Below are 55965 nucleotides of genomic sequence, written 5' to 3'. Positions count from 1 at the left end.
CTCGCCACCCTCCTCACCCTGGTCGACGAGGCCCACCCGGAGAACGCCCCCTCCACCTGACGCGCTCTCAGCCGCGCCAGAGGGTGACCATCATCGCCTCCAGGGCGATGTCCGGCTTCACGTTGCGCTCGATGGCGTCCTGGCAGGCCAGCACCGCCTCGAGCCGCCGCAGCACGCTCTCCGGAGCCCACCGCTCGGCGGCGGCCGCGGAGACCTGGGCGATGTCGGCGTGCACCACCGCGACCGGCGCGCGCAGGCCGGTGACCAGCACGTCCCGGTAGAAGCCGGCCAGGTCCTTGAGTGCCCGGTCGAGCGCGTCGCGCTGGGAGCGGGTGGCCCGGGACTTCTGCTTCTTCTCCAGCTCCTTGATCTGGCCGGCCGCGCCCCGCATCGCCGTGGTCGCGCCGCGGCCGGTGCCGCCCGCGCCGAGCGCCTGCTCGAGTGCCGCCTTCTCGGCCGCGTCGACGTCGACCACGGCGTCGGCGGCCTCGCGGCGGGCCGAGTTGACCATGGTCTGTGCCGCGTCGAAGCAGGCGCCGATGCTGCTGAGCCGGCGCGGCACCGCGAGCACCTCGTCGCGGCGGAGGCGCGCCTCCGGGTCGGTGGCGAGCTGCCGTGCCCGCTCGACGTCGCCCTGCGCCGCGGCGGCCGCCCACGCTGCCTGCTCGGGGTCGATCCCGTGCCGCTGGACCAGCACCTCGGCCACCGCGGCGGCCGGCGCCTGGCGCAGCGCCACGAGCCGGCACCGGGAGCGGATCGTCACCGAGATGTCGTCGGGGTGCACCGAGGGGGTGCAGAGCAGGAACACGGTCCGTGGCGACGGCTCCTCGACGGCCTTGAGCAGCGCGTTGCTCGCCCGCTCACCGAGCCGGTCGGCGTCCTCGACGATGACCACCTGCCAGCGGCCGGACGACGGCGAGCTGGCCGCGCGCAGCACCAGCTCGCGCATCTCCCGTACGCCGATCGAGAGTCCCTCGGAGACCACCACTCGCACGTCGGCGTGCGTCCCGGCCAGCGTCGTGTGGCATCCGTGGCACTCGCCGCACCCGGAGCCGTCCCGCTCGCACTGCAGAGCGGCCGCGAACACCCGCGCCGCCGTCGAACGCCCCGCTCCCGGCGGCCCCGTGAAGATCCAGGCATGCGTCATCCCGCCCGCGCCGGCCGTGTCTCCCACGACGGCACGAGCAGCGGCGGCAGCCGCCCGGCGGAGCGTCTCCACCGGCTCGTCCTGCCCCACCAGTTCCGCAAAGACGTCACCCACCCGACGATGGTATTGCCCCGGTCCGACATCCGCGGCACGCGGCCGCCGGTGAATCACTCTCCGTGACCGTGAAGCCGATCTAGGTGACGGTCCGCTGCTGGACTTTCGGTCATCCACAGGGGACCTTCCCGGCGTAGCGGGACCGTCACTGAAGCGGTACGGTCTGATGCCGGAACGCTACGGCGGCATGACACGCGGTGAGGAGCCGGAATGGCCCGCGAGATCGACGAAGCGTGGATCGACGAAGCGATCGAGCGATATCGACGTATTGAAGATCTGCGGGCCGAATTCGATCGCGCGGTTTCGGAGCACTCCGTCTCGGTGCACTCACCCGACCATTCGATCGAGGTGGTGGTCACCGCCGCCGGAGCCATCGTGGACGTCCGGCTGCACGGTGAACTGCGCCACCGCGATCCGGCGGCGTTCGCGGCCGAGATCAAGGCCGCCGTGGTGGGCGCGGCCGAGGCCGCCCGCTGGGCGAGGGAAAAACTGCACGGCGAAGTTTTCGGATCGTTCCGCACGCTGGAGGGGCACTGAGGTGGACCGACTCGCCGACCAGATCGACAACGCGGCGGCCGTACTGTCGACGATGGACCGACAGATGCCGTTGCTGACCCCGGCCGCCGCCGCGTTCGGGGCCGACGACGCCGGCCGTCCGGGCCGGATCGGCCGCGCGCTCTACGCCGGCTGGACCGCCGTGCTGGCCGCGAGGGCCCGCGAGGCGGCGAACGCACACGCCACCCTGACCGAGATGGCCGATTCTGTTCGGTCGAGCGCGAGAGCCTATGCCGATACCGACGAGACGGTCCGCCACAGGTTCCAGCGGGAGATCTGAATGCCGGTGCCAGAAATCCGGTGGGCCGGAGGTCTTGAATGATGGACAGGCTGGACCACCTGCTGGACGCCGCGAGCCCTCTGCTGGATCGCGTGGACCACGTGCTCTCCACGATCGGCGCCCCCGAGGGCCATCCGGTCTGGCGCGAGCTGCGCCGGGTGCGCCTGCTTCCCGGCGACGCGGCCAGGGCGGTGGGCGCCCTCGACCCGGAGGCCATCCTCGACGCCGTGTCCGAGCTGCGGGCCGACGCCCAGGCCTACGCGGCGGTCGCCGACTCCCTTCCGCCGCCGGGTGAGTGGGAGGGCGAGGCCGCCGATGCGTACGACCTCAAGCGTCGCCGTACCGCAGAACACTTGAACGGGGGCCCGGGAAGTCTGGGCCACCGCATGCGGGCAACAGCCGATCTGGCCGACGCTCTCACCGCCTGGATGGCGCGGTCCCGTGGCGACCTGGCGGCGGTCCTGGCCGCGGCCCTGATCTCCCAGGAGGCGGTGACCTTGACGACCGGCACCCCCACACCGGCCACCCCACCCGCTGATGCTCTCCCCAACGCGGCGGCAGGCCCCCGTTCCGCCCCACCACCCACCGCCGAACCGGGAATCATCCTCTCCGGCGCCGCCGCCCCAAGCCCTCTGCCCGACGGCACCACCCTGAACAGCGCAACCTTCTCCGGCACCCCACTGCCCGGGGCCCTCTCCCCAGCCGAAGAGGCCCGCCTCGCAGCCGACCTGGCAGCCCCGCTGCTCCAGACAGTCGCCGACAGCTACGACAGAGGCGAACCCCTGATCGACGAGGCGGCAACCCTGCAAACCGCGGCAACCACCTGACCAGCCCGCAAGAGCAGCAGGGAAAAGCGGACGGCCGCGGGCCGCCACCCGACGACCGTCCACAGTGTTTCCCGGCCTGCCACTGCCAACGCCCGCCCAGAAGCACCCTTCCCCGGCCGACAGGAGCTCACAGGCCCGGAAGCCACACTCCCGGCGATCCCTCAGCGGTCACACTTCCCGACGCCGGCGGCCACCCAGGAACAGCGCACACACCCCACCGATCACCATGCCGGAACCGGCCAGCAGCAACGGAATCAGACCCGGCCCGGTGATCGGCAGCCCAGCAGCGCCGGCACCCACACCGGAGGGCGAGCCGCCACCGGCGGGCGAGCTACCACCGGTGGGCGAGTCGGCGCCCGCCTGCGCAACGGTTCCGCGCCGAGGCGCGACGGCAGCGCCTTCGAGCATCCCCAGCCCGAGATCGGCGACCACGGCAGACGAATAGCCGGACTTGCCGCGCCCGTCACCCGAGCGCACCACCGAGATCCTGATGGCCGTAGCCCGCGCCGCGATCGCCTTGCCCTCAGTGGCCTGCCGCACCGCTCCCAGAGAGATCCGCAGCTTCGCCCCACCGGCGGACCCGCTCTCCACCCCACCCGAACCAGCCGCACCCGAACCAGCCGCACCCGAACCAGCCGCACCCGAACCAGCCGCACCCGAGCGAGCCGCCTCGGAGCCAGCCGCCTCCGAATCGGCCTCGCCGGTGCCCTCGGCATCCGATCCCGTCGTGCCGGCGTCGCTCTTGGCGGTACCCGAACGACTGGAATCACCCTCTCCGGAACGCGACCCGTTGAGGGCCGATTCGCCGAAGGGGGATTCGGTCAGGAGGGGCAGGCCGGGAATTGACGGCAGTGGCAGCGGGTCGGCCTTGGTCACGCGACCGGGCAGCGACTCCAGGATCGTCGACTCCTCACCCAGAGTGATCTCCTTTCGGTCACCGACCGTGTCGAGGACGGTCTTTTCGCCGTCCCGGTGTGTCACCTCGATGGCGGCGGGCTCGTATTCGGCCTCGCCGCGGCCCGCCGCCGACATGCTGACCCGCAGCGTGGCGGCCCGGAGCACCCGGATGCGCACCTCGCCGTCGGCCAGCGCCAGCTTGCCGGCGTCGAGCGTGGCCGTCGCGATCGTCTCCGCCTCGCCGTCGCGCACGCGCAGGCCGGTGGTGCTCGTGCCGGTCAGCTTTTCCGGTACGCGAATGAGCGACTGGTTGCCGCCCCCGGCCACCGAGATCCGGTTGAGCTCGGTCTTCGCGATCGACGCCTCGGCGGTCGCCGCAGAGCCCGGCGCGCCCGCCGCGCCCGCGGCCGAGCCCGGCGCGCCCGCGGCCGAGCCGTGCGCGCTCGCGGCGGCGCTCTTCCCGCTGGCGGCGGCGCCCTTTGCGCTCGCGGCGGCGCTCTTCCCGCTGGCGGCGGCGCTCTTCCCGCTGGCGGCGGCGCCCTTCGCGCTCGCGGCCGCGCCCTTCGCGCTCGCGGCCGCGCCCTTCGCGCTCGCGGCCGCGCCCTTCGCGCTTGCAACCGCGCTCTTCTCGGTCGGGCAGGAGAGGTTGTCGTTCCAGCGGGCGTGGGCGGAGAGCGACCCCGAGCCGGCGCGCAGCGGGCCGAAGCGCTTTGCGGTCAGGCGCTGTTCGGCCGCCTTGCGGTTGTCCGGCGGGGCCTGCTGCACGACCAGGTCGTTGCGCGACGGGCTGCCGGAGAGACGGCCGTCCAGCGCCCGGGCCGCGGCCGCCGACTTGATCGTGCCGTTGGCGATCAGGACGCTGCGGGCGTCGCCGAGAGCGACCCCACTGATGGCGGGGGCCGGCTCCGGTGTGCTGCCCCCCGTACGCAAATGGCTCTGCTCGGAGATCGCGCCAGACCACCCACCTTGACCACCGCTTCCCTCACTCGCAGAGCCATGCGGTGATTCTTCCGGCGCCCCGTTTGACGCCGCGGGCTTCGAAGGCGAAGAGACAGAAGCCGGGAATTCCAGCCGATTGATCCGGAGCAACTGCGCACCCGACTGCGCCGCGTGAGTCCCCGACTTCTTGCAGGAAGCCTGGGCGGGCGCCGGGAACGCACCCACGAGGCTCAGGGCGACAACACTGGCAGCCATCGATCCGGCGGCCACCGACCTTGCGGGTGTCATGGCAGTTCCCTTCGAGGCGTCGTCTACGGGACTGGCCAACGAAGGTCGATTGGGCCGGTTGCGCGGCATCTATGCGACAACCCGCGCGGGTAGTTCAAATCCGGCATTTGGTACGGCTTGCCGAGCGTCGTAGGGTTGTCGCATGGGCATGCTGTGCGCGGTCAGCTTCAACCGGTACGGCCGCCTCTACTACCTCGATCCGAACGGGTTCACGCCCGGCGTCGGCGACCGCGTTCTGGTGCCGACCGACGACGGACCCGAGGTGGCGGAGTGCGTCTGGGCGCCGCAATGGGTCGACGAGGACACCTCCGGGTTCCCCAAGGTGGCCGGCATCGCGGCCGACCACGATCTGCGCCGCGACGAGCTGTTGCGCAAGCGCAAGGCCGAGGCGAAGGTGGCCGCCAAGAAACTGATCAAGGCGCATGACCTGCCGATGAAGGTCGTCGCCATCGACCACGTGCTCGAGCAGGCCGCCGCCGACGGCGGGCCCGGCGGCGCCCGCACCACGATCTACTTCACGGCGCCGCACCGCGTCGACTTCCGATCCCTGGTGCGCGACCTCGGCGCGACCCTGCACTGCCGAGTCGAGCTGCGGCAGCTCTCCGCGCGTGACTCGGCCCGCGTGCAGGGCGGCATCGGCTCGTGCGGGCGCGATCTGTGCTGCGCGACCTTCCTGACCGATTTCGAACCGGTGACCATCCGGATGGCGAAGGATCAGGATCTGCCGCTCAACCCGCTGCGGATCTCCGGCGCGTGTGGGCGGCTCATGTGCTGCCTCAAGTACGAACACCCGCTCTACACGAAGTTCCAGGCCTCGGCGCCGGCCGTCGGCACCCGCGTCACGACCCCGGAGGGTGACGGCCGGGTCGTCGGCCACAGCGTCCCGAAGGACGAGGTCGTGGTGCGACTCGACGCCGACGGGTCACGCTGCTCCTGCAGCCGGGCCTCGGTCTGCGGCCCCCGGCAGGCGCACGACGCGAAATACAACGCCGAGGGCTAGACGACCTTCACGGGCGGCTCGATCCGGTGCGGGATCAGCGGCTCGCCGGGGCGCAACCACGGCGCCTCCGGATCACCCTGCGGATCCGGCCGCCACTCGTGGCAGACCTTCAGCAGGCCGATCGGGTGGATGGTCAGCGTGCCGTCGGCGTGGATGTGCATCCGCAGGAAGCTCTTGCCGTCCTCGATGCCCTGACCGGCGAAGAGCTCGTTCACGTTCACCCCGAACCGGGCCGCGATCAGCAGGTACGCCGCGGTCAGCTGGGTCGACAGGATCGCGATGACCGGCCCGTAGACGACCGCGGCCACCACGAGCGGCAGCGGCCACGCCCAATCCCGGAAGTCCAGCCGCAGCCAGACGAAAGTGCCGCCGGCCGCCAGCGCGATCTGGGCGAAACCGTGCAGAAGGCCCAGAATCCAGTGCCGCGCGTGTTTCGGTGAGGAGGCGCCCGGCGGCTGCGCGAACAGCACCGTCGCCGCCAGGACCACCAGCAGCATGAGGACCAGCGGGATCGTGAACAGCCGCAGGATGCTGCCGTCCTGCCGGGCCGCCGCCGCGCCGGCCATCGCCAGCATCGTCAGCGTCTGGATGATGCCGAGCATGGTGGCGAACCCGGCGTTCCGGCGCGGCAGCCGGTGGAAGACACCCCACCCCCAGCGGCGAGATGTCTCCGCGTCCGGAAAGCTTTCCTTCAATCCGTACGTCCGGCTGCGGCTCTTGCTGCGCGTCAGCGTCTCTTTCGGCGGCACCGTGAGCTCGGCCGGAAGGTTCTGGGTGCCCACCGTGTAGGCGCCGCCCCCGCCACAGGTGATCAACTCGCGGTCCTCGCCGGTGTATCGGGCGTAGTGGTGCAGGTCGCCGGAGACGAGCACCCGGACATGCGCCCTGGTCGGCGCGAGGATGGTCCGGATGAAGTAGTCGACGGCGTCGTACTTCTCCGGCGACTCGGCGGCCTTCACCCAGGTCGGCGACGGCGTCATCAGGATGACCCGGTCGTCCGGCCCGACCAGCGCGGCGGCCCGCTCGAAATACATCAGCTGCGGGTCGTCGATGTACGCCCCGAACTGCTCGTCGACCGCGAAAAGCCACCAGTTCGCCGGCAGTTTCACGGCGAAATAGGAACGGCGCTGCTCGGTGCGCCAGCCCCCGATGTGACCGTCCTTCCGCCGGGCGAAGAGGCGCAGGAAAGCGGTCAGCCCGTCGTACCAATCATGGTTTCCCGGCAAAGCGAAAAGCGTGGGTCGCGGCTCCCCGGCCGGCGCCTCCGGCAAGGCCGCGCGGTACGGACCCTTCATCCGGTTCTCGTAGCCGTCCCCGCTGGCCAGCGGATAGACCTGGTCGCCGCCCATCAGCAGCAGACGGCCGCGGGGGAGCAGCTCGCCGTCCACCTCCAGCTCCGGCTGGGCCAGCAGATAGGCCATCGAATACGTCGCGTCGAACCCGTCGCCGAGGTCGGCCACGTAGTCCAGCCAGAGATCGCCGTCGGCGGTGGAGGAATGGTCGAAGACGTCGTCGTCGAGCGCGTTCTGCAGCTCACGCTTGTCCAGATACGCCCCGAACAGGATCGCGAGCAACGCTCGGAGACCGGTGCTGAGCAGCAGCAGAGGCGCCAGCCAGCCGATCGGGCCCTTCGGCGTGAAGCCGAGCTCCTGCGGGTCCATGCTGCCGGGGCGGCTGGGCACGGTCTGCTCGGATTCGACCGGATCCTGTCGAGCAACAAACGACATCGACCGATCCTAGTCGGCCCCGGGGGCGATTCGGCACACCCCGCGCCGGGCGTCCGTTCCGATGCCGTACACTTGCATGCGTTGCCGCCTTAGCTCAGTCGGCTAGAGCGACGCACTCGTAATGCGTAGGTCGACGGTTCGATTCCGTCAGGCGGCTCGGAGAGAAAGCCCAGGTCAATGGCCTGGGCTTCTTCTTTTGTAGGTTCGGGTACACGTCGAGCGTCATGCCGCCGAGGCGAGACTGAGCATCCGCTGGACCGCCTTGACATTCGCTCCGGTGGTCACGGCGAGGAGCGCCGTAATATGCCGGAGCTCGTGCGGAGCCAGCCGGTCAAAGCCCACCGATACAGAGTCACTAGAGCGCCGAAGGAAGCGTCGACCTCGCGGTGCACAGGCAGCAGGGTTCGCTTGCGCGCTCAGCGTCGGCGACATGGCCGGCAGGGGAACATGACTCGCCTCTTGAGGGAGCGGGGCCGGCTGCGCGTCGATCGTCGCGCGCTGCCGGCCCCGTACAGAAGGCGGTCTTGACCCTAGGCCTTGATCTGCTCGAGCATGGCTTCGCAGAAGGCGGGCAGGTCGTCGGGCTTGCGGCTGGTCACCAGTCCATTGTCGACGTAGACCTGCTCGTCGACCCAGGTGGCGCCCGCGTTGACCAGGTCGGTGCGGAGGCTGGGCCAGCTGGTCAGGGTGCGCCCGTCGACGACGCCGGCCTCGACCAGGGTCCACGGGCCGTGGCAGATGGCGGCCACCGGTTTGCCGGTGTTGACGAAGTTCCGGACGAAGCGGACGGCGTCGGCGTCGGCCCGGAGGAAATCGGGATTGGCGACGCCGCCGGGGAGGACCAGGGCGTCGTAATCGGCGGGATCGGCGTCGGTCACCAGCTTCTCGACGGGATAGGTGCCGGCCTTGTCCATGTGATTGACGGCCTGGATCTCACCATTCTTGATCGACAGGAGTTCCGCCGTGCCGCCGGCCGATTCCACGGCCTTGCGGGGTTCGGTGTATTCGATCTCTTCGACACCGTCGGTGGCGAGGAAGGCCACACGCATATCGGGCTCCTTTCGCGACTACCTCTCAATAGTTGCGGTTCCCGGTGGCGGCGCGGGCAAACGCCGGGGCGCGACCGTTCGCGATCTCGCCGGCGAACCAGGCGCCGAAGATCGAGAGGGCCAGCGCGAGGACCTCGACGGCGAAGAGGCCGCCGCCGATGACACGTTCGGGGGTGTGCACCCGGAGCATCAGGATGACGGCGAAGATCACCAGCACACCCATGTTGATCAGGCTGCGGAGCACGCCGAGACGGCGTGCGTCCGGGCTGCGTACGAACATCATGTCGACCGCGCCGGCCAGCGCGGCGAGCAGTCCGCCGAGCAATCCGGCGATGATGTTCCAGTAGGCCAGGGCGCCCAAGATGCTAGGCCCGCCCAGCAAGTCGGCCATATCGAACATTACGGCCATCGCGAACAGACCGAGCGGGAACATCACCAGGATCGGCTGCACCTGCTGGCCCGCGACACTCAACCGGCTCTCCATTCGGCTTTCGCCCTCCCACCTGCGTAGATACAGGTTCGTCGCGGCATCCGAGTTTGGGCTACCCGGTCCGCCGAGAGCTGAAACGCCGGTGGGTGGACGCCACAGGACCACTCAAGTCGCTTCTACGCAATCTGCAACATGGCAGATTGAGTGGTGGCGGACAGCGGCATGGCGTGCTGTACTACGAATACGGCAACAAGGGTGGAGTCGGAGGGAGAGACAAACAACGGCACCCGGCGGCAAACGGGTGCCGTTGTCCGCCTCTAAGACACTGTTCTTGATTACTTCTCTGCACGGCTCTGATCTTTTGCGGCATGCGAGGTGGGGGTCCCTCGCGCCAATGGTGGCCCGCCTTCCTCCCCCTCGCAAGGAAAAGCGAAGAGGAGTTCGCCATGCGCACACGCACCTATTACTCCGGGCCCGACGCCATGGTGACCGATGATCATTTCGTCTGGAAGACCGTCTCCTCGCAGCACACCTTCTCCGTGCGCGACCTTCGCAACGTCGGCCTGGTCCAGACGCCCGCGCGCATGCGCCCCTTCGCTCCGGCGCTCGCCGTCGGCGTTCTCTTCGTGGCGGTCGCCGGCTGGAGCCTGATGCCGGCCCCGACGTGGTACGTCGCCGGATTCCTCGCCGTTTCGACACCCGCTGTAATGGCCGCCTGGCGCAAGCCACGCCACTGGGAGCTGCACGCGCAGTACCGCAATCAGGCCGTCGTGCTCTATTCTTCCGCCGACGCCCGCGTGTTCAATCAGGTGAGCCGGGCGTTGCGACGAGCCATGGAAGACACCGGCCGGACGTCTTGGGGGTACGGGCTAGCAGCGGCCTGACCTGCCCATTCGTGAATACCTCTCGGGTGAGATCTCTATTTGATCAAAACCCCACCTTGCACCTCTCGTTCTGATAGGACAGTAATAGGATGTCCGCGACCTCGCTGAGTGCCAGTTGGCAATCAGCGAGGTAGCACATCGCACGGCCCCTATTACCGACTGTCACCACCTACTTCGACGATGAAGGACTCATGGCTGAGGGTGACTCGCCTACGATCGCGCGCCGGCGCGTGCGACTTGCGCTCCGGGAAGCGCGAGAGCGAGCCGATCTCACCCAACTCCAGGTCGCCGAGGAGATGGAGTGGTCGCTCAGCAAGGTGATCCGGATCGAGAACGGGGACGTCAGCATCTCCCCGAACGACCTCCGGCCGCTGCTGAACTACCTCGGGATCAAGGACAAGGCGGTCGTCGCGGCGCTGGTTGCGGACGCCCGCATCGCACGGACCCGGCAGCGGGCGGCGTGGTTCCAGATGCCCGAATTCCGGGAGAACCTCACCGACCACATGCGCAAATTGATCGAGTACGAGGGCGAAGCGTCCGAAATCCGCTCATACTCGATCTATTACATCCCCGGTCCGCTCCAGACCGCTTCGTATGCGACCGCCCTGATGCGGCGCTTCGAGGAGGAGCTGACCGAGGAGCAGCGCGATCGGCGGGTTCGGGCCCGTGCGCTGCGCCGTGAAGCGCTTCTCGGCCGGACCGGCGTGCAGATCCTGGTGATGCTCGACGAGTCGGTGCTGCGGCGCACCATCGGTGGGCCGCGGGTCTTCGCCGACCAGCTGCGTGACCTCAAGGCGCTCGCCGAGAACGGCACCATCAGGATTCGGATGGTCCCGTTCTCGCTGGACGCGGCGGTCACGAACAACGCCAGTTTCGACCTCCTCCTGCTCGGCGAGGGTGAGGTGCTCTACCGGGAAACCGGGATCGATGACGAATTGGTGGAAGACCGCGAGGCGACCGCGAAACACCGCGCTCGCTACGACAAGGTCTGGCATGAGGTCGCGGATGAGGAAGACACGATCGAATTCATCCGCGGGCAGATAGAGATGCTCGAGGGCATGAGCCCGCGAGAAAACTGAGATAGAACACGTGGAAGGTCCACAATGGGAGAGATGAACGTGCCCGCATGGCGGAAGAGCAGCCGCTGCGCCACGTCAACCTGCGTCGAGGTTGCCAAGGTCGACGACCAGTACCTCATCCGCGACTCGAAGAACCCTGAGGTCGCGCCCCTGAGCTTCACGAAGCCCGAGTGGGACGCGTTCGTCGCGGGCGTGAACGCGGGAGAGTTCCGCTTCTGAAGTCGTCGGCTCGCCCGCCTGCGCGTGAACGTCGACGCTAGGGCGGGCCAGTCAAAAAATACTCGCAAACTAAATATTTCACCACGAATGCACGCCGCATAACTCACATTTAATGTGATAAGCGGCGTCTTTTCGTTTTCACTCACGTGAGCGTCCGCCCATGCCCGGTTCATTCGCATACCGTGGATTCGAGCCGTCATGGAGGTACTCACAAAATGATCGAGAAGGTGGAAGGTCTTCACTGGCGACGTAGCAGACAGTGCGCGAGCGGCGCATGTGTCGAGGTGGCGAGGATCGGGGAGGGCGTCCTGCTCCGGGATTCCAAGAACCGGCATGTCACTCCGCTGGCGTTCAGCCATGCCGAGTGGGAGGCGTTCGTCGCCGGAGTCAAGGCCGGAGACTTCGGTTTCGAATGACTTCGCTTCCGCCGGAGCACTCGTGTGCCGCAGGCCGAGCGCGGCATACTGCACTGGTGGACGGCTACCGGCACGCCACCGAGACGGACCGCTTCGCGATGTTGCACGACGCGGCCGACATCCTGCTGGACGATCTCACCGAGCTCTACCTGGTGGAGCGCCGGGAGACCAAGGAACCGTTCGGGCTCGACGACGCGCTCGTACGGACCGTCCGGCTCATCCCCCGCTCACTCGCCGCCGCACCCTTGGCGATCCACTTCACCGATCCGGGCCTGATCCTGCGGCTCGGCCGGTGGTGGGAGGAGACGCTGCCGACCTGTGCGTGCGACACCTGCGACGAGGATCCCGCACGCCTGGTGGAAAGACTGCGCAAGCACACCGCTGCGCTGATCGAGGGCGGGCTGTGGGAGCGTGTGCGTCGCGGCGTGGGCGGTTCCTGGTACGAGACACGGCTGATCGGCACCGGCGTCACCGCGGACCGTGAGGGTCCGCTCTCCGCAGCCGGTGCCCGGGACGCCCGGCGCGGCGGGTTCGCCGCCGCGATCCAATGGGCGCCCTGGCAAGTCCGGGCCTGACCCGGCCCTGACCGGACATCCCCGCAGCTGCGGTCGTCGGCGGTTCCCGCCAGCTGCCCTTTCCCGGACCCTTGGGAATTCTGAGAACCCGGACACGCCAACGCGCGGCCGGCCGGAGGAGTCATCGACCCGGCCGGCCGCCCAGCGCGTGCACCGCCGCCCGGATCGCGCGGTGCCGCAGCACCCTGGTCAGCGAGATCTCGCCCCGGCAGAATCCGGTGAAAGCCCGCCATCCGTACGGGCTGGCGAAAGCCGCATGCACCAGCCGCGGATGCCGGCCGAACAGCCCGAGCAGTGTGCTGCCGGCGGCCATCTCGGGGGCGATCCGCTCGCCGATCATGCGGTCGTACGCGGCCAGATCCCCGCCCCGCGCGGCCACCCGGCCGGCCCAGCTCCCGGAGCGCAGCGCGAAGCTGATCCCCTCCCGGGTCCACGGATCGAGCAGGCCCGCCGCGTCGCCGGCGACGAGCACCCGGCCCCGGCGCAACGGGGCCGTCGCGGACCGGCAACGGGTGAGGTGACCCGAGTCCCGCAGCACCGCGCGGTCGGCGAGGCCGAGACGGGTCACGAAGTCACGCAGGTAGCGCCGGGTCTCCGTACCCTGCCCTTTTTTCATGATCACACCAACGGTGAGCTGGTCGTCCTTCGGGAAGACCCAACCGTACGAACCCGGCGCGGGACCCCAGTCGAGCAGCAGGCGGCCGCGCCACCGGAATCGGTCGGCCTCGGTGGCGGCGAGCTCCAGCTCCAGGCCGAGGTCCTGCTGGTCGAAGGTGACGCCGACGTGGCGGGTGCTGACGCCGGCCGAGCCGTCCGCGCCGATCACCACCCGTGCGGTGACGTCGGCGCCGTTCGCCACCGAGACGGTCGCCGCCGCGTCGTCCTGGGTGATGCCCCTGACCAGGCTGTTCTGCCGTACCGTCACGCCGGCCCGGACCGCCGCCCCGAGCCAGGCGGCATCGAAGTCCTCGCGCCGCACCATGGTCACCACCGGCTCGCCGGGCGCCCGCCGGGTGAACTCGCGCCGGCCGTCGTGCGTGAAGGTCACCGCGTTGATCCGGTCCCGCGCCGGAACGGTCATGACCTCGGCGCTGAGCCGCTGCGACGTGCCGAGAAGCCCGCCGCCGCAGGTCTTGTAGCGCGGATGCTCGGCGCGTTCCAGCACGATCACGCGGGCCCCGCCGGTCGCCGCCGCGTGGGCCGCCGCGAGCCCCGCAGGACCGGCTCCGATCACCGCGACGTCCCATCGATGCTCTTCGCGCACATCCAGGATCTTAGATCGCACGGCTCCATTGTGGTCGCACGTGAATCCGGCCCCGGCCGCCCAGTTAACGACCGCGCGGACGGCTTCGCCCCGGCGTTGCGGGAGTTGTGCCGCCGTGCCGGGCGACCGGTGCCCGACCACACGCCAGGCCACGTCACGATCTGGCAGCCGCCTGGGCCAGTGAGTTCTCTTTCCCACTGACCGATCGGGCAGTCTGGATCATCTGGGCCGGGCATTCCGGCGGAGTACAAGGGCAAGACCACGACGAAGGCCGGCGGCAAGTACAGCAAGAAGATCAAGGCGACGAAGTCCGGCGTGTGGAAGGTCGTCTACGCGGGCTCGTCGACCCGGCAGCCGCAGACCAAGTACGACACCGTCAAGGTCAAGTGAGGGTGCGGGCGGCCGCCGTGGCCGCCCACTCCTCGTCGGCGGCTTTCTTGAGGGCCATGCCGTCCTTGCCGTTGTAGCGGACCAGCTTCGGCAGGGCCGCCGCCAGGGCCACGCTGCCGGCCACGCAGAGGACACCGCCCAGCCAGATGGCGCCCGGCACGCCCAGCGAGGTGCGGGCCATCAGGCCGGAGCGGAGCTGGCCGGCCAGCGGGCCCGTCGTGTAGGACAGCATCTCGATGCCGGCGAGGCGGCCGCGCAGATGATCCGGAATCGTCTGGTTCCACATGGTCATGCGGAAGATGCCGGAGATCATGTCGGCGGCGCCGGCGAAGGCCAGGCAGAAGAGGGTCAGCCAGAGCGTGGGGGAGAGGCCGACCCCGATGATGCCGACGCCCCAGAAGGCCGCCGCTATCAACACCATGAGACCGTGCCTGTGTACGCGTGAAGTCCATCCCGAACCGAAGGTCGCCAGCAGGGATCCCACGGCCGGCGCCGCGTAGAGCAGGCCCAGCACGCTCGGGCCGCCGAGCTTGTTCGCGAGGAACGGGTAGAGCGCGGACGGCATGCCGAAGAACATCGCGTTGATGTCGACGAGGTAGGTGCCGAGCAGCTCGGGGCGGGACTTCGCGTAGCGGAGACCGGTCACCACGCTGGACAGCGAGGGGCGGTCGGCGGCCGGCGGGGGCGGTACGGCCTTCACCAGGGTCAGGCAGATCAGCGAGACCACGAAGGTGAGCAGGTCGAAGGCGTACACATAAGCGAGATCGAAATTGGCGAGCAGGATGCCGGCCAGGGGCATCCCGAAGAGCTGGGCGAACTGGGCGCCGAGCGACTGCAGGGACATGGTGGCCGGCAGCTGCTCCGGTTTCACCAGCCTCGGGATCATCGCCTCCAGAGCGGGGCGCTGCACACTCGCCACCGCGGCCGTCAGGAACGCCGCGATGTAGAGCAGCCACAGGTGCGGCTCGTCGGAGAGCGAGTTGACCAGCAGGATGCCGCAGATCGCGGCCAGGGCGATCTCGGCGCCGCGGACCAGCAGGCGGCGGTCGATGTAGTCCGCGAGCGCGCCACCGACGAACGCCATGATCAGGATCGGGGCGAGTTCGCAGACGCCGATGAGGCCGACCATCAGCGGATCGTCGGTCAGCTTCGCCACCTGGTACGGGATGGTGACGTAGCTGATGAACGAGCCGAAACTCGTCACCACGCCGCCGATGAAGACGAACCGGAAGTCCCGTGAGGTGCGCAGAGGTGCCAGATCCACGAGGGGGCATCCTATTTAAAAGGGCCTCACTTCATCACCAGTTTTCCGGTGGCGCGGAACTCGTCGAGGTCGGAGAGCGCCTCCTCGATCACGAACGACTTCGGGCCGGGCAGCGCGTCGAGGGCGAAGAAGCCGGCGTCCACGCTCTCCTCGGTCTGCCGGAGCAGCTCGCCCTCCCAGTCGTTCACCACGAACGTCATGAGCACCTGCTGGTAGGTGTGCCGGAACTCGTTGGTGTACGTGTACGCCGTGTAGAACGCGTACGGCGTGAGCGAGGTGGCCTTCAGCCCGGTCTCCTCCCAGAGCTCCCGGACCGCGCACTCCTCCATGCTCTCGCCGAGCTCCATGGCCCCGGCCGGGATGGCCCAGCGGTGGTTGTCGGAGCGCTGGATCAGCAGCAGCCGGCCCTGGTCGTCGAAGACCAGGGTGCGCGCCCCGACGAAGAAGATCGTGTCGGTGTCACCGACGCTGGCCCGGACCCTGCCCAGGTAAGACTCCGCCCACGTCATTCCCATGGGACGAGCGTAGTCATGCCGACTTCTTGGCGGGCTTCCGAGCGGGGGTGGCTTTTTTCGCAGCGGTGGCCTTCTTGGCGGGCGTGGCCTTCTTCTTCGGGGGAGCGGGTTCGGAGGGCGCCGAACGCGCCGCCTTCGCCCTCTCCACCGACGCCTTCAACGCCGCCATGAGGTCGACCGCCGCGGCCGGCGCCTCCTCGGCCTCCTCCGGCTGGACGACCTCACGGCCCTCCACCTTCGCGTCGATGACCTCCTGCAACGCGGCCCGGTAGTTGTCGGTGAAGTCGTCGGCGTTGAAGCTGCCGGCCATCGAGTCGATCAGCGAGCTGGCCATCGCGAGCTCGGCCGGACGGGTCTCGATGTCCTCGTCGAGGAAGCCGAAGTCGGGGGTGCGGACCTCGTCGGGCCACATCATGGTGTTGAGGATCAGCACGTCGTCGCGGACGCGCAGGGTCGCGAGCTGCTCCCGCTGCCGGATCGCGATCTTGACGATGGCCACCCGGTCGGCGTCGCGGAGGGCGTCGCGCAGCAGCACGTACGGCTTGGCGGCCTGACCCTCCGGCTCGAGGTAGTAGGACTTGGCGAAGAGGATCGGGTCGATCTGCTCGGCCGGAACGAATTCGAGCACGTCAATGGCGCGGGACGTGCTGAGTGGCAGGTCGGCGAAATCCTCGTCCGTCAAGATCACCATTTCGCCGCCGCCGACGTCGTACCCCTTGGCGATGTCGTCATAGCTGACCACTTCGCCGTCGACCGAGCAGGTGCGCTGGTACTTGATGCGGCCACCGTCGGTGCGGTGCACCTGGTGGAAACGAATATCCTTCTCTTCGGTCGCCGAGTACAGCTTCACGGCGATCGACACCAGGCCGAACGAGACAGCGCCCTTCCAGATCGCTCGCATGAACCCAGAATCGCATTACTGGGACGCCTGCGTAAGGTGATTGCTTCTGCTTATGGTGATCAGGTGCCGGGTTCACCCCTGTCGCCGATGCTCGCGACGGCGGGCCCGCTGCCGGTGGGGCCGGAGTGGAGCTACGAGTTCAAGTGGGACGGCGTCCGCGTCCTGGCCCTGTTCGGCGGCGGCCCGCCGCAGCTCTTCGCGCGCTCCGGCGCCCTGGTGACAGCGGCCTACCCGGAGATCGCCGACCTGCGTCTGCCCGAGGGGACGCTCCTCGACGGCGAGATGGTGGTCCTCGACGCGGCCGGGCGGCCGTCGTTCACGGCCCTCGCCGAGCGGATGCACGTCCGGGACGCGAACCGGGCGTCCCGTCTGGCGATGAGCCTGCCCGCCACGTACATGATCTTTGATCTTCTCTATCTGGACGGCATGGACCACACCGGGTTGCCGTATCTGGCCCGCCGGGAGCGGCTCGAGGAGCTCGTCCTCAACGAGAAGCGCTGGATGGTGCCGCCGTCGTTCGGGGACGGGCCGGCGACCGCCGAGGCCGCGCGGGAGAACCGGCTCGAAGGCGTCATGGCGAAGCGCTCCGACTCGGTCTACCTGCCCGGCACCCGGTCGCCCGACTGGATCAAGGTGAAGTTCGACCGGACCGGCGACTACGTGATCGGCGGCTGGCGTCCCGGCGCCCGCAGGCTCGGCGGCCTGCTGATCGGCGTGCCCACCCCGGACGGCCTGGCCTTCCGCGGCCGGGTGGGCGGCGGGATCGGCGCGGCCGCCGAGAAGGAGCTGCTGGCCAGGCTCGAGCTCCTCGCCTCCGGCGATTCGCCCTTCGCCCCGGGGGTGGTTCCGCGGGAGGATTCGCGAGGGGCCCATTGGGTACGTCCGGAGCTGGTAGCGGAGATCCGATACGGCAACCAGACCCCCGACCGTCGTCTGCGTTTCCCCCGATTCCTCCGGCTGCGTGACGACAAGACTGCCGCGGAGTGTGCCGACGATGAGTCCTGACCGGTTTGCGGTGAGCATCGAGGGCCGCGACGTCGAGCTCTCGAACCTCGACAAGCTGATGTATCCGGCGGCCGGGTTCACCAAGGGCGAGGTGATCGACTACTACACGCGGATCGCCCCGGTCATGCTGCCTCACCTGCGCGACCGGGCGGCCACGCGCATCCGATACCCCAACGGCGTCGACGGCGCGCACTTCTTCGAGAAGAACAAGCCCGGGGGTACGCCGGATTGGGTGCGCCTGGAGAAGCTGCCGGTGCCGGGGTCGACGAAGAGCCGGGAGACGATCGAGTTCGTCGTGGTCGACGACCTGCCGACGCTCGTCTGGGTCGCCAACCTGGCGTCGATCGAGCTGCACACCCCGCAGTGGCGGATCGGCGCCGACCCGGACCTGCTGGTCGTCGACCTCGACCCGGGAGCGCCGGCCGGCCTCAAGGAATGCTGCGCCGTCGGCGTGCTGATGCGCGACCGGCTGGCCGCGGACGGGATCGACGCCTATCCGAAGACGTCCGGCAAGAAGGGCATGCAACTGTGCTGCCCGGTCTCGGGGACGCAGTCCGCGGAGGTCGTCTCGGCGTACGCGAAGAAGGTCGCCGAAGAGCTGGCGGCGATGGTCCCCGGCTCGATCACCGCCAAGATGGCCAAGGCCGTCAGGCCTGGCAAGATCTTCATCGACTGGAGCCAGAACGCGGCGGCGAAGACGACGGTGACGCCCTACTCGCTGCGGGCCGGCGCGGAACCGACCGCCTCGACGCCGCTGACCTGGGACGAGGTCATCGCGATGGCGACCGGCGAGGCGGAGGCCAGGCAGTTCGGCGCGGGTGAGGCGCTGGCGCGGGCCGAGGAGCACGGCGACCTCCTGGCCGACCTGCTGCGGCCGGGAAACGCCGTACCGGAACCGGATCGACGTAGATGATCTCAAGATCTACGATGTCCGCGTGCTTCGCGCTGCCGCCTCCGCGGCCCTCGCTTCCATCCTCCTGCTAACCACGCCTGGCCCGGCCCTCGCCGACGATCCGGCTCGTGACACCACGCCGCCGGTGATCCTGTCGTCCGGTCTCACCGAAGGCCAGTACATCCAGCCGTTCCACCATGTCTTCCCCGCCTGGACGGACGATGTCGGCGTCGTCGGCACCGAGGTCTACGTCAACGGCGAGTTCGCCGGCGCCTACGGCCGGACCACGGCCGGCGTTCCCGCCGGTCAGATCTGGGTCAAGGACGCGCCGGACGGCGCCGAACTGCGGATCGGGATCCGGGTGCACGACAAGGCGAACAACTGGAGCGAGATCCTCACCACCGGTGTGATCCTCGACCGGACTGTTCCGACCGCCACGGTCCTGCCGGATGACGAGCTGATCGTGGCCGGTCGATCGCTGACGCTCGTCGCGTCGGACGTTCCCGCGGACAGCCACGTCGTGATGTACGACCGTCACGACAGGGAACTCGCCCGTGCCACCGCGGCGCCGTGGAAGCTGCCGCTCAACACCGCCGATCTGGGTCCGCAGTATCACTCCGTGCGGGTCAGCGTGATCGACCGGGCCGGCAACCAGACCGACTACTACCGGTTCTTCGACATCGATCTGACCGCCCCGGTCGCATCTGTCGAGTCGATGGTCCCCGGCTACGTCGGTCCCGGCGTGCAGATCCTGCTCGGCACGGCCGACGACGAGTCCGGTGTGGACCGGATCGAGTGGTGGATCGACGGCGCGATGCGGGGACGCTACCTCGACCAGCTCAACTACGACTTCGGTACCCGGGAGCGGAGCACCACCGTCGAGCTGCGCGTGTGGGACAGGGCCGGCAACCGGAGCATCACCCGGTACCCGGTCAAGATCGACGCCCAGGGCCCGACGCTCGTCTCGTCGTCGCCGGCCGCGAACACCCGGGTCCGGGGGACCAGCGTCAAAGCCACGCTGCAACTCGCCGACCCGTCCGGTGTCTCCACCACGATGGCGGACGGCGGCCTCGACCTGCGCGTCGCGGCTCCCTGGACCGCGACGTTCCGGCTCGGCACGGACGGCAGGCAGGACCTGGTCTGGCTGGTGAGCGACGTCTGGGGCAACCAGCGGAAGATCACCCAGACCGTCGTCGTCGACAACACCGGCCCGTCGGTGTCCTGGCTCGCGCCGGCGAACAACGCGCTGGTCCGCGGCACCCGCATCCCGTCCAGCGTCAAGGCCACTGACGGCGCCGGCATCCGCTCGGCCACCCTCGCCGGCGCGGCGGCGGACGGCACGGCACCCTACGCCGCCTCGATCGCGGCCGGTAGGGACGGCCGGAGGACGCTGACCTGGACGGTCCTCGACAGGCTGGGCAACCGCACGGTCGTCAAGCGCACCGTGATCGTCGACAACACCGGGCCGTCCCTCTCCGTGAAGGCGCCGAAGAACAAGGCCAAGGTCAAGGGGACCGTGAAGGTGACCGCCGCGGCGAGCGACAGGAACGGCGTCGCCCGGGTCGAACTGCTGGTAAACGGCAAGGTGGTCGCGAAGGACACCAGGGCCGCCTACAAGTTCTCGGTCAACACGAAGAAATACGGCAAGAAGATCAAGATCCAACTGCGGGCGTACGACCGAGCCGGCAACCTGACGAAGTCGGCGACCCGCACCTGGTACCGCCGCTGATCCACGGTCTACCGAACCGGCCCGGCTCCCGTGAGGGGGTGCGGGCCGGTTTGCGTTTCGGCGATGCCGTGTCACACTGTTCTAGAACTGTAGAGTTCTAGAACAGTGGGGTGAGTCGTGTCCGATCTCGTGTTGCCGTCCGGCAGCGTCATGGCGGAGCCGGGCGATCTCGGCCGGTTCGGCGAGTACGGGGGCCGTTTCGTGCCCGAGTCGCTGATCCCGGCGTGCGCCCGGGTCGAGGAAGCCTTCCGGGACGCGTGGGGTGATCCGCGCTTCCGCCGTGACCTGGATCGTCTGCTGGCCGTGCACGCCGGCCGGCCGACCGCGCTCACCCCGGCCTGGCGGCTCTCCGCCGAGCTCGGGATCAACGTGCTGCTCAAGCGCGAGGACCTGGCGCACACCGGCTCGCACAAAATCAACAACGTGCTCGGCCAGGCGCTGCTGGCGCGGCGGATGGGCAAGACGCGGCTGCTCGCCGAGACCGGCGCCGGGCAGCACGGCGTGGCGACCGCGACCGCCGGGGCGCTGCTCGGGCTCGGCGTGACCGTCTACATGGGCGAGAAGGACATCGAGCGGCAGGCGCTCAACGTCTTCCGGATGAAGATGCTCGGCGCCGAGGTGGTTCCGGTGACCAGCGGCAGCCGCACCCTGAAGGACGCCACGAGCGAGGCCATGCGGCAGTGGGTCACGTGCGTCGACGAGGCGCACTACTGCCTCGGGTCGGTGATGGGGCCGCACCCGTACCCGTGGATGGTCCGGGAGTTCCAGCGGGTGATCGGCGACGAGGCCCGGCAGCAGTGCGCGGCCGAGCTGAGCGCCGGGGTGCCCGACTACGTGGTCGCGTGTGTCGGCGGCGGGTCCAACGCGGCCGGGACGTTCGCCGGGTTCGCCGACACCGGCGCGCAGCTCATCGGGGTCGAGGCGGCCGGTGGCGCCGCTGTCGCGTCCGGGCGGACCGGGGTCCTGCACGGGTTCCGGTCGTACCTGATCCAGGACGAGAACGGGCAGGTCAGCGAGGCGCATTCGATCGCGCCGGGGCTGGACTATCCGGGCGTGGGGCCGGAGCACGCGCACCTCAACGACATCGGGCGCGCCCGGTACGTCACCGTCGGTGATGACGAGGTGGTTCCGGCGGTGCACCGGCTCGCCCGTACCGAAGGAATTCTTCCCGCATTGGAGTCGGCGCACGCGATCGCCTGGGTGATCCGGGCCGCGGGGTCGGGCGAGCTGCCGCCGTTCTCGACGGTCCTCGTGACGCTCTCCGGACGCGGTGACAAGGACGTCGCGACCCTGATGGAGGCGGCCGCATGAAACGACTGGTCCCCTATGTGACGGGCGGCATCGGTACGGAGTGGACGCGCTACCTGGTCGAGTACGAGCGGGCCGGCGCCACCGCGATCGAGATCGGTCTCCCGTTCTCCGACCCGATCCTGGACGGCCCGACGATCCAGGAGGCGTCGGATCGGGCGCTGAGCAGGGGCGCTACGGTCAGCTCCGTCTTGAGCGATATTTCGGATATATCCGTCGGAGTGCCGCTTATCGCGATGACGTATTACAACCTCATCCTCCATCGTGGAGCGAGTCCGTTCTGCCGCGACCTCGCCGACGCCGGCGTCAGCGGGCTGATCGTGCCCGACCTCCCGATCGACGAGGCCTCGCCGCTGCTGCGTGCCGCCGAGGAGCACGGTGTCGATCTCACCCTGCTGGCCGCGCCGACCACGACGCCGGACCGGCTCGCCGAGATCGCCGCGCGGAGCCGGGGCTGGATCTACGCGATCTCGGTGATGGGCACGACCGGCGAGCGCGACCACGTCGCCGAGGACGGCATCCGGCTGGCTCGTGACCTGCGGCAGCTCACCGACAAGCCGGTCCTGCTCGCCTTCGGCATCTCCCGGCCGGAGCACGCCGTCGCGGCGGCCGAGGTGAGCGACGGCGTGGTGATCGGTGCGGCCCTGATGCGCCGGATCCTGGACGGCGGCGGGCCGGAGGAGATGGGCGCGGTCCTCGGGGAGTTCCGGGAGGCCCTCGATACTGTGACGGTCTAGAGGACCGTGACAGGAGGACCATGGCGGATCGGGTACCGGCCTATCGGCGCATCGCCACCGACCTGGCCGAGAAGATCCGCGCGGGCGTCTACCGGCCCGGCGACGCGCTTCCGGCGCAGCGGGAGCTCAGCGCCGGGTACGGCGTGACGCTGATGACGCTGCGCCAGGCGTTGCAGGAGCTCCGCGACCAGGGGTTGATCGTGCAGCAGGCGGGCCGGGGAACCTACGTGACCCCGGCCCACGCCGCCTACCGCGTCGACACCCTGCGCAGCTTCGTCGAGGACCTGCGGGAACAGGGCCACGAGGTGACGACCGAGGTGCTCTCCTTCGGCGGCGGCGTCCTGGAGCGGCTGCGGCTGCTCGGCGGCGTCCCGGCCATTCACCAGACGTCCCGGATCGCTGCGCCCTTCGCCGACAAGGTGCGTGACGAAGATTTCCGAAATCTCTCCCTTTATGCGGCTTTGGCGGATGCCGGAGCCACCATCGCGCGCGCATCCGAGCGGATCGTCCCGGGTCTCCTGGCCGACGAGCACGCGGGGTTCCTGCGCCGGCCGGCCGGAAGCCCCATCTTCGTGAGCGAGCGGACCACATACGGCATCAACGACGAGATCCTCGTCGACGACCGCGCGATCATCCTCGGCGACCTGCTGGAGATCCGGGCCGAACGGGCCGCGACCCGGCTCTCCCTGCAGTGGGGTACCTCAGTCGATCTGGGGCAGTGACGGGCCGAGCACGTCGTCGGCGTCGACGATCGTGTAGGCGTAGCCCTGCTCGGCCAGGAAGCGCTGGCGATGGGCGGCGTACTCGGTGTCGATCGTGTCGCGGGAGACCACCGTGTAGAAGTGGGCCTGCCGGCCGTCACCCTTCGGGCGCAGCACCCGGCCGAGGCGCTGGGCCTCCTCCTGCCGGGAGCCGAACGTGCCGGACACCTGGATCGCCACGGCCGCCTCGGGCAGGTCGATCGAGAAGTTGCCGACCTTCGACAGGATCAGCGTGCGCAGCGAGCCCTCGCGGAAAGCGTCGAAGAGCCGCTCCCGCTCCTTGTTGGTGGTGGAGCCCTCGACGATCGGGGCGTCCAGGTATTCGCCGAGCTCGTGCAGCTGCTCCAGGAAGCCGCCGATCACCAGGATCTGCTCGTCCGGGTGCTTGGCGATCAGCGCTTTCACCACCGGCAGTTTGGTGCGGGCCGACGCCGCCATCCGGTAGCGCTCCTCGGCCTCGGCCACGGCGTACGTCATCCGCTCCGCGTCGGTGAGCGTGACCCGGACCTCGACGCACTCGGCCGGCGCGATCCAGCCCTGCGCCTCGATGTCCTTCCAGGGCGCGTCGTAGCGCTTCGGGCCGATCAGCGAGAAGACGTCGCCCTCCCGGCCGTCCTCCCGGACCAGCGTGGCGGTGAGGCCGAGCCGGCGCCGGGCCTGCAGGTCGGCGGTGAACCGGAAGATCGGCGCGGGCAGCAGGTGCACCTCGTCGTAGACCACCAGGCCCCAGTCGCGGGCGCCGAAGAGGTCGAGGTGGGTGAACGCGCCGCCGCGGCGGGAGGTGAGCACCTGGTAGGTCGCGATGGTGACCGGGCGGATCTCCTTGCGCTCGCCGCTGTATTCGCCGATCTCGTCCTCGGTCAGCGTGGTGCGGGCCAGCAGCTCGCGTTTCCACTGCCGGCCGGCCACCGTGTTGGTGACCAGGATCAGCGTGGTGGCTTTCGCGGTCGCCATCGCGGCCGCGCCGACCAGTGTCTTGCCGGCGCCGCAGGGCAGCACGACCACCCCGGAGCCGCCGGCCCAGAAGCCGTCGACGGCCTCCTGCTGGTAGGACCGGAGGACCCAGCCGTCCTCCTTCAGCGCGATCTCGTGCGCCTCGCCGTCGACGTAGCCGGCCAGGTCCTCGGCCGGCCAGCCGAGCTTGAGCAGCGCCTGCTTGAGCCGGCCGCGCTCGGAGCCGTGCACCGCGATGGTCTCGTCGTCGAGCCGGGCGCCGAGCATGCCGGCCAGCTTCTTCGATTTCGCCACCTCGACCAGGACGATCTTGTCGAGGCCGCGCAGGACGAGCCCGTGCACCGGGTCGTTGAGCAGCTGGAGACGCCCGTAGCGGTCCATCGTCTCGGCGATGTCGACGAGCAGCGCGTGCGGGACCGGGTAGCGCGAGAACTTGATCAGGGCGTCGACCACGCTCTCGGCGTCGTGGCCGGCGGCCCGGGAGTTCCAGAGCCCCAGCGGGGTCAGGCGATAGGTGTGGACATGCTCCGGCGAGCGTTCCAGCTCGGCGAAAGGCGCGATCGCCATCCGGCACGCCTGGGCGTCCGGGTGATCCACCTCCAGGAGCAGGGTTTTGTCCGATTGCACGATCAGTGGTCCGCCGCTCACCTGCAAAACCCTCCGTAGAAAGCCGACCCTCCAGTTTGCCACGGAAATTCGGTGCAACATTCCGCGCCGCTGATGCGTGTATAGGGTGCCGGGCCGTGCGCGATACGGGGGCGCGCGGCCCGGCAGATACCTACTCCTCGGCGACGGCCGCGGTGATCCGGTGCAGCGCGAAGGTGTGCAGGCTCTCGCCCCGCTCGTCCTCGGCGCGCAGATAGCCGGCGCTCATCGAGACGGGTTTGACCAGGCGGGACAGCGTGGCGCCGTGCGAGTCGACGTACCCGACCCAGACCTTGACCTTGTCCCGGACCGCCTGTTGGAGAACCGCCATGGCCTGACTGTGCTGCTGGACCGCGGTCAGCCCGGGCACCGCCTGGCCCTGCGCGGCACGCACGGTGATCGGCGCACGCCGCGCTGCGCGCGTCGCGATATCGCCACGTCGCAGCTGTTCGACGACGCCGGCCAGGCGGGGTCCGGCCAGGAGAGGCGGCCCCAGCGGTTCGGCGATTCTCGGGGTACGGGTGGGAGCGCGCCGGGCTTTCGGACGCGTCAGGACCGTGGCCCCGCCCGCGTCCTCGGCCACCGGCGCGTACCCGGCCTCCCGCAGCGCACCCAGCAGCCGGGCCACCGGGCGCGGGCTGACCAGCACGGTCGGCGCGATCCGGCGCAGGTCGACCGGCACCAGCCGCTTGTCGCCGAGCACCTCGGCCAGCAGCGCCTCGTCGTCGCTGCGCAGGTAGGAGCCGGCCGAGCCGCTGCGCAGGCCGCCGTGCTTGCGGGCGGTGTCGTCGATCAGGTAGGTGAGCGTCTGCGGCACCGGCGTGCGCGACCGGCGGCGGAAGAGCGTGTGCAGGTCGTCGGCGCGGTAACCGATGTCGAGCGCCCGCCGGACGCTGGCCGGGGTGACCCGGAAGACGCTCGCGCCGCCCGCCGACTCGGGCTCGGCCACCGCGTCCAGTTCGGCGGCCAGCTCCGGCTCCGGCGGGCCGGGCACCACGACGGTGAGGTCGGCCTGGACCAGCACGTGGTCGACCGGCGCGGGCAGCAACTCGTCGAGGGCGCGGACGGCGTCGGCCGGGGCCTCCGACGGGTGCAGCCCCAGCGGGTCGGTCTCGTCCGGCTCGGGGTCGGCCAGGAGCAGGCGGGCGTACGAGGTGACGGCGCCCAGGCCGGTCACGCCGAGCAGGGTCGCCCCGGCGTAGGCGTCCCGGTGGGCCACCTCCCGGCCGCGCGAGCGCCGGGGCGTCTGCCAGGTGAGCAGGCCGAGCAGGTCGTCCACCGACGGCGCGGCGCCCGCCTCCAGGTCGGCGAGGGCGTCGAGCGCCTCCCGGCGGGCCTGCGGGGCGCCGGCGCGCTCGGCGTCCGGGGCGAGCGGGTTGATCGGGCGGTCCTTCTCGTCACGGCGCCCGATCAGGCCGGGCTGCCGGGTCATCACGAGCCACGACCGGGCCAGCGTGGCCCAGCGCTGCGCCACCCCGGCGGCCCGCCACAGGTCGTAGGCCCCGGTCGGCAGGAAGACGTCCTGGGCGGCGCCGTTCGTGCCGCGCGCGTTGACCTCGGACTCGCCGAGCAGACCGGCCGCGTACGCGATCTCGATGAGCAGGGCGGCGGCGGGCTCGTCGACCCCGGCGGCCCGGGCCAGGCGCTTGAGGTCGCGGACGCCGAGACCGCCGGCGCGCAGCACGGGCGCGGCCTCGGCGGCGAGAGCCTCGAGGATCGCCTCGGTGGCGCGGACCGCCTCCATGACCTGGCCGGCGCCGGCCGAGTCGGCCGCCTTGCGGTCCCGGATCGGGGCCTCCGGCAGCGGCGGGAACGGGCGCAGCGCGCCGAGCGGGCCGGTGTCGCGGCGCAGCAGCATGCCGATCTCGCGGGGCAGCTCGACCAGTTCGCCGTCCGGGCGGGGGGCGCGGCCGGCCTCCGAGACCGGGACGAGGATGTGCTGCTCGACCAGCCAGCGGATCGGCTCGGCGATGGTCGACATTCCCGATTTGTCGGAAATGTCGCCCGAGGTGGAGGCGCTGCCCGAGGTGGGGGCGCTGCCCGGGGTGGAGACGCTGCCCGAGGTGGGGGCGCCGACGGGAGCGCCGGGGGAGGCCGGGCGGGGGAGTGCCCCGATCGGGGGACCGGCGGCGAGGCGGTCGAGGACGGCGCGGGCGGCGGCCGGCGCGGCGAGCACCGTGCGGCGCAGCTTCGCCCGGTCGGCGACCAGGGCGCCGGCGGCGGGGTCCAGGAAGTCGGCGGGACGGCCGAGCCCGGCCGGGTACGGCGAGGTGACCTCGTCGACCGCGCCCACCACCTGGAGCGCCTCCGGGGGGCCGTGCAGAAGGAAGCGGACCCGGAGCCGGTCGACCGCCACGCGTACGTCCTCGGCGTCGACCCCCTCGGTGAGCTGGAGAATCGCGTCGACCGAGGTCAGCGCGGTGTCCGTGGCGCGGCTCAGGCGGGCCGCGTCCAGGATCAGCAGAGTGAACTCGTCCAGCCCGTCCAGGCAGCGGGCGACCGAGTTGCGGGACTGTGCGCGTACGGCGAGGGCCGAGATGTCGGCGGGCACCGGGACGACGAGGTCGGGGCGCAGCTGGATCAGCGCGCCCAGTGCCTCGTCGGGCAGCGACCGTAGTTGATCGGCGAATGTGGTGGCCATCGTCTTCAACGCTAACGTTCATGGGACGATGTTGGTGGGTCCGGGCGTGGCCGGGCCTCGATTGCGAGGAGGACTCATCGTGGCAGCGAAGGCCAACATGCCGGGCACTCAGGTGACCGCCAGCCCCAAGGGCGCGACTCGTGGGGTCGACATGAAGGGTCAGATGCACGTCTCGGAGCTCATCTCCGACCGCGCTGCCGCTCCTTCGCCGTTCGGTGACGACATCACCTTCCCGCTTCCGGTCGAGAGCCTGACCTACACCCCGACGTTCACCCAGGAGTGACGCCGGCGGTCGGGTTCGACCTGGACATGACCCTGATCGACTCGCGGCCGGGGATCCGGGAGGCGTACCGGGCGCTCACCGCCCGCACCGGTGTCCACGTCGACGCCGACCTCGCCGTCTCCCGGCTCGGCCCGCCGCTGCGGACCGAGCTCGGGTACTGGTTCCCGCCCGAGGAGATCGAGGACGCGGTGGTCACGTACCGCGCCCTCTATCAGGAACTCGCGATCGCACCGACCGTGCCGATGAAGGGCGCCGCCGAGGCGCTCGACGCGGTCCGGGCGGCCGGTCTCCGGGTCGTCGTGGTGACCTCGAAGCTGGGCCGGCTGGCCCGTTTGCACCTCGACCACCTGGGTATGCCCGCCGACGAGCTGGCCGGCGACCTGTTCGCCGAGGGCAAGGCGTCCGCGCTGGTGGAGCACGGTGTGCGCTGGTACGTGGGAGACCACACGGCGGACATGGTGGCCGCCCGCACGGCCGGTGTCCCGGGCATCGGAGTGGTCACCGGGCCGTGCTCGGCGGCCGACCTCACGGCGGCCGGCGCATCGTACGTATTGCCTGATCTGACCGGTCTTCCCGGGCTGCTGGGTGAGATTGCTGTTGGGTCCGGGCCCGTGTCTGGATAGGCTCCCCGTGAGCAGTTGTGTCCATTGAGTGAAGTTGAGGTCAGCGGTGCCCACGGGTCGAGTGAAGTGGTACGACGCGGCGAAGGGATTCGGGTTCGTCACCAGTGATGAGGGCGGCGACGTGTTCCTGCCCAAGGGTTCGCTGCCCACCGGGGTCACCGAGCTGAAGACCGGTCAGCGGATCGAGTTCGGCGTGGTCGACAGCCGCAAGGGCGCGCAGGCGCTCGGCGTGAAGCTGATCGACGCCCCGCCGTCCATGGCCGAGCTGCGCCGCCGCCCGGCGGACGAGCTCGCCAGCATGATCGAAGACATGATCAAGGTGCTGGAGAGCTCGGTGCAGCCGTCGCTCCAGCGTGGGCGTTACCCCGACAAGAAGACCTCGCTGAAGATCGCGCAGCTCGTGCACGCGGTCGCCCGCGAGTTCGAGATTTAGAGCCTCACAGGAACGGCTTGACCGGGGGTGTGAGACCCGCCGCCGCCGCGCGCCCGAGTAGGGCGTCGACGGCGGCGAGTCCGTCCCGGCCCAGTTCCAGGGTGAACTCGTTCACGTAGAGCTCGATGTGCTGCCGAACCACGTCCGGCTCCATCTCCTGCGCGTTCGCCAGGATGAACTCGCGGCTCGCCGCCGGGTCGAGCCAGCCCTGGCGCAGCGAGGCGCGGACCCACTCGGTGGCCTCGGCCGGGTCGACGGTGCCCTTCTTCGCCAGGATCGCGCCGAGCGGGATCGGCAGGCCGGTGTCGCCCTCCCACCACTCGCCGAGGTCGGCCAGCGCGGTCAGGCCGTATCGCTGGTAGGTGAAGCGGGCCTCGTGGATGACCAGGCCGGCGTCGAAGCGGCCCTCGGCCACGCCCGGCATGATCTCGTGGAACGGCACGACCTCGATCGAGGCCGGCGGGTGCTCCGCGGACCAGAGGCGGAACAGCAGGTAGGCGGTGGTGCGGTCGCCCGGCACCGCGACGGTCTTGCCGGTCAGGTCGGCGAGGGGCTCGCGGGCCAGCACGAGGGGGCCGCAGCCCCGGCCGAGCGCGCCGCCGCAGTGCAGCAGCTCGTAGTCGTCGAGCAGCCAGGGCAGGGCCGCGTAGCTGACCTTGACCAGGTCGAACCGGCCGTCCAGCGCGGCCGTGTTGGTCACGTCGACGTCCGCGAAGGTGAGGTTCACCGGCGGCGCGCCGGCGACCTGACCGTGGATCAGCGCGTGGAAGACGAAGGTGTCGTTCGGGCACGGCGAGACGGCGAGTGACAGTTCCACGACGTTCACGCTAACGCTCGCCGGCCGGGAAGGCCCAGGGCGGCGCCTGTCTAGCTCCCCACACCCATGCGTGCGTGGAGGAAAAAGATTCGCGTTCACATCTGGATCTCAGACGTGACAATTCTTACACTCCGCTTTGTTGGATCACTTGATCGACCAAAGGGGGTGTCCCGTGGCCCGGTTCCGCTCCATCGCCGCGGACGTCCTGGTGCTCGGCCTGGTAGGTGGGCTGCCCGCGCCCGCCGCCCAGGCCGCGAGCTGGACGCCTGCCAATGATCTGGAGGGTGCGTGTGTCACCCTTCAGGCCTCGAACGGTTACGTCTTCAAGGACAGCGTCGGGTACGGGTACACGAGCACCGCCTCCAGGGCGGAGAAGTTCCGCTTCGAGGCGACCCAGCTCGGCCGGTACGCGATCAGGGACTCGACCGGCGCGCCGATCTACCAGAGCGTGGTCGGCTGGATCTGGGCCGGCTCCGGCTACGGCGACCGCGCCGACTGGACGGCAACGGTCTCCGAGGGCAAATACAGGTTCACCTCGACCGCGACCGGTCAGCAGATGGGCGTTTACCTCGGCGGTCTCGGGGCGGGCGGCTCGACGTACACGCTCGCGCCGGCGACCGGCTGCGCCGCCAACCCGGACATCGCCACCGGCGTGACCGGCACCCCGGCGGCCGGCGTGAGCTCCAGCGGCAAGCTGGTCGGCTGGATCGACGCGCACGCTCACGTCACCGCGGCCGAGGCGTTCGGCGGCTCGCTGCACTGCGGCGACCCGTACGCGCCGGGCGGCGTCACCGTGGCGCTGAAGGGCTGCGCCTCGCACGGCACGCTCGGCTGGGGCGCGCTGCTCGAGGCGATCATCGCGGGCACCGACCCGATCAACTCGGCCGAGGACGGCTGGCCGTCGTTCGGCGACTGGCCGCAGAACGACACGATGCTGCACGAGGCGTCCTACTTCCGCAGCCTGGAACGGGCCTGGAAGTCCGGTCAGCGGGTGCTCAACGTGCTGCTGGTGGCGAACCGGGTGATCTGCGAGCTCACCCCGGAGCACACCTCCTGCGACGAGATGGACCAGATCCGCGCCCAGGCCACGTATCTGCAGAGGATGCAGGACTACGTGGACGCGCGCAGCGGTGGTCCCGGCAAGGGCTGGTTCCGCCTGGCGAAGACCCCGGCGGAGGTACGGCAGATCGCCGCGACCGGCAAGCTGGCCGTCACCATCGGCGTGGAGAACTCCGAGCTCTTCGGCTGCCGCGAGATCAAGGACGTGCCGCAGTGCACGACCGCCGACATCGACGCCGGGCTGGACGAGCTGGAGGCGCTCGGGGTCAGCGGGATGTATCCGGTGCACAAGTTCGACAACGCGTTCGGCGGCACCCGGTTCGACGAGGGCGTCACCGGCGCCGCGATCAACGTGGGCCAGCTGATCTCCAGCGGGCACTGGTGGACCGCGACGAGCTGCACCGGCCCGTCCGACAACGAGCAGCCCCTGGTCAGCGACGACTTCGCGAAGCTGCTGCAGCTCGGCGTCAAGTTGCCGGCCGGCGCGGTGCTGCCGGTCTACCCGAGCGGCAAGATCTGCAACACCCGCGGGCTGACGGCGCTGGGCTCGTACCTGATCAAGGAAATGATCGAGCGCGGCATGATCATCCACATCGACCACATGGGGGTGAAGACCGCGCAAGCGGTCCTCGACATCGCCCAGCAGAGCGGATACGCGGGCGTCACGTCGGTGCACTCGTGGTCGGACCCGACCATCGTGAATCGGATCCTCAACCTCGGCGGGTTCGTGGCGAGCTACGCCTTCGCCGCGACCGACGACGGCCAGGACACCCCGACGTTCCTCGACGAGTGGCGGGCCCACCAGGCGCTCTCCAGCGCCTCGAAGATCACCGGGTACGGCGTCGGCACCGACGTGAACGGTCTCGGCCCGCAGGCGGCGCCGCGCCTCAACGCCGGCTCCAGCCCGCTCACCTACCCGTTCACCGCCACCAACGGCACCACCGTCGCGAAGCAGGTCTACGGGACGCGCACCTTCGACCTGAACACCGACGGCGTCGCGCAGTACGGCCTCTACGCCGACTGGATCACCGACCTGATCAACCAGGCCGGCCCGGACGCCGCCAAGTTGCGGTCGCAGCTGCTCGGCGGCGCCGAGGCGTACACGGTGATGTGGGAGAAGGCCCGTTCGTGACGATGGTCGAAGCACCGGTCCACCGCCGGTGGATGACCGCCTATGGCCTGGCCATGGTCGGCGTGGCGGCGGGCTGGTTCGGCCCGATCCAGATCCTGCTCCCGGAGCAGGCGGCCCGGCTCGCCGGCGAGGACGGCAAGGAGGCGTTGCTCGCCTTCGTGACGGCCTGGGGCGCCGGCGTGTCGATGGTGGCGAACCCGCTCTGGGGCGCGCTCTCCGACCGGATCGGGTCGCGGCGTCTGCCGATCTTCCTGGCCGGCACCGCGGTCGGCGTCGCCGGCCTGCTGGTGCTGGCCGGGGCGGACACCCGGTCGACCATGGTGGCCGGCTGGTGCCTCGTGCAGGCCGGTCTCAACGGCCCGCTCGCGGCGCTGGCCGCGATGATCGGCGACCGGGTCCCGGAACGGCAGCGCGGCACGGTCGGCTCGATCTTCGGGGTCGCGCAGATCGCCGGCGTGGTGCTCGGCACGGCCGTGGCGGTCGCGGTCGGGCAGGGCGCCCCCGGGTACGTCGCGGTGGCGATCGCGGTGCCCGCCTTCGGCGCGGCCCTGCTGATCATGCATCGGGACGGGCCGGTCGCCGTCGTCGAACGGGCCCGGTTCACGCTGCGGCTGACCGGGCAGTTCGCCTGGGCCTGGCTGATCCGGTTCCTGCTGAACCTCAGCAACGCCCTGGTGCTGGTCTACCTCTTCTACTACCTGTCGGACCGGGTCGGCGTGGACGACCCGGCCCTCTGGGTGCTGATCCTGACCGTCGTGAACGTGCTCTTCGCCGGCGTCGCCGGTGGCTTCGGCGGCGTCCTCTCCGACCGCTGGGAACGCCGCCGGATCTTCGTGGCGGTCTCCGCCGTGGTGATGGCGGCCGGGACCACGCTGATGGCCCTGGTGCCGGTGACGACCCTGGTGATCGTCGCGTCGGTGCTGGTCGGGCTCGGCTGGGGCGCGTACATCGCCGTCGACATGGCGGTGATCACGCACGTGCTGCCGGACGCCGAGACCCGCGCCACGATGCTCGGCGTCGCCAACGTTGCGGGCACCCTGCCGCAGCTGCTCGCCCCGGTGATCGCCGCGCCGATCGTGACCGGCCTCGGCGGCTATCCCGCCCTCTACCTGCTCACCGGTGGCGCAGCTCTGCTCGCGCTGGCGGCCCTGCCGCGCCTCCGTGCCCTGCCCTGATCCATCGGAAGGAACCTCCTTGCATCCGCAGCTCCCACCCGGTTTCCGGTTCGGCATGTCCACTTCGGCCTACCAGATCGAGGGGACGGCCGGTCTCGCGCCGAGCATCTGGGACACGTTCGCGGCGCGGCCGGGGACGATCCGGCACGGCGAGGACGCCCGGGTCGCGATCGACCACGTCGGCCGGTACGCCGAGGACGTCCGGCACATCGCCGAGGCCGGCACCCACGACTACCGGTTCTCGTTCTCCTGGCCGCGGGTGCTGTCCGGCGGGATCGACTTCTACGACCGGCTCGTCGACGCCCTTCTCGAGGCCGGGGTGCGGCCGGTCCCGACGCTCTACCACTGGGACCTGCCGCAGACCCTGGAGGACGCCGGCGGCTGGATGAACCGGGACACGGCGCACCGGCTCGCCGACTACGCCGGCACGCTCGCCGTGCGGCTCGGTGACCGGGTCCGCGACTGGATCACGATGAACGAGATGAACGTGCACACCCTGTACGGCTACGCGCTCACCGACCACGCGCCGGCCCGGGGGCTCGGTCTCGAGGCGCTGCCGGCGGCCCACCACCAGCTGCTCGCGCACGGGCTCGCCGTGCAGGTCCTGCGCGCCCACGGGGCCGCGACCGTCGGCGTGGCGAATCAGCACTTCCCGGTCCGGCCGGCCACCGGCGACCCGGCCGACCGGGCGGCCGCCGGCCTGTTCGAGGAGCTGACGAACTGGACGTTCTCCGACCCGATCCTGCGCGGTGAGTACCCGAACGAGATGATCGCGGCGGGCATCGGCACGGGCGGCGCGCAGCTGGACCGGGATCTGGAGCTGATCCGGGCCCGGCTCGACTTCTACGGGGTCAACTACTACGAGCCGACGATGATCGAGGCGCCCCGGGCCGGCAAGGACTACTCGGGCGTGCTGGAGGTGGACATCCCGGACGGCATGCCGTTCTCGCCGGTGCCGGTGAAGAGCGACGAGCGTACGGACTTCGGCTGGGCGATCGTGCCGGCCGGGCTCACCGAGATCCTGACGACGCTGAAGGAGCGCTACCCGCACCTGCCGCCGGTGATCATCACGGAGAACGGCGCCTCGTTCCACGACGGTCCGCCGGACGCCGAGGGCCGCGTTCGTGACGAGCGCCGGGTCTCCTATCTGGACGCGCACCTGAGAGCGGTGTCGGCCGCGATCGACGCCGGCGTGGACATAACCGGGTATTTCGTATGGTCCGCGCTCGACAATTTCGAATGGGCCGCGGGGTACGACGAACGATTCGGTCTCGTACATGTCGATAGATCCACGCTGGACCGCACACGCAAGGACTCCTGGTACTGGTACCGGGACGTGATCGCGGCTCAGCGCCGCAGCTGATCCACGAACTGGGTGGCGAGGCGGGACAGGCGTTCGGCGCGGCCCTCCTCGGCCCACCCGTCGACGAGGCTGAGCAGCGTGCTGCCCTCGACCAGGATGATGAAGTCGTCGATCACCGACTCGTCGTCCACCCCGGCGCGCAGCTCACCCAGCTCCCGCGCCTCCCGCAGGCAGTTCACCAGGTGGACCCGGATCTCCTGGTGGGACCGGCGGCGGGACTCGGCGAGCCGCGGGTGCGACAGCGCGGCCCCGGCGAAGGCGACGTTGACGTGCGCGTCGGCGGCCCGCTCCTCGTCCAGCGGCAGCACCGCCTCGAGCGCGGCGCGCAGGCCGTCCAGCCCGAAGAGGTCGCCGCCGATCCGGAAGGCGCGCTCCACGATCCGGTCGTAGACCGCCTTCTGCGCGGCGACCAGGATGTCGTCCTTGCCGCCCAGGAAGTGCGCGAGGACGCTCAGCGAGCAGCCGGCCTCGTCGGCGATCGCCCGGGTCGTGGTGCCCTCGACACCGCGGGCGCGGACCACCCGCCACGCCGCGGCGAGCAGCTCGGCCCTTCTCAGATCGCGGTCGACGAGCCTCGGCACGCCGCAAGCCTAACCAGCCGCGCTCGTCAGGACGGGTTCCGGCACGGCGAGATCTCAGCCGGCCGTGCTCGTCAGGACGGGTTTCGGCACGGCGAGATCCTCAGCCGGCCGCGCTCTTCAGGACGGGTTCCGGCACGGCGAGATCGCGCAGGCGGCGGGCCAGGGGGAGGGTGAGGATCACCGCGACGACCGGGATGAGGAACGCGATCCGGAGGCCGACCGGCTCGGAGAGCGCGCCGATCAGCACCGCGCCGAGCAGTGCGCCGCCGTAGTTGAAGAGGTTCACCTTGGCGATCACCTCGTCGCTGTTCCCGGCCGCCGCCTCACCCGCCGCGCTGAAGGCGAGCGGGACGAGCACGCCCACCCCGATCCCGGAGATCGCGAAGCCGGCCACCGCGGCGCCGATCGAGGGCAGGGCCACGACCAGGCCGCAGCCGATCCCGCAGACCGCCAGGCCGCCGACCGCGACGACGAGACGGCCGGCCCGGGGCATCACGTGGTCGGCGACGAGCCGGCTCACCAGGACCGCCGCCTGGTAGGCCGCGTAGCCGAGCGGGGCCACCGAGGCGGCCGCGTCGAGCGAGTCCCTCAGGTAGACCGAGCTCCACGTGCTCACCGCCGAGTCCACCAGGAACGCCGTGAAGATCAGCATGCCGCAGACCAGCACGATCGGGCGGATGGCCCGGCCGCCGTGCTCGTGCACCGCCGACGCGCGCAGGGTCCGGCCCGGCTCGAAGGCCCGCCAGCCGACCGCGCCGACCAGTGCCGCGAACGCCGCCGCCACGCCGACCGCGAGGGCCGCGCCCGCGCCGCTCGCCAGCACCCCGGACATGAGCAGCGCCGCCGCGATGGCGGCCGCCGTGTACGCCGCGAACAGCCGGCTCATCACGCTGCGGCCGAGCCGGGCCTGCACCAGCACGCCCTGCATGCTCAGCGACGCGTCCACCGCGCCGAGCCCGACGCCGTAAGCCAGCAGGATGGCCGCGAAGACCGCGTTCGGGGTGGCCACCGTGGCGCCCGCGAGGCCCGCCGCGACCAGCAGCAGGCCGGAGGCGAGCGCGTAGCGGCTGCCCCACCGGGCGGCGACCCGGTCGGCGAGCATCGAGCCGCCGGCCGCGGCCACGCAGACCAGCAGCAGGATCGCCGAGACGAACGTGTCGTCGATGCCCTGCCGGTCCTTGAAGGCGGGGAGCGCGGTGACGACGGCGGCGTAGCCGAGGCCCTGTGCGGCGTAGCCCGCGCCGATCAGCCGGGCCCGGGCCGCGGCCGGCATCCCGCTCGCATCGTCCATGGTGCCCCGCTTCCACCGAATGTGACGTCGATCGCAGCATGCCGCCTGGGTATCGACGAGGGCAATGACTTCGGTGTTACGAAAAGATCAGGGCCGGCGCGGCGGCCCGCAGCGCCGCGAACGCGTCGGCCATCCGCCAGGCCGACCGGTCCCGGGGACCGACCGCGTTCGATACGGTCCGCAGCTCGGCGAAGGGCAGGCCGGCCCCGGCCGCGGCGCTCGCGACGCCGTACCCCTCCATCGCCTCGGCGGCCGCCCCGGGGAAGCGCGCGGCCAGCCGGTCGGCGGTCTCCCGGGTGCCGGTCACCGTGCTCAGCGTCAGCACGTCGCCGGTCACCGCGTGCGGCAGGCTCGCCGTGAGCGCCTTCACCAGGTCCGGGTCGCACGTGATCACGCTGCTGCCGAATCCGAGCTCCTCCACCGGCAGGAAGCCGTCCGGCGTCTCGGCGCCCAGGTCGGCCGCGATGCTGCGGACGCCGATCACGGTGCCGCCGACCGGCGCCCGCCCGGGGAAGCCGCCGGCGATCCCGGCGCTGAGCACGGCGCGATGACCGCCGCCGGCGAGCAGCCGCGCGGTTCCGGCGGCGGCCGCGGCCGGACCGACGCCGACGGCGGCGACCTCGAAGAGATCCGGGTGGAGACCCGGGCGGATCGCTTCGGCCTCGGCCTCCACCGCGGTCACGATCAAGATTGTGTACGGGTTCACGAGTCCTCGTCGTTCGCCGGGGCGGTGGCGCTGGACGGCCGGTAGACGTGGTAGCCCGGCGGCGCGCCGGAGCCGGCCGGACGCCGGGCCCGGGTGCCGCTGCCGTCACCGCCGCGGTAGCGCACGGTGGGCCGCTCGCCGTCGTCCTCGCCTGCGGCGGCGGGCGGGGGATCCGCCGGGGCCGGCACGGGGGCGGCCGGCACGGGGGCGGCCTGCTCTGGGGCGGCCGGCTCGGGGATCTCCGGCCTGGCCTTCTTCCGGCCCGCCCAGCGCCGGCGCTTCGGGATGGCGGGCTCGACGCGGGTCTTCTCCGCCCCACGACCGGCGGGGGCCGGCACCGGGGCGGCCGGGACCGTCGGAGCATCGGCCCAGGGATCCACCGCCTCCACGGCCTCGGTCCCCCGTACATCCGAAGGAGCCGCACCGGGACGCCCGGCCAGACGCTCGTTGTGCAGCCGCGCCGCCGCCCAGGCGGCGCGGGCTGCCGCGAGAACCGCGAGACCGGCCGCGAGCGCGATGCCCCACCGGCCCGGAAGCGGGATGATGCCGATGCCGCCGCCCAGCACCCAGGCCAGCATCAGCACGGTCTCCGAGTGCGCGAACGCGGTGGCGCGCAGCTGCTCCGGCACGCGCTCCTGGATGCTGGCGTCCACGGCGAGTTTCGCGATGCCGCTGAAGATGGCCGTGAGCAGGGCCAGCAGGGTGACCATCGCGAGGTTGTAGAAGACCGTGGTGAGCACCGCGACGCCCGCGGCGATCACCAGGCCGCTGGACTGGAGCGCGAGCGGGCGGCGGATGCGCAGGCTGGTCCCGGCCGCCGTGGAGAGGAACGTGCCGACCGCGAGCGCGCCACCGACCACGCCCACCGCGGCGCCCCGGCTCAGCTCGAAGCCGAGGATCGAGCTCGGCAGGTCGTTCCCCATGATCGCGAAGGTCAGGAAGAGCAGCAGGAAGCCGTAGAGCAGGCGCAGGCTGGCGCTGCCGATCAGGCTCGCCAGGACCAGGCGCTCGGCGAGCGGGCGGCCGGAGCCGGCGGTCCGGAAGACGGCACGCCAGGCGCGCGGCATCTCCTCGGGCGGATCCGAGTCGGCGCGCGGCGGCAGGCGCAGCGAGATGACCACGCCGACCATGAAGATGATCGTGGCGACCCGCAGGGGCCACTGTGGCCCGAACTTGAACGCGAGCAGGCCGATCGGGGCCACCAGGATGCCCGCGAACGTGCCGTAGACGCTCGCCCGGGCGCCCACCTGGGACAGTCCTACCCCGGCCGGCAGCAGGCGCGGCACGGCCGCGGACCGGGCCACGCCGTAGGCACGGGAGAACGCCAGCACGCCGAACGCCGCCGGATAGAGGCCCCAGCCGAGCAGGTTGTCCGACATCACGTAGGCGAGGAACGCCCGGCCCAGCATCGTGATCGCCAGGGCGTAGCGCCGGCCGTGCCGGAAGTGGTCGAGCAGCGGGCCGACCACCGGCGCCAGCAGCGCGAACGGCACCATCGTGATGAGCAGGTAGAGGCCGACCTGGCTGCGCGCCTCGCCGAGCGGGACGCTGAAGATGGTCCCGGCCAGACCGATCGCGATCAGGGCGTCGCCGGCGCACGAGACCGCGTGCAGGTCGAAGAGCCGGATCATGCCGACCTCGTTGGCCGCGCCCCGGGCCCGGGCCGTGCCGACCCGGCGGGTGGCCCAGGCGCCGCCGAGCATCGAGCCGCGGACCACCAGGCGGAGGGCTTTCACACCGGTGCCGACGGTGCGTCCGAGTGTGGGAAGCAACGGCATGCCAACCATCCTGACTGATGTTCACGCGCCGGTATATGGGGACTCATTGCGGCGTACCCGGCCCGGTAGGCAACAATGGGCGGGTGACCTCCAGGACCACCTCCCGCGCCGCCCGACTCGACCAGGTCTGTGCCGATGCCGTCGGGGTGGCTCGAGGTGCCATCACCGATGTGGACCCGAGTGACATCGGCGACCATCTCGAAGCGGTCGCCGAGGGCGACCGCGTGGTCACCCACTTCTTCGACAGCCACCTGGCCGGCTACAAGGGCTGGCGGTGGGCCGTCACGGTGACCCGGGTGCCGCGGAGCCGGCACGTCACGGTCTGCGAGACCGTCCTGCTGCCCGGCCCGGACGCGCTGCTGGCGCCCGGCTGGGTGCCGTGGAACGAGCGGGTCCAGCCCGGCGACCTCGGCGTCGGCGACCTCATGCCGACCGCGCCCGACGACGACCGGCTCGCCCCGGGCTACGTCCTGAGCGACGACGCGGCCGTCGAGGAGGTCTCCTGGGAGCTCGGCCTCGGCCGGTCCCGGGTGATGTCCCGGGAGGGGCGGATCGAGACGGCCCAGCGGTGGTACGACGGCGACGCCGGCCCGGAGGCGCCGATCTCGACGGCCGCCCCGCGCAACGCCCGCTGCGGCACCTGCGGCTTCTACCTCCCGCTCGCCGGCACGCTGCGCTCGATGTTCGGCGTCTGCGGCAACCTGTACGCGCCGGACGACGGCCGGGCGGTCAGCGCCGACCACGGTTGCGGAGCCCACTCCGAGGCCCTTCTCACCACGGCCGAGCAGCCGGTCGAGGAGCTGCCGACGGTCTACGACGACAGCGAGGTCGAGTCCGTCGCGGTGAGCCGCGGGCACGGCTCGGTCGAGTCGAACGAGCCGGCCGAGGATTACGGCCACAGCTGACCGCCTAGCCGGTCACCGTGAACTCCGGGTGGGTGAGCGCCCGGCGCCGCTTGCGGTTCCGGTCGTGGACCACCATGGTCAGCGTGCCCGGGATGCTCCAGATGAGCCCGGCGAGGCTGATCTCCACCCAGTCGTCGGGCGCGCCCGCGAGCCAGGTGACGAGCAGAGCGACGGCGAACGCGGCGGCTCCGGCGAGCGCGAACGGGACCATCGGCGGATCCAGCGGCTCGACCCGGGGCTTGGTTCCCACCACCGCGGCGAGAACCTCGTCTGCTTTGCTCGCAGGGGATAGGTCACTCACTCCGTCAGGGTACGACCATTACGGACCGCATCGGCGCAGCGCGTGAGAGTTGTAACATCACTTCGCTTTTGCCGAGGTCATTCGGTTTGAGAACATGCGCCCGTCCCCTCATGCGCGTGAACCCCGGAAGGGTCGTATGTCCATAGCAACCGAACCGACCAGCAAGTTCGACCGGTTCTTCGAGATAACCAAGCGCGGATCGACCCTGAGCCGGGAGATCCGCGGTGGCATCGTCACGTTCTTCACGATGGCCTACATCGTCGTGCTGAACCCGCTGATCCTGGCCGGTGGCGCCGACTCCACCGGCGCGCACCTGCCGATCGCCGCGCTCGCCGCCGGCACCGCGCTGGTCGCCGGCCTGATGACCATCCTGATGGGCGTGGTGGCCCGGTTCCCGCTGGCGCTGGCGGCCGGGCTCGGCGTGAACGCTCTGGTGGCGTACGAAATCGCGCCCGAAATGACCTGGGCCGACGCGATGGGCCTCGTGGTGATCGAGGGCGTCCTCATCGCCATCCTGGTGCTGAGCGGTCTGCGCACCGCGGTCTTCAAGGCCGTGCCGACGCAGCTCAAGACCGCGATCGGCGTGGGCATCGGCCTCTTCCTGATGATCATCGGCCTGGTCGACTCGGGCCTGGTGCGCCGCGTCCCGGACGCCGCCAACACCACCGTCCCGGTCGAGATGGGCATCGGCGGCAAGCTGGTGAGCTGGCCGACCCTGGTCTTCGCGATCGGCCTGCTCTTCACGCTGGTGCTCTTCGTCCGCAAGGTGAAGGGCGCCATCCTGATCGGCATCCTCGGCACCACGATCCTGGCGATCGTGGTCGAGGCGATCGCCGGCGTCGGCTCGGTGGTGACCAACCCGCACGGCTGGTCGCTGAACGTCCCGACGCTGCCCGACCGGATCATCGACACCCCCGACCTCTCGCTGATCGGGCAGTTCAACGTGCTCGACTCGTGGTCGACGGCCGGATGGCTGGTCGTGCTGATGTTCGTCTTCACGCTGCTGATCACGGACTTCTTCGACACGATGGGCACGATGGTCGCGGTCGGCCAGGAGGGCGAGCTCCTCGACGCCGACGGCATGCCGCCGCGCACCCGCGAGATCCTGCTGGTCGACTCGGTCGCGGCCGCCGCCGGTGGCGCCGCGAGCGTCTCCAGCAACACCTCGTACGTGGAGAGCGCCTCCGGTGTGGGCGAGGGGGCCCGTACCGGTGTGGCGAGCCTCGTCACCGGCGTGCTCTTCCTGGTCGCGATGTTCTTCGCGCCGCTCGTGAAGGTGGTGCCGTTCGAGGCCGCGTCGACCGCGCTCGTGGTGGTCGGCTTCCTCATGATGACCACGGTCACGAAGATCGACTGGACCGACTTCACCATCGCGGTCCCGGCGTTCCTCGCGATCACGCTGATGCCGTTCACGTACTCGATCTCCAACGGCATCGGGGCCGGGATCATCTCGTACGTCGTGCTGAAGGCCTTCACCGGCCGGGCCCGGGAGATCCACCCGATCCTGTACGGCGTCGCCGTCCTGTTCGTGCTCTACTTCGCCCGGGGTCCGCTGGAGTCCTGGATCCTCTGAGTTCGCAGACCCGTCACCGGCATGCGCTAGCGTGCCGGTGACGGTGGTCATACGGGTTAATCGATGTCGTTAGCCTTGCTCATTAGTTAGGCTAAGTATCGTGATGGAGCGGGTGGTGACTTCGGAGCGCGCGACAGCGGAACCGCTGGCGAAAACGCTGCGGGACGCGATCACCCGGCTCGGCCGCCGTGTCCGGCAGGCACGGCCGGTCGGCGATCTCACGTTCAGTCAGCTCTCCGCGCTGACCAGCCTCCAGCTGGCCGGTGCGCTGACCCCTCGTGAGCTCGCCGACGTGGAGCGGGTCCAGCCGCCGACGATGACCAAGATCGTGGGCAAGCTGGAAGACCGCGGACTCGTCATGCGCACACCCCACCCGACCGACGGACGCCAGGTCATCCTGACCGCGACCGATCAGGGCCGGGCCGTGTACGCGCAGTACGAGCAGGCGCGAAACGAGTGGCTGGCCCAGGCGCTGGAGCGTTTGAGCCCCGAGGAACGGGAAACCTTGGCGCACGCTGCGGAGATTCTGCAGCGCGTCGCACGGGGCTGACTCCTCCTCCGGTCGTTCCGCTTCGTCACACGACGATGACGCGTACGACCGAACCAAGGGGGCCCTTTGAGCGCCATTTTCCGGTCTTTGCAGGTCCCTAACTACCGCCTCTTCGCCGGCGGGCAACTGGTGAAACTCATCGGCGTGTGGATGATGTTCACGGCCCAGGACTGGCTGGTGCTGGAACTCTCCGACAACTCGCCCGGCGCGCTCGGCATGGTCACGGCGCTGCAGTTCGTGCCGGTCATGCTGCTGACGCTGGTGAGCGGGCGGCTCGCCGACAAGTACGACAAACGAAAGCTGCTGATCGCCGCCAACGCGGCCTTCGCGCTCTTCGCCGTGGCGTTCGCGGTCCTGGTCACCACCGGCGTGGTCGAGCTGTGGCACGTGTACGTCTTCGCGCTGCTGCTCGGCGTCGCGAACGCCGTCGAGACCCCGGTCCGGCAGGCCTTCGTCTCCGAGCTGGTGGAGCTCCGGCTGCTGCCCAACGCGCTGGCGCTCTCCGCCGCGACCTTCAACACCGCCCGGATCAGCGGCCCGGCGCTGGCCGGCGTGCTGCTCGCGGTGCTCTCCACCCCGGGCGTGTTCCTGATCTCCACGGCGCTGGCGATCGCGCCGGTCCTCACCTACATCCGGATGCGGCCGGACGAGCTGCACCGCTCCGGCCGCGCGGCCGGCCCGTCCCGGGTCATCGACGGCCTCCGGTACGTCGGCAAGCGGCACGACCTGCTCCTCCCGATCGGCATGATGGCCGTGATCGGCATGATCGGCTTCAACTTCCCGGTCACCCTCGCCGCCCTCGCTAAGATCGACTTCAACGCCGGTCCGTCGTCGTTCGGCCTGCTCACGACGTGTCTCGCGATCGGGTCGCTCGGCGGCGCGCTGGCCGGCACCCGGCGGCGGTCCCGGCCCGGGGCGTACCCGGTGATCGGGGCGGCGCTGCTCTTCGGGATCTTCGAGTTCGCGGTGGGCTTCTCGCCGAACTTCGTGACGGCGGCGCTTCTCCTGGTCCCGACCGGGTTCTTCTCGATCTATCTGGCGCAGGGCGCCAACCACCGCGTGCAGATGGGAGTGGACGCGGAGTACCGGGGGCGGGTCATGGCCCTCTACGTCCTGGTGTTCCTCGGCACCACGCCGATCGGGGCCACCCTGGCAGGCTGGTGGGGTGAGCGGTTCGGGGTGCCGTCGAGCATCTGGGTGGCCGGGCTGGTCAGTTTCCTGGCCGCCGTGGGGGCGCTCGTGTGGCAGCTCAAGGTGAGCGGGGACCGGTTGGAGTGGCGTGATCGGCGGATTCGGGTGGTGAAGGCGGTCGGTGAGGACGCTTCCGACATTTCCGAAATGTCGGGCAGGGAGCCGGAGCGGCCGTCGGGTCGCGGGCATGCTGAGCCTTTGCCCAGGTCAGAGCCGGTAGCGCGAGTCTGAGCGCTGCTCGAATTTGGCAGGCCGGGTCCACCAAACGGGTATTCCGGTCTGTCTTCCCAGCGCCTAGCGTCGAACGGGTGGCGATCGCGCACATAGCTGTGCTCTCGGCGGCGCTCTCAGCGCTGCTGGTGCTGCCGTGCGCCGCGGCGGTGGTCCTCGACCCCGAAACCCGCGGCGTCCGTGGCCTGTTCACCCGCCTCGCCGGCGGAGGCCGCTCCTCCCACGATGGCCGCTCCTCCCGCGGAGGCCATCCCGCCCACGACGGCCACTCCTCCGCGGGCGGCCATTCCTCCGCGGGCGGCCATTCCTCCGCGGGCGGCCGCTCCTCCTGCGAAGGCCTCTCCGACGCGGGTCCCGTCTCCTGCGGCGACGGCCTCTCCGAGGCGGATCACGTCTCCTGCGGCGAAGGCCTCCCCGGCGGTGGTCTCTTCACCGGCGGCGGGGGTTTCTCTCGCGGCGGGCGTTTCTCGCCGAGCGGCCGCCGGGAGCTTCGCTCCCTGCGCCGCCTCGATCGGGCCCTCCAGGTGCGTGAGCCGGTCGCGCCGAGTGGGGTTCCTTCGATCGAGCAGCTTGCGTACGATCTGCGCCGCCTCGACCGTCAGCGCCGCAGTGGCCCGACGCGCTACTCGGAGAAGTGGCTCGCGGCGGTGCTGAGCGCCTACGACGCCCGGCTCCAGCTGGCCTGCCACCGCCTCGGCGTGCCGGAACACCTGCAGCCGCTGGAAGGCGTCGACCGCGAACTGGAACGCATGCGGCTCGAGCACCAGCTCCAGGCGGCGGGCCTGGCCTTCCGCCCCGGCGCCGACTGACGGGTTCTCAAGACGTGGTCAGGGGCAGCAGGGCGAGCTGCGCGTACTCGCCGTGGGCGCTGCGGACCACGGCGAAGGACGAGGTCTCCCACTCCGGGCCGTCATAGGTGGCCAGGTCGTCCAGGAGGGTGCGGGAGAAGCGGTAGGACACCGTCAGGTGCGGCTTGAAGTCCCGTTCGTCCACCGGGAAGCCGGCCAGCGCCGAGACCACCCGGGCGCGCAGGTCGGCCAGGGCCGGCACGTCGCCGGCCAGGCCGGCCCAGACGACCGAGCCGAAGCGGCCGCTGCCGGCGATCCGGAGGCGGAACGGGCCGCCGAACGATCGGCCGGCCAGCGCCGACGTCACCGCGGCGGGATCGGCGTCGCCGAGAAAGGCGAGGGTGACGTGCCACTTGGCGGACCGTCCACCGGAGACCGGCGTCGACCGCGCCTGGGAGGAGAACCGTCCAGCGGAGGCCGGCGGTGAACCGGGCGTCGACTGCGCCTGGGAGGAGGACCGTCCAGCGGAGGCCGGCGGTGAACCGGGCGTCGACCGTCGGCCGTCGAGCCTCGACGCCAGGTCCCGCCGCGCGTCCGGCGGCGGGAACACGGCGACGAACAGGCTCAGGAAGACTCCCGGGCGGCCGGGCCGCCCCCGAAGAGCACGTCGTCCCAGCTGGGCAGGCGCTTGCGCGGCTTGGCGCTCTCCTCGGCCTCGGCGCCGGCCGGGGCGGAACCCTGGCCGACCGTGCGGCGCGGGCGCAGGACGGCCAGGGACGGCACGGCGGGGACCTCCTTGGGGAGGTCGGCGTCGTCGTCGAAGGCGGAGCCGGCGCCACCGCCGAGCAGGGCCGCGGCGCCGCCGGCGACCGGGCGCCGGGAGGCCGGGGACACCGGCTCGAGGCCGCGGCCGGAGCTGCCCTCGAGCGGGCGGTCCAGCGAGGCGAGCAGCGCGTCGCGGCCGGCCCGGATCGGGTCGCGGTTGGCGCGGGACGGCGCGTCGGACGTGGTCGGCAGGCCGTGGCCGCCGCGGGCCGGCTCGGAGCTGCGGGCCGGGCCGGGCAGGCCGTGGCCGCCGCGCTCCGGGGCCGGCTCCTGACCGAGGATCTGGGTGGGCCGCTCGGCGCAGAGGTACTGCGCCATGTCGTCGTGCGGCGAGACCACCTGGCGGCCCTTGTCGAGGTCCCAGATGGCCTGCGCGGTGGCCTTGCCGGACGGCCAGGTCGCGACGATCCGCCAGGTGCCGTCGTCCTTGCGGAACGCGTCCCAGGAGATCTTCTCGGTGTCGATGCCGTGCTGAGCGAGCCGGCTGTCGACGACCTCGGCGAGGGGCTGGCCGGAGTCGGAGGTCTTGAGCCGGGTGCGCCGGGCGTGCTGCGCCAGCATGGCGCGCTCCTGGAGCACCGGGCCGGCGTAGCGGAGCACACGGTCGACCGGGACCCCGGCGATGCGCGCGACGTCTTCGGCGGACTCGCCGGAACGGATGCGCGACTGGATGTCTCGCGGTGACAGGGAAGGCGCCGCCTCCGGCGACAGGACGGCCACCGCCGTGCCGGTGCTGGAGCCGGGCTGCCCGCCGCTGTCGGTGAGCACCCCGCTCACCCGGTCGTCGATGGGGAGAGCCAGGAGCCTGCCGACCTCATCGGCGAGCACCAGGGCCTGACCGTCCTCGGAGAGGGCGACGAAGCGTACCGGCCGCATGCGTTGCCTCCGTCTCGTCGCGTTGGCCTGTGTTCCCGAGAGTCAGCCACCCGGGCGCGTTTCGGAACACGGTACGCGCCTTGGTCACCCTATGGGGGTAAGCCACGCCGTCGAACTCGCTGACCAGCCAAGATGATCTTCGACTTCTTTGCCCTTCTGTTCTACAGCTTTTCCACGACGTAGTCGATGCAGTCGGTGAGAGCCGCCACATCCGAGGGGTCGACTGTCGGATAGAGGGCAACCCGCAGCTGGTTGCGGCCGAGCTTCCGGTACGGCTCGGTGTCCACCACGCCGTTGGCACGCAGCACCTTCGCGATCGCGGCGGCGTCGATGCTCTCGTCGAAGTCGATGGTCGCGACGGCCGCGGACCGCAGTGCCGGGTCGGTGACGAACGGCGTGGCGTACGCGGACGCGTCGGCCCACCCGTAGATCGCCGCGGCGCTCTCGGCGCTGCGCTTGACCGCCCAGGAGAGACCGCCCTGCGCGTTCATCCAGTCGACCTGCTCGGCCGCCAGGAAGACGGTGGCGAGCGCCGGCGTGTTGTAGGTCTGCTCGAGGCGGGACTGCTCGATCGCGGTCACCAGATCGAGGAACTGCGGGATGTACCGCTTCGAGGCCTTCACCTCGTAGGCCCGCTCGATGGCGGCCGGCGACATGAGGGCGAGCCAGATGCCGCCGTCCGAGCCGAGCGCCTTCTGCGGGGCGAGGTAGTAGACGTCGGTCTCGCTCACGTCGACGTCGAGGCTGCCGCCGCCGGAGGTGGCGTCGGTGAGCAGCAGCGCGCCCGGGTCGGCGCCGGCCACCCGGCGGACCGGCACGGCCACGCCGGTGGAGGTCTCGTTCTGCACGCTCGCGTAGACGTCCACGCCGGCCTCGGCGGTCAGGTACGCCGCCCGGCCGCCCGGCGCGCGGTGCACGGTCGGCTCGGCGAGGAACGGCGCGTCGGTGACGGCCTGGACGAACTTGGCGCCGAACTCGCCGAACTCGGCGAACTGCGCCTTCTCCTTGACCAGGCCGAACGTGGCGACCTCCCAGAAGGCGCTGGTGCCGCCGTTGGCGAGGACCACCTCGTACCCGGCGGGGATCGAGAAGAACTCGGCGAGGCCGCGGCGCAGCCGGGCCACCTGGTCCTTCACGGTCTTCTGCCGGTGCGAGGTGCCCATGAAGGTGCGGGACACCGCGGACAGCGCCTCGACGCCCTCCGGCCGGACCTTGCTCGGCCCGGAGCCGAACCGGCCGTCGACGGGCTTGATCTCGTCAGGGATCCGGATGCCATCCAACGGGTTGTCCTCGGTTTTCCGCTGCGGAGTAGGCACTGTCACGGTCACACATTATGCGTGAGGTGACTCCAGCCCTCGACCTCCTGCGGCTTGCGGGGGGCCGGGCCCACGTACGCGAGACCGGGTCGAAGGATCCGGCCGAGCCGCTTCTGCTCCAGGATGTGCGCGCTCCAGCCGGCCACCCGGGCGCAGGTGAACATCGAGGTGAACATGTGCGACGGCACCTCGGCGAAGTCGAGCAGCACGGCCGACCAGAACTCCACGTTCGTGAAGAGGTACTTGTCCGGCTTGCGCTCCTGGAGCTCGGCGAGCGCCGCCGCCTCCAGGGCCTCGGCCACCTCGAACCGGGGAGCGCCCAGGTCCTTGGCGATCCGGCGCAGCACCCGGGCCCGCGGGTCCTCGGCACGATAGGCGCGGTGCCCGAATCCCATGAGGCGCTCGCCGCGATCGAGATGATCACGGACGTACGAGGTGGCGTCGCCACCCCGCTCGACCTGCTCCAGCATGGCCAGCACCCGGGTGGGCGCCCCGCCGTGCAGCGGGCCGGAGAGCGCGCCGATCCCGGACGAGATGCAGGCGGCCGCGTCGGCGCCGGTGGAGGCGACGATCCGGGCCGTGAACGTGGAGGCGTTCAGCCCGTGCTCGGCGGCCGCGATGAAGTACGCGTCGACGGCCTTGATGTGCCGCGGGTCGGGTTCGCCCCGCCAGCGGCGCATGAACCGCTCGACGATCGTCTCTGCCTTGTCGATGTCCTTCTGCGGCACGGCCGGCAGGCCCAGCCCGCGGGCCGCCTGCGCCACGAAGGAGAGCGCCGTGACCGACACCCGGGCCAGGTCGGAGCGGGTCTGCTCGTCGGTGATGTCGAAGAGCTGGGAGAGACCCCAGTACGGCGCGAGCATCGCGACGGCGGACTGCACGTCGACCCGGATGTCACCGGAGTGCACCGGCACCGGGAACGGCTCGGCCGGTGGCAGGCCGGGACCGAACTTCCCGTCCACCAGCAGGCCCCAGACGTTGCCGAAGGAGACCTGGCCGATCAGATCCTCGATGTCGACGCCGCGGTACCGCAGCGCGGCCCCGGACGGGTCGGGCTCGGCGATCTCGGTCTCGAACGCGATGACGCCCTCGAGTCCCGGCTTGAAGTCGGACACGGCACTCCCTGGGGAACAGGACGGTGGAGCGGGATTTTGCGGTGGGTGACTCATCTTGCCCGCCGGGTAACCGCACGGTCGAGGAGTCGCGAATGTGCTCTCGATGACACCCATCCTGGTTCAGCTGACGTTTCATGGCGGGAGACTTACGGTCGTTTCCGTCGAGAGGGAGTGCGGGTGTCCGAGGAGCCACCGTCACCGGCCGGGATGCGCCGGGACTACACCGAGTGGCCGCCGCTGCTCGAGGACGGGCTGACCGGGGACTGGACCAGCCAGTTCGCCGCCTGGTTCGCCGACGCCACGGAGCTCGGCCTGCCCGAGCCGAACGCGATGATCGTGGCGACCGCCGACGCGTCCGGCCGGCCCTCGGCGCGCACGGTCCTGCTCAAGGGGTACGACCCGGGCGGTTTCGTCTTCTTCACGAACTACGAATCGCGCAAGGGCGGTGAACTCGCCGTCAACCCGTACGCGAGCCTGGTCTTCCCGTGGTTCCCCCTGCAACGGCAGGTGATCGTGACGGGATCCGTGGAACGCGTGTCCCGCGCGGAGACCGAGGAGTATTTCGCCTCCCGGCCGCGCGGCTCCCGGCTCGGCGCCTGGGCGAGCCCGCAGTCGAGGGTGCTGACCGGCCGGGACGAGGTGGATAAGGGCCTCGCCGAGGCGATCGCGCGGTTCGGCGACGGCCCGGTGCCGGCGCCGCCGCACTGGGGAGGCTTCCGGGTGATTCCGGAGACCGTCGAGTTCTGGCAGGGCCGGAGCAGCCGGCTGCACGACCGGCTGCGGTTCCGCCGCGCCGCGGGCCCGGACGCCGCCGAGTGGGTCGTCGAGCGGCTCGCGCCGTGAGCCAGGCCACCAGGCAGCCGCGCTCCTGGATGATCGACACGCGGCCGCTGCGGGTGGTCGCCTACCGCCGGATGTGGATCGGCAACGGCGCCTCGTACTTCGGGTTCCAGTTCACGGCGGTCGCGGTGCCGGTGGAGATGTTCGCGATCACGGACTCGACCACCTGGGTCGGCCTGCTCGGCGTCGCTGCCCTCGTACCCTTGCTGGTCTTCGGTCTGTGGGGTGGGGCCGTCGCCGATGTGGTCGACCGGAGACGGCTGCTCCTGGTCAGCTCGGTGGTCACCTGGATCTCCACGATCGGGTTGCTCCTGCAGGCGGTCCTCGCGGTGCGCAGCCCGCATCTGCTGCTGGCGCTGACGGCCGTGCAGTCGGCCGGCTTCGCGATGAGCTCGCCGGCCCGGAACGCGATCGTCCCCCGGATCGTCCCCGGTGACCTGGTCCCGGCCGCCAACACGCTGAACTACACGACCACGACGGCCGGTGGCGTGCTCGGCCCGCTGGCCGCCGGCGTGATCATGGGGATCTGGTCGACGGACGCGGGCGTCGAGGTGGCGTACGCGGTCGACGCGCTGCTCTTCACGATGACCTTCTGGGCCACCTGGCGGCTCCCGGCGATCCCGCCGATCGAGCGCGAGGAGGGCGACGAGAAGCCCTCGGCCGGCCTGCGGGGCATCGCGGTGGGCCTGAAGTTCCTGGTCACCCAGCCGGTGCTGCTGCTCTCGTTCGCGATCGACCTGATCGCGATGATCTTCGCGATGCCCCGGGCGCTCTTCCCGGCGGTGGCGCAGGACCAGTTCGGCGGCGGCTCGGCGGTCGGCTGGCTCTACAGCGCGATCGCCATCGGCTCGCTGGTCGGCGGGCTCACCTCGGGCTGGATCAGCCAGGTCCGGCGGCAGGGCCTCGCGCTCGTGGTCGCGGTGGTCGGCTGGGGCGTGGCGATCGGGTTCGCCGGGCTCGCGACCCACCTCTGGGTGATGGTGCTGCTGCTCGCCGTGGCCGGCGCGGCCGACCTGGTGAGCGCGGTCTACCGGCAGTCGATCATGCAGACCTTCGCGCCGGACCGGCTCCGCGGCCGGCTCCAGGGCGTCTTCACCGTGGTGGTGGCGGGCGGCCCGCGGCTCGGTGACCTGCGGGCCGGCGCCACGGCCGACCTCACCGGCGTCACCGCGTCCTGGGCGGGCGGCGGATTCGTGGCGGCCGGACTGGCCGTGGCGCTCGCCGCGGTGTCTCCGGCACTGATCCGCTACCGGCCCGCCTCCGAGAGTTCCGGGGACCGATAGTGTCGCGGGTATGAGCGCAGAGGCAGCCCCGAAATCCGGGATCCAGTGGACCATCGAGGCGGACGGGCACCGGGCCGTCCTGACGGAGGTCGGCGGCACGCTCCGCTCCTATTCCGTCGACGGCGTCGAGGTGCTCGACGGGTTCGGCACCGATGAGATCGCGCCGGGGTCCGCCGGGCAGATCCTCGCGCCGTGGCCGAACCGGATCCGGGACGGGCGCTACGAGTTCGAGGGGACGTCGTACCAGCTCGCGCTCACCGAGCCGGCCCGGCACAACGCCATCCACGGCCTGGTCAACTGGTCGCGGTGGCGGCTCGCCGAGCAGTCGGCGGGCGCCGTGACGCTGGAGTACGACCTGCCGGCCCAGGTCGGCTACCCGTGGTCGCTGGTGCTCCGCAGCCACTGGTCGGTCTCGGCCGACGGCCTGCGCTGCGTGCAGGAGGTCGTGAACACGTCCGGCGCGAACGCGCCGTGGGGCTTCTCGGTCCACCCCTACCTGCGCCTCGCCGGGGTGAGCGTCGACGACACCGTGCTGCGGGTGCCGGCCCGGCTGCGGATCACGGCGGACAACCGGCTGCTGCCGCTCGGCGCGTCGAAGGTCGCCGGGACCGAGTACGACTACAACGAGCCGCGCCGGATCGGGTCCGCCGTCCTGGACACCACGTACGGCGAGATCGAGTTCGACGCCGAGGGGATCACCGCGGTCACGCTGTCCTCCCCCGAGGGCGGCGAGATCGTGGTCTGGGCCGACGACAAGTTCAAGTACTGGCAGGTCTTCACCGGCGATACGCTGCACGGCGAGCGGCACCGCCGGTCGGTCGCGGTCGAGCCGATGACCTGCCCGCCGGACGCGTTCCGCAGCGGCCGTGACCTGGTCGTCCTGGAGCCGGGGCAGACCTGGGCCACGACCTGGGGCATCCGGGCCTGATGGAGTTCGACGAGGTGATCCGGCGGCGCCGGATGGTCCGGGGATACGACCCCGACCGGCCGGTGCCGCCCGAGCTGGTCGACAAGATCGTCCGGCACGGGCTGCGGGCGCCGTCGGCGGGTTTCTCGCAGGGCTGGAGCTTCCTGGTCCTGGATTCGAGCGATGATCGCGCACTGTTCTGGGGCACCCTCGCCTCCGAGCCCAACAGCTGGCTCGATCGGATGTCGACCGCGCCGCTGATCATCGTGGCCCTGTCGAACAAATCGGCTTATATCGAGAGATATGCCGAATCTGACAAGGGCTGGACGGATCGGGATGAGTCGCGCTGGCCCGTCCCGTACTGGGACATCGACACCGGATTCGCCTCGCTCCTCATGCACCTGACCGCTGTCAACGAGGGCCTGGGCTCGTGCTTCATCGGCCTGCCGGCCGACCGGATCGGCGCGTTCAAGCAGGCCTTCGGGGTGCCGGACGAGTTCACCCCGATCGGCGCGCTCACGGTCGGGTACCGCGGCGAGGACAAGAGGTCTCCGTCACTCAGGCGCGGCCACCGCCCGGTGGCCGATGTGGTGCATCATGGCCGATGGGCTTCGGCCGGCGAGGTCTGAGACCCGCCCGGCTACCCTGGCATTCGGTGGGAACGTTCTGACGGAAAGGGGCAGCCGCCGTGATCTTCAAAGCGGTCCGGGACGGAGCCCCGTACCCCGATCATCACACGACGCTGAAGGCGTGGGCGGAGATTCCGCCGCGCCCGATCCGGCTCGCCGACCTGATCACCACGAAGCGGGAGCTCGCGCTCGACAAGCTGCTCGCCGAGGACTCCACGTTCTACGGCGACCTCTTCCCGCACGTCGTGGAATATCACGGTGCGCTCTACCTGGAGGACGGCCTGCACCGCGCGCTGCGGGCGGCCCTGCAGCAGCGGAACCAGATTCACGCCAGGGTGCTGGTTGTCGAGGACTGAGATGCGGATTGTCGTACCCCGTACTTACCGTTAGGGCATGGCCAACTCGCCGGAAGTCGATGAACCGACCCGGGAATACCCGGCCGTGCCCGATGAGGACGCGGCGGCTCCCACCCCTGTCCGCCGGAGCGGGTTCGCCCGGCTGCTGATCTTCACCGGGTTCGTCTTCGCGCTGATGGTCGCGGCCTGCCTCGGGCTGCGCGCGATCAACGTGCTGCCGACGTTCGACAACCCGTTCGAGGATCAGACGATCGACCGCAGCCAGCCCGTGCTGCTGCAGTCCATGCGCGACCTCAATCGCTACGTCGCCGCCGACGGCACCTTCCAGGTCATCGTCGACCTCGAGGAGAGCAAGGAGAACATCCCCGACTTCCTGGTGAACCGGCGGACGCTCTTCGTCGGATCCGGGACGGTCGAGGCCTACGTCGACTTCGGCGCCCTGGACGGCGACGGGCTGAAGGTCGACGAGGCGAAGAAGTCGATCGAGCTGACGCTGCCCGCCCCCGAGCAGTCGCAAGCCGCGCTCGACATGGCGAAGAGCTACGTCGTCGCCGAGGAGCGCGGCCTGCTCAACCGGATCGGCGACGCGTTCGGCGACGAGCCCAACAAGCAGCAGGCGGTCTACCAGATGGCCCAGCAGCGCATCACCGAGGCCGCCAGGTCGAGCGGGATGGACCAGCGGGCGAGGGACAACACCCAGCGGATGCTGGAGAGCCTCTTCGCCCGGCTGGGTTACACCACCGTTACCGTCACGTTCGCCAATCCCTGATCACTCGTTGAGTGAGTGGGTCGGCGCCGCCCGGCGAGTGATCGCCGGGCGGCAGCGGTGACGGCGTCACTCGCTGGGCATCATCGCCCAGAGGACCAGATATGCGATGAACTGCGGACCGGGGAGCAGGCAGGACAGCACGAACAGCAGTCGGACCGTGCCGGCTCCGAGGCCGAAGCGCTGGCCCAGTCCGGCGCACACGCCGGCGAACATGCGGTTGTGACGGGGTCGGGTCAGGGTGCGGGTCTTGACGGCGCGGGACACGTTCATCCACTCCTTCTGCGGTGGCCGTGACGTTCTGCCACGACCACTTCGACGGTAGGTACGGAAACTTCGGCGGCCCTCGGTCTGCGGGGGGATACCGGTGGTCCAGCTCCCGTAAGGGTGACCCGTACCCGGGTGACCTCCGCTGTTAACCTTTCGCCCGTGACGTTGGCCCTCCTCTACTCGCCGGCCGGGTCCTCACTCCCGCCGGCCGACGCCGCGGACCTCACCGGTGAGCTGGAGCAGGCGCTGCGCGCGGCCGGGGCGTCCTCGGTCGTCCACCTCGCCGCGGTCCCGGCCCTCTCCGGCGCGCCCGCGCCCGGCGGGCCCGGCCGGCTCCACGACCTCGTGCGGCAGGCCCGGGACGCCGGCGAGCAGCTGCTGATCTGCCCGGACAACCTGGTCGCGCACCCCAGCCTGCTGTGGACGCTCGCCACCGAGCCGGCCGGCCGCAGCAGCGTGCTGGTGATGGCCGATCCGTCCGGTGATCTCAAGGAGGACCGCGGCCGGATCGTCCCCGCCACGCCCGGGTCCGGGACCACCCGATTCCTCGGCGCCCTCTGCATCGCCCCGGCCGACCTGCCGATCCTGGACCGGGCCGCCGACCGGCCCGATCTGCTCGGCGCGCTGCTCGAGGACGGTCTCGTGCCGATCGCGGTCCGCCCGCGTACGCTCCGCGCCCACCAGGTGCGCACCCCCGCCGAACTCGCCGCCGCCCGGGCCTCGGTCGCGGCCGTCGACGAGGACAGGGCCCGCCTGCGGCTCGCGGTCAAGGAACAGGACGACTTCTTCACGACGTACGCGGTGAGCAGCTGGTCCCCGCTCGTCACGAAGGCGGCGGCCCGTCTCGGCCTCACCCCGACCGCGGTCACCGGCCTCTCGGTGCTCTTCGCGGGCGCCGCCGCGCTCGCGTTCTGGCAGGCGTCCCGCCCGCTCATGATCCTCGGCGGCATCCTGCTCTACCTCGGCTTCGTGCTCGACTGCGTGGACGGCCAGCTCGCGCGCTACACCCGCAACTTCGACGCGTTCGGCGGCTGGCTCGACACGATGGCCGATCGGGCGAAGGAGTACGCGGTCTACGCCGGGCTCGCCGTCGGCGCGGAACGGGCCGGTCTTCCGTACGCATGGCCCCTCGCCATCACCGCGATCGTTCTGCAGACCGCGCGGCACATGACCGACACCTGGTACGGCGCGTTGCACGACGAGGCCGCCGCCCGCCCGGTCGCGCAGGCCGCGGCCGGTGTCGGCGCCCGGCTGACCGCCGCGTCGGTGAAGGCGCAGAGCCAGCGCGGCTCCCTCATCTACTGGGCCAAGAAGATCGTCGTCTTCCCGATCGGCGAACGCTGGGCGCTGATGGCCGTCCTCGCCGCGTTCACGAACGGCCGGATCGCCCTCGCCGCGGTGGTCGGTTTCGGTCTGCTGGCGGCGGCGTACACCCTCGCCCTCCGCTCCCTGCGCGCCCTCTCCATGCGCGTCCCGGTGATGCACACGGTCGACACGATGCGCCACCGCGACGACGGCCCGCTGGTGCGCTCGCTCCTGAGCCGCGCCGCGGTGGGCCATCCGCTGCCTTCGGCGGCGGCATTCGCTGTGTACGGGCTGAGCACCGTCACCGTGTTCCTGACCGGTGATGTCCGCGCTTGGCTGCTCGCCCTGGTCGCCGTTTTCGTGGTCCTCGCCGGCCTGCCCGCCCGGTCCCGGCACGGCGGCGCCCTCGACTGGCTGGTGCCGGCCGCCCTGCGCGCCGCGGAATACCTGGTCGTGGTCGCGGTCGGGCTCTACGGCCCGGTGCCGCCGGCCGTGGTGTTCCTGCTGCTGTTCACGCTGGCGCTGCGGCACTACGACCTGACCGCCCGGATGGAGAAGGGCGCGCCGGCCACGGCCGCCGGCGGCGCGATCCTGGGCTGGGACGGGCGGGTGCTGCTGCTGTCGCTGGCGGCCCTGCTCGGCTTCGCCACGGCCGGGGTCGCGATCCTCGCCGCGCTGGTGGCGGCCGCCTTCTCGCTGACCGCGGTCCGGGACTGGCGAGCCTCCCGAACCCGCTGACCATTTCCGGTCATTTCGTTGTGGCTGTGACCGTTCGGTGCCCGCTGGGTTGACACGTTTCAGGGGTGGGGCGGGGCGGGCGCGGAGCCGGCTGGTTCCGGCTGCAGTGTGTTGCTGCGCCGCGCCGGGTTCGGCGGCGGTGGGCTGCGGCCGGCAGGGCCCGGCTGTACGCCAGGGCTGTCCCGTGGCCCGTTTTGTCGCTCTGATGTGCAGCCGGCGGGCATGGCTGTACGCCAGGGCTGTCTTTGCGCCCGTTTTGTCGCTCTGATGTGCAGCCGGAGGGCCCGGCTGTACGCCAGGGCTGCCCCTGCGCCCGTTTTGTCGCGCTGGTGTGCAGCCAGGTTTGGGTGGCTGCACCGTAGGGCGGCAAATCGGGCGGTTGGGACTCCGGCGTGCGGGCGGTTCTGCGGTGTGCGGTTCTGCGGTGTGCGGTGCGGTGCGGTGCGGTGCGGTGCGGTGCGGTGCGGTGCGGTGCGGTGCGGTGCGGTGCGGTGCGGTGCGGTGCGGTGCGGTGCGGTGCGGTGCGG

The 55965-nt window shown here is 70.9% G+C and carries 56 protein-coding genes and 1 tRNA gene (1 of these 57 cut by a window edge); 35 read left to right on the top strand and 22 right to left on the bottom strand.

Going from position 1 to position 55965, the window contains the following annotated elements:
- Positions 1–60, top strand: the 3' portion of a protein-coding gene (gene tmk / locus AB0G10_RS37380) for a dTMP kinase (protein ID WP_360933463.1). Its footprint begins 1980 nt before the window's first position; only the last 60 of its 2040 coding nucleotides appear in the window; the start codon falls outside the window, past its left edge; it ends in the stop codon at positions 58–60.
- A gap of 7 nt (positions 61–67) precedes the next feature.
- Here the strand turns inward: tmk and AB0G10_RS37375 are convergent, their stop codons facing one another.
- On the bottom strand, positions 68–1261 hold the full coding sequence (locus AB0G10_RS37375) for a DNA polymerase III subunit delta' (protein ID WP_360933128.1): 1194 nt from the start codon (positions 1259–1261) through the stop codon (positions 68–70).
- A 210-nt stretch (positions 1262–1471) separates the two neighbouring features.
- Between AB0G10_RS37375 and AB0G10_RS37370 the strand changes: the two genes are divergently transcribed.
- Genes AB0G10_RS37370 through AB0G10_RS37360 form a run of 3 tightly spaced genes read left to right on the top strand, consistent with a single transcriptional unit; the run spans position 1472 to position 2923 of the window.
- Positions 1472–1798, top strand: coding sequence for a YbaB/EbfC family nucleoid-associated protein (locus AB0G10_RS37370; protein ID WP_360933125.1), 327 nt, complete (start codon positions 1472–1474; stop codon positions 1796–1798).
- A gap of 1 nt (position 1799) precedes the next feature.
- The gene (locus AB0G10_RS37365; RefSeq protein WP_360933122.1) at positions 1800–2096 is read left to right on the top strand and encodes a type VII secretion target; all 297 of its coding nucleotides are present in this window, start codon (positions 1800–1802) and stop codon (positions 2094–2096) included.
- A gap of 38 nt (positions 2097–2134) precedes the next feature.
- Positions 2135–2923 (top strand): hypothetical protein, encoded by a 789-nt coding sequence (locus AB0G10_RS37360; protein WP_360933119.1) that lies wholly within the window; start codon positions 2135–2137, stop codon positions 2921–2923.
- Between the two features lie 168 nt (positions 2924–3091).
- On the opposite strand, the gene AB0G10_RS37355 is transcribed toward AB0G10_RS37360, so the two are convergent.
- Positions 3092–5029, bottom strand: coding sequence for a hypothetical protein (locus tag AB0G10_RS37355; RefSeq protein ID WP_360933116.1), 1938 nt, complete (start codon positions 5027–5029; stop codon positions 3092–3094).
- Positions 5030–5189: 160 nt separating this feature from the next.
- On the opposite strand from AB0G10_RS37355, the gene ricT reads away from it, so the two are divergent.
- Positions 5190–6047, top strand: coding sequence for a regulatory iron-sulfur-containing complex subunit RicT (gene ricT, locus AB0G10_RS37350; protein WP_360933113.1), 858 nt, complete (start codon positions 5190–5192; stop codon positions 6045–6047).
- On the opposite strand, the gene AB0G10_RS37345 is transcribed toward ricT, so the two are convergent.
- The gene (locus AB0G10_RS37345) at positions 6044–7774 is read right to left on the bottom strand and encodes a metallophosphoesterase (RefSeq protein ID WP_360933110.1); all 1731 of its coding nucleotides are present in this window, start codon (positions 7772–7774) and stop codon (positions 6044–6046) included. The genes ricT and AB0G10_RS37345 overlap by 4 nt on opposite strands.
- Before the next feature lie 83 nt (positions 7775–7857).
- Between AB0G10_RS37345 and AB0G10_RS37340 the strand changes: the two genes are divergently transcribed.
- Positions 7858–7931 (top strand) — tRNA-Thr (locus AB0G10_RS37340).
- Positions 7932–8304: 373 nt separating this feature from the next.
- On the opposite strand, the gene AB0G10_RS37335 is transcribed toward AB0G10_RS37340, so the two are convergent.
- Complete coding sequence (locus tag AB0G10_RS37335; protein ID WP_360933107.1) at positions 8305–8823, bottom strand: type 1 glutamine amidotransferase domain-containing protein; 519 nt, start codon at positions 8821–8823, stop codon at positions 8305–8307.
- 25 nt (positions 8824–8848) lie between these two features.
- Entirely contained in the window at positions 8849–9307 is a 459-nt protein-coding gene (locus AB0G10_RS37330; RefSeq protein ID WP_360933104.1) for a DUF2231 domain-containing protein, read from the bottom strand.
- Between the two features lie 392 nt (positions 9308–9699).
- Between AB0G10_RS37330 and AB0G10_RS37325 the strand changes: the two genes are divergently transcribed.
- The 5 genes from AB0G10_RS37325 (at position 9700) to AB0G10_RS37305 (ending at position 12426) form a co-directional block, all read left to right on the top strand.
- Positions 9700–10137, top strand: coding sequence for a DUF6232 family protein (locus tag AB0G10_RS37325; protein ID WP_360933101.1), 438 nt, complete (start codon positions 9700–9702; stop codon positions 10135–10137).
- Between the two features lie 191 nt (positions 10138–10328).
- Positions 10329–11216, top strand: a complete 888-nt coding sequence (locus AB0G10_RS37320) for a helix-turn-helix transcriptional regulator (RefSeq protein WP_360933098.1) — start codon at positions 10329–10331, stop codon at positions 11214–11216.
- Positions 11217–11240: 24 nt separating this feature from the next.
- A complete protein-coding gene (locus AB0G10_RS37315; RefSeq protein ID WP_360933095.1) occupies positions 11241–11435 on the top strand; it encodes a DUF397 domain-containing protein in 195 nt (64 codons plus the stop codon).
- A 215-nt stretch (positions 11436–11650) separates the two neighbouring features.
- Positions 11651–11851 carry a DUF397 domain-containing protein gene (locus AB0G10_RS37310; RefSeq protein WP_360933092.1) on the top strand — a complete coding sequence of 67 codons (201 nt, stop codon included), beginning with the start codon at positions 11651–11653 and terminating at the stop codon, positions 11849–11851.
- Positions 11852–11907: 56 nt separating this feature from the next.
- Complete coding sequence (locus tag AB0G10_RS37305) at positions 11908–12426, top strand: DUF6226 family protein (RefSeq protein ID WP_360933089.1); 519 nt, start codon at positions 11908–11910, stop codon at positions 12424–12426.
- A 121-nt stretch (positions 12427–12547) separates the two neighbouring features.
- Here the strand turns inward: AB0G10_RS37305 and AB0G10_RS37300 are convergent, their stop codons facing one another.
- From AB0G10_RS37300 to AB0G10_RS37285, 4 genes are all read right to left on the bottom strand, one after another.
- The gene (locus AB0G10_RS37300; RefSeq protein ID WP_360933086.1) at positions 12548–13711 is read right to left on the bottom strand and encodes a geranylgeranyl reductase family protein; all 1164 of its coding nucleotides are present in this window, start codon (positions 13709–13711) and stop codon (positions 12548–12550) included.
- A gap of 361 nt (positions 13712–14072) precedes the next feature.
- Positions 14073–15344, bottom strand: coding sequence for an MFS transporter (locus tag AB0G10_RS37295; protein ID WP_360933083.1), 1272 nt, complete (start codon positions 15342–15344; stop codon positions 14073–14075).
- A gap of 26 nt (positions 15345–15370) precedes the next feature.
- On the bottom strand, positions 15371–15859 hold the full coding sequence (locus AB0G10_RS37290) for an NUDIX domain-containing protein (RefSeq protein WP_360933080.1): 489 nt from the start codon (positions 15857–15859) through the stop codon (positions 15371–15373).
- Between the two features lie 13 nt (positions 15860–15872).
- The gene (locus tag AB0G10_RS37285; protein WP_360933077.1) at positions 15873–16760 is read right to left on the bottom strand and encodes a Ku protein; all 888 of its coding nucleotides are present in this window, start codon (positions 16758–16760) and stop codon (positions 15873–15875) included.
- A 63-nt stretch (positions 16761–16823) separates the two neighbouring features.
- Between AB0G10_RS37285 and ligD (AB0G10_RS37280) the strand changes: the two genes are divergently transcribed.
- From ligD (AB0G10_RS37280) to AB0G10_RS37255, 6 genes are all read left to right on the top strand, one after another.
- A complete protein-coding gene (gene ligD, locus AB0G10_RS37280; RefSeq protein WP_360933075.1) occupies positions 16824–17765 on the top strand; it encodes a non-homologous end-joining DNA ligase in 942 nt (313 codons plus the stop codon).
- The gene (gene ligD / locus AB0G10_RS37275; protein WP_360933073.1) at positions 17755–18678 is read left to right on the top strand and encodes a non-homologous end-joining DNA ligase; all 924 of its coding nucleotides are present in this window, start codon (positions 17755–17757) and stop codon (positions 18676–18678) included. The genes ligD (AB0G10_RS37280) and ligD (AB0G10_RS37275) overlap by 11 nt, the downstream gene beginning before the upstream one ends.
- Before the next feature lie 22 nt (positions 18679–18700).
- Entirely contained in the window at positions 18701–20386 is a 1686-nt protein-coding gene (locus AB0G10_RS37270) for an Ig-like domain-containing protein (protein ID WP_360933070.1), read from the top strand.
- A 117-nt stretch (positions 20387–20503) separates the two neighbouring features.
- Positions 20504–21697: a tryptophan synthase subunit beta gene (trpB, locus tag AB0G10_RS37265; RefSeq protein ID WP_360933068.1), complete on the top strand. Its 1194-nt coding sequence runs from the start codon at positions 20504–20506 to the stop codon at positions 21695–21697.
- Positions 21694–22431, top strand: a complete 738-nt coding sequence (gene trpA, locus AB0G10_RS37260) for a tryptophan synthase subunit alpha (protein ID WP_360933065.1) — start codon at positions 21694–21696, stop codon at positions 22429–22431. The genes trpB and trpA overlap by 4 nt, the downstream gene beginning before the upstream one ends.
- A gap of 20 nt (positions 22432–22451) precedes the next feature.
- On the top strand, positions 22452–23153 hold the full coding sequence (locus AB0G10_RS37255) for a GntR family transcriptional regulator (protein ID WP_360933062.1): 702 nt from the start codon (positions 22452–22454) through the stop codon (positions 23151–23153).
- Here the strand turns inward: AB0G10_RS37255 and AB0G10_RS37250 are convergent.
- Both AB0G10_RS37250 and AB0G10_RS37245 read right to left on the bottom strand, forming a co-directional pair.
- Positions 23133–24794: a DNA repair helicase XPB gene (locus AB0G10_RS37250; RefSeq protein ID WP_360933059.1), complete on the bottom strand. Its 1662-nt coding sequence runs from the start codon at positions 24792–24794 to the stop codon at positions 23133–23135. The two genes, AB0G10_RS37255 and AB0G10_RS37250, sit on opposite strands and share 21 nt — an antisense overlap.
- A gap of 130 nt (positions 24795–24924) precedes the next feature.
- The gene (locus tag AB0G10_RS37245; protein ID WP_360933056.1) at positions 24925–27432 is read right to left on the bottom strand and encodes a helicase-associated domain-containing protein; all 2508 of its coding nucleotides are present in this window, start codon (positions 27430–27432) and stop codon (positions 24925–24927) included.
- Between the two features lie 79 nt (positions 27433–27511).
- Here AB0G10_RS37245 and AB0G10_RS37240 point away from each other — a divergent pair, with 79 nt between their 5' ends.
- From AB0G10_RS37240 to AB0G10_RS37230, 3 genes are read left to right on the top strand one after another with little or no spacing between them, the layout of a single operon-like run.
- Entirely contained in the window at positions 27512–27715 is a 204-nt protein-coding gene (locus AB0G10_RS37240; RefSeq protein WP_360933053.1) for a hypothetical protein, read from the top strand.
- Positions 27712–28338, top strand: a complete 627-nt coding sequence (locus tag AB0G10_RS37235) for an HAD hydrolase-like protein (protein ID WP_360933050.1) — start codon at positions 27712–27714, stop codon at positions 28336–28338. The genes AB0G10_RS37240 and AB0G10_RS37235 overlap by 4 nt, the downstream gene beginning before the upstream one ends.
- 46 nt (positions 28339–28384) lie before the next feature.
- Complete coding sequence (locus tag AB0G10_RS37230; protein ID WP_360933047.1) at positions 28385–28771, top strand: cold shock domain-containing protein; 387 nt, start codon at positions 28385–28387, stop codon at positions 28769–28771.
- A gap of 4 nt (positions 28772–28775) precedes the next feature.
- On the opposite strand, the gene AB0G10_RS37225 is transcribed toward AB0G10_RS37230, so the two are convergent.
- Entirely contained in the window at positions 28776–29588 is an 813-nt protein-coding gene (locus AB0G10_RS37225; protein ID WP_360933044.1) for a 1,4-dihydroxy-6-naphthoate synthase, read from the bottom strand.
- 172 nt (positions 29589–29760) lie between these two features.
- Here AB0G10_RS37225 and AB0G10_RS37220 point away from each other — a divergent pair, with 172 nt between their 5' ends.
- Genes AB0G10_RS37220 through AB0G10_RS37210 form a run of 3 tightly spaced genes read left to right on the top strand, consistent with a single transcriptional unit; the run spans position 29761 to position 34317 of the window.
- Positions 29761–31779, top strand: coding sequence for a hypothetical protein (locus AB0G10_RS37220; protein WP_360933041.1), 2019 nt, complete (start codon positions 29761–29763; stop codon positions 31777–31779).
- A gap of 2 nt (positions 31780–31781) precedes the next feature.
- Positions 31782–32954, top strand: coding sequence for an MFS transporter (locus AB0G10_RS37215; protein WP_360933460.1), 1173 nt, complete (start codon positions 31782–31784; stop codon positions 32952–32954).
- A 19-nt stretch (positions 32955–32973) separates the two neighbouring features.
- Positions 32974–34317, top strand: coding sequence for a family 1 glycosylhydrolase (locus AB0G10_RS37210; RefSeq protein ID WP_360933038.1), 1344 nt, complete (start codon positions 32974–32976; stop codon positions 34315–34317).
- On the opposite strand, the gene AB0G10_RS37205 is transcribed toward AB0G10_RS37210, so the two are convergent.
- The 4 genes from AB0G10_RS37205 to AB0G10_RS37190 form a co-directional block, all read right to left on the bottom strand.
- Positions 34302–34898, bottom strand: coding sequence for a TetR/AcrR family transcriptional regulator (locus AB0G10_RS37205; RefSeq protein WP_360933035.1), 597 nt, complete (start codon positions 34896–34898; stop codon positions 34302–34304). The two genes, AB0G10_RS37210 and AB0G10_RS37205, sit on opposite strands and share 16 nt — an antisense overlap.
- A 100-nt stretch (positions 34899–34998) precedes the next feature.
- Positions 34999–36189 carry an MFS transporter gene (locus tag AB0G10_RS37200; protein ID WP_360933032.1) on the bottom strand — a complete coding sequence of 397 codons (1191 nt, stop codon included), beginning with the start codon at positions 36187–36189 and terminating at the stop codon, positions 34999–35001.
- Between the two features lie 76 nt (positions 36190–36265).
- Positions 36266–36880 (bottom strand): futalosine hydrolase, encoded by a 615-nt coding sequence (locus AB0G10_RS37195; RefSeq protein WP_360933457.1) that lies wholly within the window; start codon positions 36878–36880, stop codon positions 36266–36268.
- Between the two features lie 11 nt (positions 36881–36891).
- Positions 36892–38673 (bottom strand): MFS transporter, encoded by a 1782-nt coding sequence (locus tag AB0G10_RS37190; RefSeq protein ID WP_360933030.1) that lies wholly within the window; start codon positions 38671–38673, stop codon positions 36892–36894.
- 17 nt (positions 38674–38690) lie between these two features.
- On the opposite strand from AB0G10_RS37190, the gene AB0G10_RS37185 reads away from it, so the two are divergent.
- The gene (locus AB0G10_RS37185) at positions 38691–39578 is read left to right on the top strand and encodes a DUF3027 domain-containing protein (protein WP_360933027.1); all 888 of its coding nucleotides are present in this window, start codon (positions 38691–38693) and stop codon (positions 39576–39578) included.
- A 4-nt stretch (positions 39579–39582) separates the two neighbouring features.
- Here the strand turns inward: AB0G10_RS37185 and AB0G10_RS37180 are convergent, their stop codons facing one another.
- Complete coding sequence (locus tag AB0G10_RS37180; RefSeq protein ID WP_360933454.1) at positions 39583–39789, bottom strand: DUF2530 domain-containing protein; 207 nt, start codon at positions 39787–39789, stop codon at positions 39583–39585.
- Positions 39790–40015: 226 nt separating this feature from the next.
- Here AB0G10_RS37180 and AB0G10_RS37175 point away from each other — a divergent pair, with 226 nt between their 5' ends.
- The 4 genes from AB0G10_RS37175 to AB0G10_RS37160 all read left to right on the top strand — a co-directional run bounded on the left by AB0G10_RS37175 (position 40016) and on the right by AB0G10_RS37160 (position 44233).
- The gene (locus AB0G10_RS37175) at positions 40016–41452 is read left to right on the top strand and encodes an NCS2 family permease (RefSeq protein WP_360933025.1); all 1437 of its coding nucleotides are present in this window, start codon (positions 40016–40018) and stop codon (positions 41450–41452) included.
- 103 nt (positions 41453–41555) lie between these two features.
- On the top strand, positions 41556–42002 hold the full coding sequence (locus tag AB0G10_RS37170) for a MarR family transcriptional regulator (protein ID WP_360933451.1): 447 nt from the start codon (positions 41556–41558) through the stop codon (positions 42000–42002).
- Positions 42003–42089: 87 nt separating this feature from the next.
- The gene (locus AB0G10_RS37165; RefSeq protein WP_360933022.1) at positions 42090–43424 is read left to right on the top strand and encodes an MFS transporter; all 1335 of its coding nucleotides are present in this window, start codon (positions 42090–42092) and stop codon (positions 43422–43424) included.
- A gap of 77 nt (positions 43425–43501) precedes the next feature.
- Positions 43502–44233 carry a hypothetical protein gene (locus AB0G10_RS37160; protein ID WP_360933019.1) on the top strand — a complete coding sequence of 244 codons (732 nt, stop codon included), beginning with the start codon at positions 43502–43504 and terminating at the stop codon, positions 44231–44233.
- A gap of 7 nt (positions 44234–44240) precedes the next feature.
- Here AB0G10_RS37160 and AB0G10_RS37155 read toward each other — a convergent pair whose 3' ends face one another.
- The 4 genes from AB0G10_RS37155 to AB0G10_RS37140 all read right to left on the bottom strand — a co-directional run bounded on the left by AB0G10_RS37155 (position 44241) and on the right by AB0G10_RS37140 (position 48344).
- On the bottom strand, positions 44241–44822 hold the full coding sequence (locus tag AB0G10_RS37155) for a 2'-5' RNA ligase family protein (protein ID WP_360933016.1): 582 nt from the start codon (positions 44820–44822) through the stop codon (positions 44241–44243).
- 14 nt (positions 44823–44836) lie between these two features.
- Positions 44837–45913: a septation protein SepH gene (gene sepH, locus AB0G10_RS37150; protein WP_360933013.1), complete on the bottom strand. Its 1077-nt coding sequence runs from the start codon at positions 45911–45913 to the stop codon at positions 44837–44839.
- 161 nt (positions 45914–46074) lie between these two features.
- The gene (serC, locus tag AB0G10_RS37145) at positions 46075–47184 is read right to left on the bottom strand and encodes a phosphoserine transaminase (RefSeq protein ID WP_360933448.1); all 1110 of its coding nucleotides are present in this window, start codon (positions 47182–47184) and stop codon (positions 46075–46077) included.
- A 53-nt stretch (positions 47185–47237) separates the two neighbouring features.
- Positions 47238–48344, bottom strand: coding sequence for a citrate synthase 2 (locus AB0G10_RS37140; RefSeq protein ID WP_360933010.1), 1107 nt, complete (start codon positions 48342–48344; stop codon positions 47238–47240).
- A 207-nt stretch (positions 48345–48551) separates the two neighbouring features.
- Between AB0G10_RS37140 and pdxH the strand changes: the two genes are divergently transcribed.
- Genes pdxH through AB0G10_RS37110 form a run of 6 tightly spaced genes read left to right on the top strand, consistent with a single transcriptional unit; the run spans position 48552 to position 53128 of the window.
- Positions 48552–49187: a pyridoxamine 5'-phosphate oxidase gene (pdxH, locus tag AB0G10_RS37135; RefSeq protein ID WP_360933445.1), complete on the top strand. Its 636-nt coding sequence runs from the start codon at positions 48552–48554 to the stop codon at positions 49185–49187.
- A gap of 29 nt (positions 49188–49216) precedes the next feature.
- Positions 49217–50467: an MFS transporter gene (locus AB0G10_RS37130; protein WP_360933007.1), complete on the top strand. Its 1251-nt coding sequence runs from the start codon at positions 49217–49219 to the stop codon at positions 50465–50467.
- Positions 50468–50477: 10 nt separating this feature from the next.
- A complete protein-coding gene (locus tag AB0G10_RS37125) occupies positions 50478–51395 on the top strand; it encodes an aldose 1-epimerase family protein (protein WP_360933004.1) in 918 nt (305 codons plus the stop codon).
- Positions 51395–52003 (top strand): nitroreductase family protein, encoded by a 609-nt coding sequence (locus AB0G10_RS37120; RefSeq protein WP_360933001.1) that lies wholly within the window; start codon positions 51395–51397, stop codon positions 52001–52003. The genes AB0G10_RS37125 and AB0G10_RS37120 overlap by 1 nt, the downstream gene beginning before the upstream one ends.
- Positions 52004–52062: 59 nt before the next feature.
- Positions 52063–52359 carry a type II toxin-antitoxin system VapB family antitoxin gene (locus tag AB0G10_RS37115; RefSeq protein ID WP_360932998.1) on the top strand — a complete coding sequence of 99 codons (297 nt, stop codon included), beginning with the start codon at positions 52063–52065 and terminating at the stop codon, positions 52357–52359.
- A 37-nt stretch (positions 52360–52396) separates the two neighbouring features.
- Positions 52397–53128, top strand: coding sequence for a DUF4230 domain-containing protein (locus AB0G10_RS37110; protein ID WP_360932995.1), 732 nt, complete (start codon positions 52397–52399; stop codon positions 53126–53128).
- Between the two features lie 66 nt (positions 53129–53194).
- On the opposite strand, the gene AB0G10_RS37105 is transcribed toward AB0G10_RS37110, so the two are convergent.
- Positions 53195–53398, bottom strand: coding sequence for a PspC domain-containing protein (locus tag AB0G10_RS37105; RefSeq protein ID WP_014440516.1), 204 nt, complete (start codon positions 53396–53398; stop codon positions 53195–53197).
- Positions 53399–53554: 156 nt separating this feature from the next.
- Here AB0G10_RS37105 and AB0G10_RS37100 point away from each other — a divergent pair, with 156 nt between their 5' ends.
- Complete coding sequence (locus tag AB0G10_RS37100) at positions 53555–55438, top strand: DUF5941 domain-containing protein (RefSeq protein WP_360932992.1); 1884 nt, start codon at positions 53555–53557, stop codon at positions 55436–55438.
- The last annotated feature ends 527 nt before the right edge of the window (positions 55439–55965 follow it).

Source organism: Actinoplanes sp. NPDC023714, assembly GCF_040639855.1.
Taxonomy (GTDB): domain Bacteria; phylum Actinomycetota; class Actinomycetes; order Mycobacteriales; family Micromonosporaceae; genus Actinoplanes.
The sequence above is the reverse complement of the archived record's forward strand: the minus strand, read 5'-3'. Positions and strand labels throughout refer to the sequence as shown.

What these genes read in the sequence shown, in the direction of transcription:
- AB0G10_RS37370 (WP_360933125.1), top strand. Translation starts at nt 1,472, where the DNA reads ATGGCCCGCGAGATCGACGAAGCGTGGATCGACGAAGCGATCGAGCGA.
- AB0G10_RS37360 (WP_360933119.1), top strand. Translation starts at nt 2,135, where the DNA reads ATGATGGACAGGCTGGACCACCTGCTGGACGCCGCGAGCCCTCTGCTG.
- ricT (WP_360933113.1), top strand. Translation starts at nt 5,190, where the DNA reads ATGGGCATGCTGTGCGCGGTCAGCTTCAACCGGTACGGCCGCCTCTAC.
- AB0G10_RS37345 (WP_360933110.1), bottom strand. Translation starts at nt 7,774, where the DNA reads ATGTCGTTTGTTGCTCGACAGGATCCGGTCGAATCCGAGCAGACCGTG.
- AB0G10_RS37335 (WP_360933107.1), bottom strand. Translation starts at nt 8,823, where the DNA reads ATGCGTGTGGCCTTCCTCGCCACCGACGGTGTCGAAGAGATCGAATAC.
- AB0G10_RS37330 (WP_360933104.1), bottom strand. Translation starts at nt 9,307, where the DNA reads ATGGAGAGCCGGTTGAGTGTCGCGGGCCAGCAGGTGCAGCCGATCCTG.
- AB0G10_RS37325 (WP_360933101.1), top strand. Translation starts at nt 9,700, where the DNA reads ATGCGCACACGCACCTATTACTCCGGGCCCGACGCCATGGTGACCGAT.
- AB0G10_RS37320 (WP_360933098.1), top strand. Translation starts at nt 10,329, where the DNA reads ATGGCTGAGGGTGACTCGCCTACGATCGCGCGCCGGCGCGTGCGACTT.
- AB0G10_RS37315 (WP_360933095.1), top strand. Translation starts at nt 11,241, where the DNA reads ATGGGAGAGATGAACGTGCCCGCATGGCGGAAGAGCAGCCGCTGCGCC.
- AB0G10_RS37310 (WP_360933092.1), top strand. Translation starts at nt 11,651, where the DNA reads ATGATCGAGAAGGTGGAAGGTCTTCACTGGCGACGTAGCAGACAGTGC.
- AB0G10_RS37290 (WP_360933080.1), bottom strand. Translation starts at nt 15,859, where the DNA reads ATGGGAATGACGTGGGCGGAGTCTTACCTGGGCAGGGTCCGGGCCAGC.
- AB0G10_RS37285 (WP_360933077.1), bottom strand. Translation starts at nt 16,760, where the DNA reads ATGCGAGCGATCTGGAAGGGCGCTGTCTCGTTCGGCCTGGTGTCGATC.
- ligD (WP_360933073.1), top strand. Translation starts at nt 17,755, where the DNA reads ATGAGTCCTGACCGGTTTGCGGTGAGCATCGAGGGCCGCGACGTCGAG.
- trpA (WP_360933065.1), top strand. Translation starts at nt 21,694, where the DNA reads ATGAAACGACTGGTCCCCTATGTGACGGGCGGCATCGGTACGGAGTGG.
- AB0G10_RS37255 (WP_360933062.1), top strand. Translation starts at nt 22,452, where the DNA reads ATGGCGGATCGGGTACCGGCCTATCGGCGCATCGCCACCGACCTGGCC.
- AB0G10_RS37245 (WP_360933056.1), bottom strand. Translation starts at nt 27,432, where the DNA reads ATGGCCACCACATTCGCCGATCAACTACGGTCGCTGCCCGACGAGGCA.
- AB0G10_RS37215 (WP_360933460.1), top strand. Translation starts at nt 31,782, where the DNA reads ATGGTCGAAGCACCGGTCCACCGCCGGTGGATGACCGCCTATGGCCTG.
- AB0G10_RS37200 (WP_360933032.1), bottom strand. Translation starts at nt 36,189, where the DNA reads ATGGACGATGCGAGCGGGATGCCGGCCGCGGCCCGGGCCCGGCTGATC.
- AB0G10_RS37190 (WP_360933030.1), bottom strand. Translation starts at nt 38,673, where the DNA reads ATGCCGTTGCTTCCCACACTCGGACGCACCGTCGGCACCGGTGTGAAA.
- AB0G10_RS37185 (WP_360933027.1), top strand. Translation starts at nt 38,691, where the DNA reads ATGTTCACGCGCCGGTATATGGGGACTCATTGCGGCGTACCCGGCCCG.
- AB0G10_RS37180 (WP_360933454.1), bottom strand. Translation starts at nt 39,789, where the DNA reads ATGGTCCCGTTCGCGCTCGCCGGAGCCGCCGCGTTCGCCGTCGCTCTG.
- AB0G10_RS37175 (WP_360933025.1), top strand. Translation starts at nt 40,016, where the DNA reads ATGTCCATAGCAACCGAACCGACCAGCAAGTTCGACCGGTTCTTCGAG.
- AB0G10_RS37170 (WP_360933451.1), top strand. Translation starts at nt 41,556, where the DNA reads ATGGAGCGGGTGGTGACTTCGGAGCGCGCGACAGCGGAACCGCTGGCG.
- sepH (WP_360933013.1), bottom strand. Translation starts at nt 45,913, where the DNA reads ATGCGGCCGGTACGCTTCGTCGCCCTCTCCGAGGACGGTCAGGCCCTG.
- pdxH (WP_360933445.1), top strand. Translation starts at nt 48,552, where the DNA reads ATGCGCCGGGACTACACCGAGTGGCCGCCGCTGCTCGAGGACGGGCTG.
- AB0G10_RS37130 (WP_360933007.1), top strand. Translation starts at nt 49,217, where the DNA reads ATGATCGACACGCGGCCGCTGCGGGTGGTCGCCTACCGCCGGATGTGG.
- AB0G10_RS37125 (WP_360933004.1), top strand. Translation starts at nt 50,478, where the DNA reads ATGAGCGCAGAGGCAGCCCCGAAATCCGGGATCCAGTGGACCATCGAG.
- AB0G10_RS37120 (WP_360933001.1), top strand. Translation starts at nt 51,395, where the DNA reads ATGGAGTTCGACGAGGTGATCCGGCGGCGCCGGATGGTCCGGGGATAC.
- AB0G10_RS37110 (WP_360932995.1), top strand. Translation starts at nt 52,397, where the DNA reads ATGGCCAACTCGCCGGAAGTCGATGAACCGACCCGGGAATACCCGGCC.
- AB0G10_RS37105 (WP_014440516.1), bottom strand. Translation starts at nt 53,398, where the DNA reads ATGAACGTGTCCCGCGCCGTCAAGACCCGCACCCTGACCCGACCCCGT.